We start from the raw sequence: 55,467 nt of genomic DNA, 5'->3' as shown, positions 1-55,467 counted from the left end.
CAGGCTCCCCGTGGAAGAACTCATCTCCTCCCGCATCCGCCTGTCCGAGATCAACGAGGCGATGGACACCCTCGCCGACGGCCTCGCCGTCCGCCAGATCATCATGTTCGACTGACCAAGGAACCGGGCGTGCAGGCAGGAAAGCTAGCACGCCCGGCAAATCACACACCCGCCCGGGGTGCCCCCGCACAGTCCCGGTGGGCCAGAATGGGCGCTGTAACAGAATCTGATTCGGTGGAGCGCTCTATGAGTCAGTACGGCATGACCATCGGTGGCACGAGCGTGAAGGGCGAGGGATCCTTCGACGTCGTCAACCCCGCGACCGGGCAGGTGCACGCGCAGGCGCCCGACGCCTCGCCCGAGCAGCTCGACGCGGCCTTCGACGCGGCACGCGAGGCCTACAAGGGCTGGAAGGACGACCTGGCGGCCCGGCGCGCCGCGCTGCACGCCGCGGGCGACCTGCTCATGGCCAAGGCGCAGGAGCTCGCTCCGGTCCTGACGGCCGAGCAGGGCAAGCCGCTCGGCGAGGCCGCGGGCGAGGTGTTCGCCTCGGGCTACTGGCTGAAGCACCACGCCGACCTGGAGATCCCGCACGACGTCATCCGCGACGACGCGACCGCCTACGTGGAGGTCGTGCGGCGTCCGATGGGCGTCGTCGCGGCCATCACGCCGTGGAACTTCCCGCTGCTCCTCGCCTGCTGGAAGATCGCCCCCGCGCTGCTCGCGGGCAACACGATGGTGCTGAAGCCGTCGCCGTTCACCCCGATCACCACGCTGGCCGTCGGCGAGCTGCTCCAGGGCGTGCTGCCCGCGGGCGTGCTCAACGTGGTGAGCGGGCGCGACCCGCTCGGCGCGCTCATGACCGCGCACCCGGTCCCGCGCAAGGTGAGCTTCACCGGCAGCGTCGCCACGGGCAAGCGGGTCGCCGCCGCGGCGGCGTCCGACCTCAAGCGGGTCACCCTGGAACTGGGCGGCAACGACCCGGCGATCGTGCTGCCCGACGCCGACCCCTCGGTCGTCGCGCCGAAGCTGTTCGACCACGCCTTCATGAACAACGGCCAGATCTGCTCGGCGATCAAGCGCGTCTACGTGCCCGACAACCTGCACGACGACATCGTGGAGGCGCTCGCGGCGCTGGCGCGCGAGGCCAAGGTCGGCGACGGCACCGCCGAGGGCGTCCGGCTCGGCCCGCTGAACAACGCCCCGCAGCGCGAGCGGGTCGCCGAGCTCGTCGCCGACGCCCTGTCCCACGGCGCGACCGCGGTGGCGGGCGGCAAGGCCGTCGACGGGCCGGGCTACTTCCACGAGCCGACCATCATCGCGGGCGCGACCGACGGGTTCGCACTGGTCGACGAGGAGCAGTTCGGCCCGGCGCTGCCCGTCGTGCGCTACTCGTCGGTCGAGGAGGCCGTCGAGCGCGCCAATGGGACCCATTTCGGTCTCGGTGGCTCCGTTTGGAGCGCCGACGAGGACCGCGCCTACGAGGTCGCCTCGGGCCTCGAATGCGGCACCGCGTGGGTGAACACGCACCTCGCGCTGCACCCGGGCCAGCCGTTCGGCGGCTTCGGCTGGAGCGGCGTCGGCACCGAGAACGGCCCGTGGGGGCTGGAAGGCTTCACCGAGGTGCAAGTCCGACACCGCGCCAAGGGGTAAATTCATCCATCATGTGGGACGTACTGCGACAGGACGACAACGGAAATCAGGTGCGTGTCGCCAGACACCAGACCAGGGTGTCGGCACTCGCCCAGGTGCTGACGTTCGAAAGCGGGGTTCCACACAAGCAGATGTACTGGGTCGACGGACCGGACGAGCCGCAGCTCGCCACCAACCGCGACCTGTACCTGCACCTGCTGCGCATCGGCCGGGACGCCCGTGCGGCGTCCTGGTCGCTGTCGGCGCTGCTGCGCTCGCTGTGGAAGGTCGGCTCGTCGCTGCGCCACGAACACGGGCTGGAGGCCGACCAGGTCGGCGCGCTGTTCACCGCGGCGGCCGGCTCGCCGCCTCCCCCGTTCGACCCGGCCTGGTCGGCGAAGGACCTCTCGCTCGCGGGCGACCCGTTCACCCAGAGCGACTGGGAGAAGGTGCTGCTGTCCCAGATCGCCGATCTCGAGGACTTCGTCACCACGCCCGCGCGGCACGTCGACGGGGTGGCGCCCGCCCCCCGTCCGGAGGGCTCGGGGCCGCGCGCGACCCCGGCGCGCTGGCGCAACTTCGACCCGGCCGCCTACCTGGAGTGCGCGGTCGCCGGGACGTTCGGCGGCTGGGACGTCGCCGACGGCTCCCGGGTGCCGCGCGACGGCGGCCCGTCGGCGTCGCCGGAGCGCGAACTCGGTGAGGTCCCGTGGCTGGAGCTCAGCCGCCTGCTCGTCTGCGGGCAGCTCTTCGCCTAACCGTTCCGGGGTGAATCATTCCCCCGACTCCTCCGGCGCGTTGACCCGGTTTGGCTTACCCTGCGGGGAAACCGAGGCGGAGGTGCGCAGCGTTGAGCAAGCCGTCCATCTATCCCGTCGTGCCTTACCGGGACGTCGCCGGGGCGATCGCGTTCCTGTGCGAGGCGCTCGGCTTCGCCCCGCATCTCGTGGTCAAGGACCCCGCGGGACGGGTGCAGCACGCCGAACTCGCCCTCGACGACGGGGCGGGCGGCCTCGTCATGCCGATCGAGTCGGCCGATCCGGCGCCGATGTGGCTGATCGTCAGGGTCGCCGACCTCGACGGCCACCACGCCCGCGCGGTGGCCGCGGGCGCGCGGGTGCTGCACGAGCCGCGGGCGACGGGCTACGGCGGCCGCGACTACACGGTCGTGGACCCCGCGGGGCACCACTGGACCGTCAGCACCTACGACCCCTACGCCCCGGTGTCCTGAGCCCCGCGTTCCGCTACGTAAGCGGCGATCTCCTCGAACACCCCCGGGTCGGACTCCCACGGAGTGCCCGGCCGCGGCCAGTGCAGCGCGACATCGGTGATCCCGGCATCGGCGTAGCCCTCGTACAGCTCGGTGAAGTCGGCGAGCGAACGGGTCCACGGGTCGCCGGTGAAGCCGGTGAGCAGCAGCCGCCGCAGCGACTTGAAGTCGCGGCCCTCGGCCTCGCACGTCTCGGCGAGCCAGGCCATCCGGGCGCGGACCGTCTCCAGCGCGGGCCCGTCGGGGCTCTGCGGGTTGGCGATCCAGCCCTGCCCGTGCCGGACCGCGAGGCGCAGGCCGCGCGGCCCCTCCCCCGCGATGTAGAACGGCGGGCGCGGCCGCTGGACCAGCCCCGGCGCGACGGTGACGTCCCGGGCCGCCCAGTGCTCGCCGCGCACGGTGACGGGCGCCTCGGTCAGCAGCGCGTCGAGCTGCCCGACCCACTCGGCGTACCTGTCGGCGCGCTCACGGGGGCTCCGCTCGGCGTCCAGCACGTCCCCGTCGGAGGTGTGGGCGGTGCCGCCCGCGCCGACGCCGAGGGTGATCCGCCCGTTGCTGATCCGGTCGAGCGTCTTCACGGCGTGCGCGGTGGGCAGCGGGTGCCGGAAGTTCGGCGAGGTCACCAGGGTGCCGAGCCGGATCTTCGAGGTGACCGCCGCGGCGGCCGCCAGCGACGTGTACGCCTCGTCCCACGGGCTGTGCCCGCGCCAGGCCAGATGATCGTAAAGCCACCCGGTGTGGAACCCGAGCTCCTCGGCCCGCCGCCACACCGCACCCATCTCCGGCCACGTCTCGATCGGCCAGAGCACCACCCCGACGTTCATCGGTCCATCATCGCAGACCCAGATTCAGAAAAAGTTTCGGATTCGGTGGGAGATCAAGGGATTGTCCCTTGTCGGAGGATGCGGTGCGTCGGACAATGGATGTCCGGCCTGCGGACCCCGGCCCGCGGGCGGCCCGCCACCCCAGCAGACGAAGGAGTCCGGTGATGTCGCAAGAGGAAGACTTCCTCAACAAGCTGGCCACGGACCTGATCTACCGGTTCCCGCCGAGCTTCCCGACCCTCGAGGAGGAGCGGCGGCACCGCAAGGAGCGGCTCGCGGTGGCGCTGCGGACCTTCGGCAGGTTCGGCTTCGAGGAGGGCGTCGCCGGGCACATCACCGCCCGCGACCCCGAGCACACCGACCACTTCTGGGTGAACCCGTTCGGGATGTCCTTCAAGCACATCCGGGTCAGCGACCTCATCCTGGTCAACCACCAGGGCCAGGTCGTCGAGGGGCGCTACCCCGTCAACGAGGCGGCGTTCGCCATCCACTCCCAGGTCCACCAGGCCAGGCCCGACGTCGTCGCCGCCGCGCACAGCCACTCCACCCACGGCCGGGCGCTGTCGGCCCTCGGCCGCAAGCTGGAGCCGATCACCCAGGACGCGTGCGCCTTCTACCAGGACCACGGCCTGTTCGACGACTACACCGGCGTCGTCACCGACCTGGAGGAGGGCAAGCGGATCGCCGCCGCCCTCGGCGACACCAAGGCCGTCATCCTGCGCAACCACGGGCTGCTCACCGTCGGCGACACCGTCGACGCCGCCGCCTGGTGGTTCGTCACCATGGAGCGCTCGGCCCAGGTCCAGCTCCTCGCCGAAGCCGCGGGCACCCCCGTGCCCATCGAGCACGAGAACGCCGTGCTCACCCAGGGCCAGCTCGGCAACGACCTGGTCGCCTGGGTGAACTACCAGCCGATCGCCGACCACACCATCCGCGAGAACCCCGACGTGTTCGAGTAGCGCTGTGTTTGCTGGCCCGACCTCCGGCCCTAGGGGGCCTGCGGTCGGGCTGGTGATCGGGCGCTTTCGCGCCCTGGGCCGCCCCTTCGGCCCTTGGGGGCCTACGGGGCGGCCCAGGGGCGCCCGATCACGTGCGCAGCCGCGCCTGGCGGCGCTCCCTGGAAGACCGTCGGTGGGCTCACCTCGCGTGGGCGGCCGCGCTGGCGGCGCTCCCTGGAGAACCTCGGCGGGCTCCATCATTCCGCGTGGCGGGCTCGGTCAGTCCGCGTTGCGGACCCGGGCGAGGGTTTCGAGGGGGTCGGTGAGGACGTCGCTGAAGGCGAGTTCCGCGGCGCCCATCAGGGTGGCCTCCTCGCCGAGCGAGGAGGTGCGCAGGCGGACGGACTCGCGGGCGGCCGTCAGGCCGTCGATGGCGAGGCGGCTGCGGACCTGTGCCGCGGAGCCCATGTAGATCTCGCGCATGACCCCGCCGAAGATCACCATCGACGGGTTGAAGATGTTGATGAGGTTGGCGACGCCGTAGCCGAGCCAGTCGCCCACTTGGTGCAGCGCGCTCCGCGCGGTGGCGTCGCCGCGGTCGGCGGCGTCCACGATCTGCTCCACCGCGCGGCGGCCCGAGGCGCCCTCGCCCGAGCGTCCGGCGAGCGCGATGAGCGCCAGCTCGCCCGCCTCGGACTCCAGGCAGCCGCGCGACCCGCAGCCGCAGGGCCGGCCGCCGGGATTGACGACCATGTGGCCGATCTCGCCGCCGTAGCCGCCCTCGCCGCCGAGCAGTCGGCCGCCGACGATGACGCCGCCGCCGATCCCGACGTCGCCGTGCAGGTAGATGATGTCGTCGAGGCCCGCGCCCGCGCCCCTGGCGCGTTCCGCCAGCGCGGCGAGGTTCGCGTCGTTGCCGACGGAGACGCGCAGGCCCAGCGCCATCCGCCGGGTCAGCTCGGTGCCGAGCGGCACGTCGACCCAGCCGATGTTCGGGCCGTGCCGGACCACGCCGTCCTCCTGCCGGACGATGCCGGAGAAGGCGACGCCGACGCCGACGCACAGCGCGCCGGCCTCGGTGCCGCGCACGAGGCGCCGCCCGACCGCCGCGAGCGCGGAGATGAGGTCGTCGGCGTTGTGGGTGCCGCCGGGCCTCGCCACATCGGCACGGTCCAGAACCGTGCCGCCGAGCCCGACCCGGGCGACGACGAGCCGGTCCGCGCCTACGTCCAGGGCGAGGACGTAGACGCGGTCGGACTCCGGCCGGACGACCAGCGACGGCCGTCCGGCCTTGCGCACCGTCTTCGGCAGTTCCTCGGTCACCAGGCCGGCGGCGGTGAGATCCGAGGTCAGCGCCATGATGGTGCTGCGGTTGAGGCCCATCCGCTCGGCCAGCGCCGCACGCGACGCCGGGCCGGACAGATGGACGTGCCTGAGCAGAGTTCCCAGATTGTGCCGGCGGATCTCCTCGGGTGAGGGCGCGGCTCGCATGGGTGGGGGTCCTTACCGGGAGGGGCGGAGGCTGGTCACGTGCTCAGGGAACGCCGTCTGGACAGGGCGTCGACGCCCGCCGCCAGCAGCAGCACCAATCCTGTCACGATGAACTTCGTTCCCGCGCTGTACCCCATGAGGCCCATGCCGTTGTCGATGACCGCGATGACCATGCCACCGAGGATCGCGTCCATCATCCGGCCCCGGCCGCCGAAGAGGCTGGTGCCGCCGATGACCGCCGCGCCGACCGCCTTCAGCAGCACGTCGCTGCCGCCGGTGTTCGGGTCGACGGAGTTGGCGCGCGACGCGGCGATGATGCCGCCGATCGCGGCCATCGCCGAGCACAGCACGAACGCGGTGACCCGGATCCGGTCGACGTTGATGCCCGCGCGGCGGGCCGCCTCCTGGTTGCCGCCGACCGCGTAGATGTGCCGGCCGAAGGACGTCCGGTTCAGCACGAAGGTGAACACGACGAGCAGGATCAGGATGAGCGGCACGACGATCGGCATGCCCTTGAGCGACGCGAACGCCGGGTTCCGGCTGCGCTCCAGGCTGAGCAGGTAGACGCCGATGCCGCAGACGACGGCGAGGCCGCCGACCTTGAACAGCACGGTCGTCAGGCTCTGCCCGACCAGCCCGCGCTTGCGGCGGGAGGAGTACTGCAGGAACTGGACGATGCCGAACCCGATGATGCCGATCGCGAAGATCACCCAGCCCAGGGTGATCGGCACGTTGTCGTTGGACACCGACAGGATCGTCTTGTCCTGGATGGAGATGTTGGTGCCGTTGTCCATGATCTTCAGCGCCACGCCCTGGAGGGCGAGGAACGCCGCGAGCGTCACGACGAACGACGGAATGCCGATCTTCACCACGATCGTGCCGAGCAGGGTGCCGATGAGGGCGCCGACGATGAGCGCGGCGCCGACCGAGGCGTACCAGGGCCAGCCGTGCTGGGTGAGGGTCACCGCGAGCACGGCGGCGCAGACGCCGCTGGTGAAGCCCGCCGACAGGTCGATCTCGCCGAGCAGCAGGACGAAGACCAGGCCCATGGCGATGACGATGCCCGCCGCGCCCTGCGTGAACAGGTTGGCGAGGTTGCCGGTGCTCATGAAGGTCGGCTGGGCCGCCCAGAAGAACACGCAGAGGGCGATGAGGGCGATGAGGGCGGGCAGCGCTCCCATGTCGCCGCCCTTGACCCGGCCGAAGTAGCCGCCGACCATCTCCTTCACCGGCGACCCGGTGCTCTCCTCGGCCGGCCGCTTGGTCGCGACGGCGCTCATGCCTTGGCTCCGTTCCCGTTGGCTTGCTGAATGCCCAGGTCGCCGCTGCGGCCGGCGGTGATGAGCTCGACCACCTGCGCGTGCGTGACGTCGCGGGTCTTCACCTGTGCGGCCATCCGGCCCAGGTACAGCGCGGCGATCCGGTCGGACACCGCGAAGACGTCGTTCATGTTGTGCGAGATGAGCACGACGGCCAGGCCCTTGTCGGCGAGGCGGCGCACGAGCTCCAGCACCTGCTGGGTCTGCGCGACGCCGAGGGCGGCGGTCGGCTCGTCCAGGATGACGACCTTGCTGTTCCACAGCACGGCCTTGGCGATGGCGACGGTCTGCCGCTGGCCGCCGGACAGGCTCGACACCTGCTGGCGGACCGACTTGACCGTCCGGACGGACAGGCCCGCGAGGGTCTCGGCGGCCAGTTCCTCCATCGCGTACTCGTCGAGGATGAGGCCGCGCTTCTTCTCGCGGCCGAGGAACATGTTCTGCACGATGTCGAGGTTGTCGGCCAGGGCGAGGTCCTGGTAGACGATCTCGACGCCCAGCGCCGCCGCGTCACGAGGGCTGCCGACGTGCACGGGACTGCCGTCGAAAAGGTACTCGCCGGAGTCGAACGGGTGGATGCCGCCGATGCACTTGACGAGGGTGGACTTGCCGGCGCCGTTGTCACCGACGAGCGCGGTGACCTCACCTGCGTGGACCTCGAAGTCGACGCCGTGCAGCACCTGGACGGGACCGAAACTCTTGTCGATCCCACGCAGTTCGATCACCGGGCCGTCGGCCGGGTTCTCAGACGCGGTCATGGGGGTCTCCTCAACTGAGCCCCGGCCGCCCTCGCGGGCGGCCGGGGTGAAGCCGGATCGGCTGCTACTGGATGCCCGCCTCGGTGCACGCCTTCGCGAAGTCACCGGTGCAGAGCTCTTCCTTGGTCACGAAGCCGTCCGTGACGACGTCCTTGACGTTGTCCTTGAAGATGGCCTGCGGCTCGAGCAGGACCGAGGGGACCTCGGCGCCGGTCTCGGAGTCCTTGGTGGTGCCGTTGGTGGTGCCCTTCTCGCCCTTGGCGAGCGAGATGGCGAGGGAGGCGGCCGCGTCGGCCTCCTTCTTGATGGCCTTGTAGACCGTCATGCACTGGTCGCCCGCGAGGATGTTCTGGAGACCCTGCACGGTGGCGTCCTGGCCGGTCACCGGGACCTGGCCGTTCAGCTTCTGCTTCTTGAGCACCGCGATGGCGGCGTTGCCCAGGCCGTCGTTGGCGGCGAGGACGCCGCCGATCTTCGGCTCGCTGGTCAGCATCTGCTCGAAGATGGTGCCGGCCTTGGTGTTGTCCCAGTCCGGGACCGACTGGTCCGGGCCCTTGGTGTAGTCACCGGAGTCGTACTTGGCCTGGAGGACGCCGTCGTAGCCGTTCTTGAACAGGGTGGCGTTGTTGTCGGTCGGCGAGCCGTTGAGCTCGGCGATGATCGGCTTCTCGGCCTTCTGGTCGGTGAGGCACTTGACGAGGCCCTCGCCCTGGAGCTTGCCCACGGCGGTGTTGTCGAAGGAGACGTAGTACTCCGCGCCGCCGCCGAGGGTGAGCCGGTCGTAGTCGATGACCGCGACGCCCTGGGTCTTGGCCTTCTCGATGACGGCCTTGCCGGTGCCGGAGTCCAGGTTGACGATCAGCAGCACGGTCGCGCCGTTGGTGATCATCTGGTCGGCGATGGTCTGGAACGCGGACTTGTCACCCTGGGCGTTCTGGATGTCCGACTCGACCCCGGCGGCGTCGAACGCCTCCTTGAGGTACTTGCGGTCCGCGCCCTCCCAGCGGGCGGAGGACTTGCTGTCGGGCAGGATGACGCCGATCTTGCCGACGGCCTTGTCGGCGCTGGGCGCCGCGGTGTCGGCGGCGTCGTCGCCGCACGCCGCGACGGTGCTGCCGAGCAGGGCCAGGGTGGCGGTCAGCGTGAGGATCCCCTTGCGCATGATGCGTGGGTCCTTTCGAGGGGGAAGGCGCCGGAGAGGGCCGGGCCTGGGGGATATGGGGTGGGTTCAGCGCTGAACCAGGCTTAGGTCCGGATCGCGAACTTTCGACCTGGTTTGAATGTTGTTTGCTGCAACTTAATCCACCGCAACGCTCCCGACAACCACCCGAACCCATGATTTTGTTGTCTGAGATAACAATCAGGAAACCCGCCCGTTACCTGCGAGGACATGGTCTAGACCAGAAAAATCCTCCCAAAAACGACGAAACCGCCGCCCCACAGAGGGACGACGGCCTGTCATCACCCGTACACATGACCTGGCACTCGGATCTCCGGCACGCCCGGCCGCGACCCCGGGGGTCGCGGCCGACGGATCCCGGCTCTTCCGGCGCCCGGTCTCAGCGGGAGGGCGATTGCGCGCGGGCGGCGCGGTGGGCGGCGATGAGGGCGGCGTAGCGGTGGCCGCTCGACTTGACGGTGCGGCGCTGGGTGTCGAAGTCGACGTGGATCAGGCCGAAGCGCTTGGCCAGGCCGTTGGCCCACTCGAAGTTGTCCAGGAGGGACCAGGCGAAGTAGCCGTCGACGGGCGCGCCCTGGGCGACGGCGGCGGCGACGGCCGCCAGATGGCCCTCCAGGTAGGCGGTGCGCTCGGGATCGTGCACCGAGCCGTCGGGCGCGACGGTGTCGGCATAGGCCGCGCCGTTCTCGGTGACGTAGATGCTGCGGGCCCCGTAGTCCTCGCTGCAGCGCAGGATGACGTCGGTGAGGCCGGGCGCGTGGACCTCCCAGCCCATCGCGGTCGTCTCCGCGCCCTCGACCGGGACCTGCCGGGCGAACGGGGCGGGGCCCTCGGGGTCGTCCTCGACGAACTGGCGGAAGTAGAAGTTCACGCCGTGGTAGTCGGCGGGCGCGCCGATGAGCTCGAGGTCGCCCTCGCGGACGGGCGGCTCCACCCCGTACACCTCGACCATGTCGGCCGGGTAGCCGCGACCGTTCGTCGGGTCGAGCCACCAGCGGTTCACGTGGCCGTCCATACGGTGCGCGGCGGCGACGTCCTCGGGCCGGTCGGTGGCGGGCGCGATCCCGCTCGGGTTGAGCACGAGGCCCACGCGCGCGGGCTTCGCGGCGTTCGCGCGCACGGCCTGCATGCCGAGGCCGTGCGCGAGCAGCAGGTGGTGCGAGGCGCGCACGGCACGGGTGAGGTCCCGCTCGCCGGGCGCGAACCTGCCCTCCAGGTGGCCGATCCACGCCGAGCACAGCGGCTCGTTGACCGTCGTCCAGTCCTGGACTCGGTCGCCCAGCCTGCGCGCGACCGCCTCGGCGAACTCCGCGAAGGCGTAGGCGGTGTCGCGTTCGGGCCATCCGCCCTTGTCCTGAAGCGCCGAAGGCAGGTCCCAGTGGTACAGGGTGACGAACGGCCTGATGCCCTCCGCCATGACCGCGTCCACCAGCCGGTCGTAGAAGTCCAGTCCCTTGGCGTTGACGGCGCCGCGCCCGGTCGGCACCACCCGCGGCCAGGCGACGGAGAACCGGTAGGCCTCCAGGCCCAGGTCCCGCATCAGCGCGACGTCCTGCGGCCAGCGCCGGTAGTGGTCGCAGACCACGTCGCCGGTGTCGCCGTCGTCGATCGCGCCGGGCACGCGGCAGAAGTCGTCCCAGATGGAGGGGCGCCGGCCGTCCACGTCGACGGCGCCCTCGATCTGGTAGGCGGCGGTGGCCGCGCCCCACAGGAAACCTTCGGGAAGGGGGGTGTTCAAGGCAGACCTCTCCTACGGAAGTGGCGTTGCACGCCTGTCACTTGACGGCGCCGGCGGTCAGGCCGGCCACCAGATAGCGCTGGAGCAGCAGGAATCCGGCGACGACGGGCACCGAGACGACGAGGGAGGCGGCCATCACCTGGTTCCAGTAGACGTCCACCTGCGTGGAGTACTCCTGGAGGCCGACGGCGAGCGTCCGGGTGTCGGAGTCGGTCATGACGGAGGCGAACAGCACCTCGCCCCACGCCGTCATGAAGGCGTAGATGGCGACGGCGACGATGCCGGGCGTCGAGGCCGGGACGACGATCCGCAGCAGCGCGCCGAGCGGGCCGCAGCCGTCCACCTTCGCCGCCTCGTCGAGCTCCTTCGGGATCGAGGCGAAGTACCCGGCCAGCATCCAGATGGCGAAGGGCAGCGAGAAGGTGAGGTAGGTGATGACGAGGCCGAGCCGCGAGCCGTAGAGCACGACGCCCGTGCTGTTGCCGATGTTGACGAAGATGAGGAACAGCGGCAGCAGGAAAAGGATGCCGGGGAACATCTGGGTCGACAGGACCGTGACCGAGAACAGGTTCCGGCCGCGGAACTCGAACCTGCTGACGGCGTAGGCGGCGAAGATCGCGATGGTGACCGACAGCACCGTCGCGGCGCCGGACACGATGAGGCTGTTCACGAAGTAGTCGGCGAGCGGGATCGTCGACCAGATCTCGACGAACGGCTCCACCGTGAGGCGGGTCGGGATCCAGTGCCAGTCGCCCTGCACGTCGCGCAGCGGCTTCAGCGCCGAGGCGAGCATCGCGTACAGCGGCAGCAGGGTGAACAGCGCGAGGAACCCGAGGACGAGACGGCGGGCCCAGGAGACCCAGCGGGGCTCAGACAACCGTCCTCCTCCGGGACGACACCGCGAGGTACCCCGCGGTGACCAGCAGCAGGAACAGCAGCAGCAGCACCGACATCGCCGAGCCGAGGCCGAAGTTCCAGGTCTTGAACGAGCTCTGGTAGATGTGCAGCGAGATCAGCGACGCCTCCTTGGGCGGCGACTCCCCGAACAGCACGTACGGGGTGTTGAAGTCGTTGAAGGTCCACAGGAACAGCACGAGGAACAGCACCTGGTTCACCGGCCGCAGCATCGGCTGGGTGACCGACCGGAACTGGCGCCACCAGCCCGCGCCGTCGATCGCGGCCGCCTCGTACAGGTCGCGCGGGATGTTCTGCAGCCCGGCCATGATGATGAGGAACGCGAAGGGCCAGTTCCGCCAGACCGACACCACGACCAGCGCCCAGAAGCTGTTGTCGCCGATGAGCCAGAAGGGCGCGTCCCCGCCGGTGCCGACGAGGCCGAGGGTGTCGCCGAGGACGCTGTTCACCATGCCGGTGTCGCGCTGGAACATGAACGCCCAGGTGATGACCGCGGCGTACATCGGCAGCGCGTAGGGCACGAGGAACAGGGTCCGCAGCCAGCCCCTGCCGCGGAACTCCCGCTGCATGAGGACGGCGCCCGCGGTGCCGAGCAGCCAGGCCAGCGCGACGGAGGCGGCCGTGTACCGCACCGTCACCCAGAAGGAGGCCAGCAGGGCCCTGCCCGCCGCGGTGTCGAAGTCCAGGACGAACCGGTAGTTGTCCAGTCCGGCGCCGGGCGCGGCCGACCAGTCGCGGATGAAGAACTGGGTGAGTTTGAGGAAGCTCATCCCGACGCCGACGAGCATCGGCACGAGGTGGATGAGCAGTTCCAGCGCGACCGCGGGGAGCAGCAGCAGGTAGGGCAGGGGCACGCCGCGCAGGCGCCGCCGGAGGCGGGTGCGGGAGGGCGGGCCGGGGTCCGGCGCCACCTCGGGCGCGGGCTCGGTGAGTGTCGTCATCAGGGTCCTTTCCGGCGCGCGGTCCCGGCCCGGTCGGTACGGCCCGTGCTCGGGCCGGGACCGCTCCGGCCTGTCAGCTGCCCGCGGCCAGCTGCTCGTCGGCCTGGACGAGCCTGTCCTTGATCGATGCCGCGTCCACGGGGTCGCCCGCGGCGGCGTCGGCGAACATCTCCTTCATCGCGGTGCCGATGAGCGTCTCGAACTGCGACTCCTGCGGCACCTGCGGCATGGGCTCGGCGGTGGTGCTGAGCACGTCCTGGAAGACCTTGACGTCGGGGCCCTGGAAGGCGGGGTCGGCGTAGGCGTCGGTGACGACGGGCAGGGAGCCGTAAGCCTGGTTGAGCGCCACCTGGACCGGGGTGCTCGTCATGAACTTCGCGAACTCCAGCGCGCCCGCGCGGTTGTCGGTGTTGTCGAACACCGCGAGGTTGATCCCGGCGACGAAGCTGGTCACCTTGCGGCTGCCCGCGGGCGGGGCCGCCGGCAGCGGGATCGGCGCGACGCCGAGGTTCGCCATGTCCATCCCGGCGAGCTCGAAGGAGCCGGCCGAGGCCTGGTTCATGAACATCGCGGCCCTGCCGTCGGCGAGGTCCTTGAGCGACTTGGCCGTGTCGGTGTACTCGGCGTTGCCCGGGTCGACGATCTTGTGCTTCTGCATGAGGTCCAGGTACTGCTGGACGGCGTTCACCGCGGGGTCGGAGGCGAGCTGCGGGGTCCCGTCGGGCGCGAAGAAGGTCGCGCCGTGCTGGGCGCCGAGGATCGAGGCGTGATGGGCGTTCTCGGTGACCTGGCCGGCCTGGAGGGTCAGCCCCCACTGCCCGGCCTTGGTCAGCTTCTTGCCGTCCTCGATCAGCTCCTCCCACGTCGCGGGCGGACCGTCGATGCCCGCCTCGGCGAACATCTTCTTGTTGTAGTAGAGGCCGTAGGCCTGCCCGTAGAGCGGGATGGCGGCGGGCGGCTTCCCTTCCGCGCCGGTCGCGGCGAGGGACGGGCCGAGGAACCGCTGCCGGCCGCCCACTTCCTCGAGCACGGAGTCCTCGAAGGGCAGGAACGCGCCGGTGGCCTGGAGCGAGGCCGACCAGGTGTTGCCGATGTTGAGCACGTCGGGGCCCTCACCCGAGGTGGTGGCCGCGAGGATGCGGTTGAGCAGGTCGGGCCAGCCGACGACCTCGAGTTCGACCTCGATGCCGGTCTGCTGCTCGAACGCGTCGAGCTGGGGCTGGAGCACCTGCTTGTCGTGGTCGATGCTGGTGCCCTGGTTGGAGGCCCAGTAGACGAGCTTCTCGGACGCGGCGGCGTCGTCCTCGCCGCCGCCGCAACCGGCGGCGGTGGCGGCGATCAGCGTCAGGGCGACCGCGGACGCGAGCTTTCCGAAGCGCATGGGGATCCTTCGGGGGGTGGGGAAACGGGGGTGGAGCACGCCGCGCCACTTACGACACGACTTATTTCATGGCTTGATTTAACTCGCGATACACTGGGGCGTCAACAGTCCGGCATGCTTCCGCACCGCGAGTGCAGGAGGATCGACCGGTGACGCGAGAAGGGCGGACGATGGCCGAGCGCAAGCGGGGCACGGTGCGCGACCTGCGCCGGGACAACCGTGCGGTGCTGCTGCGGGCGCTGTACTTCGGCGAGCCGCGCAGCAGGCAGGAACTGAGCGCGGCCACCGGGCTCAGTCCGGCCTCGGTCAGCAACGTGATGCGCGACCTCATCGCCGAGGGCATCGTGGTGGAGGTCGGCTCGGTGGAGTCCGACGGCGGGCGGCCCCGGGTGCTGCTGCGCGTCGACCCGGGCCACGGGCACGTCATCGGCGTGGACGTCGGCGAGACACGTGTGCAGGTCGAGCTGTTCGACCTGGCGATGGCCGAGCGGGCCAAGGCCGACTACCCCCTCGATCACGGCCATGACGCCGACCGGGTGGTCGCCCGCGTCCTCGCGGGCATCGACGCCGTCCTCGCCGACGGAGGCGCCGACCCGTCCTCGGTCCTCGGCGTCGGCATCGGCGTGCCCGGCGTGGTGCGCCAGCGGCCCGAGGTCATCGTGGACGCGCAGACCTTCGGCTGGGCGTCGGTCCCGTTGGAGCGGCTGCTGCGGGCGGGCCTGCCCGGCGGCCCCGCGGGCACCGGCCTGCCCCTGCTCATCGACAACGGCGCCAACACCATGGGCCGCGCCGAGCTGTGGTTCGGCTCGGGCCGCGGCGCGCGCAACGCGGTCATCGGCCTCATCGGCTCGGGCGTCGGCGCCGCGGTCATCTCCGACGGCAACCCCGACAACGGCGCGGACGCCAGCGCCGGGGAATGGGGCCACACGCCCCATCATCGTGGACGGGCGGCGCTGCCGCTGCGGCAATGTCGGCTGCCTGGAGGCCTATGTCGGCGCCGAGGCGATGCTGGAACGCTACGCCGAGGCCGGCGGCGACCCGCTGCCCGCGGACCAGGAGACCGCCTTGGCCCACCTCGTCCTCGCCGCCTCCGCACCGGGCACGACCGCCGCCCGCGTCGTGGACGAGACGGTCCGGTACCTGGGCGCGAGCCTCGGCGGCCTCATCAACCTGCTCGCCCCCGAGCGCATCATCCTCGGCGGCTGGGCCGGCCTCCTGCTGGGCGACCGCTACCTCGGCGAGCTGCGCGAGGCCGCGGCCAGGCACAGCCTGCGCCACCTGTTCGCCAGCACCGCGATCGAGCTGTGCCGGCTGGGCCCGGACGCCGTCGCCCTGGGCGCCGCCACCCTCCCCCTGGAGCGCTTCCTGGACGGCTAGCCGTCCAGGAGGCCGCGGGGCGGGTCAGGGGCGGGTCGGGGGGCCCGCGGCGGGGGTGTCCTCCAGGGTGGCGAGGGCTCGGGCGATGGCGGTGTCGAGCTGGGGGTCGCGGCGGTTGACCCAGTCCTCGGGGGTCATGACGACTTCGAGGTCGGGGTCCACGCCGTGGTTCTCGAGATTCCAGCCGTGGTCGTCGAACCAGGTGGCGTACTTGGGGACCGTCACCGAGGTGCCGTCGGCCAGGCGGTGCCAGCCGTCGATGCCGATGACGCCGCCCCAGGTGCGGGTGCCGACGACCTCGCCGAGTCCGAGGGTCTTGATGGCCGCGGAGATGATGTCGCCGTCGGAGCCCGCCCGCTCGTCCACGACCGCGACGATGGGGCCGCGCGGGGCGTTCTCGGGGTAGGGGGACGCCTGCTTGCCGCGCGGGACGTCCCAGCCGATGATGCGCCGGGCCAGCTTCTCCACGACGAGCTGGGAGGTGTGGCCGCCGCGGTTGCCGCGCAGGTCCACCACGATGCCCTCGCGGGCCATCTCGACCCGCAGGTCGCGGTGCAGCTGGGCCCAGCCGAAGCCGACCATGTCCGGGATGTGCAGGTAGCCCAGGCGGCCTCCCGACGCCTCACGGACGTGCCTGCGGCGGTCGGTGACCCAGTCCTGGTAGCGCAGCCGCTCGTCGTCGCCCAGCGGCATCACCGCGACGCGGCGCGGGGCGCCCCCGTCGCGCGGGCCGATGGTCAGTTCGACCGGCGTGTCGGACATGCCCGCGAGCAGCGGGCCCGGACCCGTCACCGGGTCGACCGGACGGCCGTCGATCTCCAGCAGCACGTCGTCGGGGCGCACCACGATGCCGGGCGCGGCCAGCGGGGCGCGGGCGCGCGGGTCGGAGGACTCGCCCGGCAGGATCCGGGTGAACCGCCAGACGTCGCCGTCGCGGCGCAGGTCGGCGCCGAGCATGCCCAGCCAGTCGCCCTCGCTGCGGTACCGCGCGCGGGCCACGTAGGCGTGCGAGGTGCCGAGTTCGCCGAAGACCTCCCACAGCAGGTCGGCGAAGTCGTCGGGGGTGGCGACCCGCTCCAGCAGCGGCCGGTAGCGCTCCTGGACCTCGGCCCAGCCGAGCGCGCCGAGCGCGGCCTCGCTCCAGAACTCGTGCCGGACCAGCCGCCCCGCCTCGGCGAACGCCAGCGCCCAGCGCGCGGCGGGGTCGAACACCGTGCGCGCCTTGGCCAGGTCCACCTTGACCGCGTCGTCGTCGGACCCCGACGCCGACGGGACCACCCGCAGCCGCCCCCGGTCCCGGACGACGAGGCGCTCACCGTCCCCGCTGACGGTGTAGCCGTCGATCGGGTCGATGATCTCCTCGCACTTGCGGGTGCCCAGATCGAACCGCTCCAGGGTCGGCCGCAGCGGGGCCGCGTCCGGCTGCGGGCCGCTCTCGCCGAGGGAGCCCGACAGCGGCAGCTTCAGCCACACCACGCCGCCCTTGACGGCGCTCATCCCGTCGTACCGGGACGCCTCCACCGGGAACGGGACGACCCGGGACGACAGCCCTTCGAGGTCGACGTTCGCGTGGTTCTCGTCCTTGGCGTCGTCCTTGTCGTCGTCGGTCCCGTTCGGCGAGCGGCCCTCGACGGACGGGGCGAACGGCGACGGGGTCCCGGCGGCCAGCGGCACCAGGTAGGGACGGCAGCCGAACGGGAAGGACAGGTCGAACACGTGCTGGTCGTAGACCGGGTCGAAGCCCCGCCACGACAGGAACGCCAGGAACTTCCCGTCCTGGGTGAAGCACGGCGAGGTGTCCTCGAAACGGCCGTCGGTGACGTCCACGATCGTCCGGTCGCCGAGGCGGGCCAGCCGGACCCGGCGCAGCGGGTCGGCGGTCGGCTCCGACCAGGCGAGCCAAGCCGAGTCCGGTGAGAACACCGCGTCCTCGATCGGGCCCGCGGCCGAGACCGCGAGTTCCGTGGCCTCCCCCGACTCGATCTCGACGAGCATGAGGCGGCCGTCCCTGGTCGTCACCGCGACGGTCTTGCCGTCGGGCGCCGACACCAGTTCGGTGGCCCAGCCGAGGCGGCCCGCGGCGAGGCGGCGCGGGGTCGAGCCGGGCTCCAGACCGCCGAGCGGGGCGATCTCCAGGGCGTCGCCGGGCAGGTCGGTGCCCGCGTCGATGATCCAGGCCACGCCCGCGTCGTCGCCGAGGACGGTGGGGAGCCTTGCGCGGGCTCCGGGGTCGGCGGCCAGCGCGCGGGCCGGGCCGTCCCGGTGCGTCACCCAGTGGATGGTCCCGGCGACCTCCACGGCGCTCGCGCGGCCCGTGGCGTCGCAGGAGAAGCCGCCGAGGCTGTCCTCGCCGGTGATCTGGTAGGGCCGCCGGGCGGTGCCGGACCCGCCGAGGACGACCTCCAGCGGCCGGGCCTCGGCCGCCTCCAGGTCCTCCACGAGCCACAGGCGTCCCGCGCTGGAGTAGACGACCCGCTCGCCGTCGGTGGAGGCGTGCCTGGCGTAGAAGCCGTGCTGCTCGGCCGGGCCGTGGCGGCGCAGGTCGGCGCCGTCGAAGCCGCAGGAGTACAGCGCGCCGACGCCCTCGTGGTCGGACAGGAACGCCACCCGCTCGCCGACGATCATGACGCAGTCGAGATGGCCGCCCAGCTCGGCGAGGATCCGGCTGAAGTGCCGCTCGTCGAGGTGCAGCGGACCGTCGGCCTCGGTGCGGTACTCGGCGGGCTCCACCGCCGCGCCCGTCCACAGCCGCCCGGTGCCGCCGCCCCGGTAGCGCTTCCAGCGCGCGGGCTCGCTCGCCCCTCCGGTGATCAGCGCGGCCCGGTCCGACCGGTGCGCGCCGGCCAGGGCCAGGTCCTCGACGGGCCCGTAGGGCAGCCGGGCGGCCGTGCTGCCGTCCACGGGGACCGCGTAGGCCCAGGTGAAGTGCGAGAAGGGCTGGCCGGTGGAACTCGTGGCCAGGACCCTGCCGCCCGGCGTCCAGCCGCGCACGCGGGTGGTGGGCGATCCCCAGTAGGTGATCCGTTCCCCCACCCCGCCGTCGGTCGGCGCGAGATGGACCTCCGGGTCGCCGTCGCGCCAGCTCGTCCAGGCGATCTTGCCGCCGTCGGCGGACAGCCGGGGATGGCTGACCGGCGCCCGGTCGGCGCTCAGCCGCCAGGCACGGCCGCCGTCCAGGCCCGCGAGCCACACGTCGTCCTCGGCCACGAACGTCAGCAGGTCACCCCGCAGATGCGGATACCTCAGATACTCACCCGAAGTCACCCGTCCATCGTAGATCGCACGGGAGCCGGACCGTAACTCACCGGGTCCGGTGACGCGCTCTCGAAGAACCCGGCTCCGCCGGGGAGCCCGCCACCGGGCTGTACCCACCGGGTCCGGTGGAGGGCTCTTGGAGGGCCCGGCTTCGCCGGGGAGCCCGCCACCGGACCGTCACGGAAGGTCGGCGGCCTGCGCCAGGTACTCCCGGAACTCGCGCAGTGGCCGGTATCCCAGCGCCTCGTTGACGGCGAGCATGTGCGCGTTGTCGCCGGCGTTGTCGGTCTCGATCTCCACGACCTCGGGCCGCTCGTCGGCCAGCCACTCCAGCATGGCCGCCTTGACCCACAGGCCGATCCGGCGGCCCCGGTGCCCGGGCACCACCGCGGTGTCGTACTGGAAGGCCCGCACGGGCACGTCGCCCGGCACGACGACCTCGGTGAACCCGACGATCCGGGGGCCGTGCAGGGCCGCGACCGTGTACAGGTCGTCGCCGCGCTTGGCGACGTGGTCGGCGGTGTCCCTGACCACGTCGGCGGTCCAGGCGGAGTCGCCCTCGTCGTGGTCGGCCATGGCGCTCTTGGCCAGGGCGAACTGCACGGCGAGGTGGTCGGGCACGGTGCCCGTCCAGCGGATCAGCCGGTAGCCCTCGGGGTTCAGGGCGGCGTGCGCGGACACGTCGGTCTCGGCGGGGCGCAGGACGAGGCTGCGGGTGATGAGCAGGCAGCGGAAGCCGTGCCGCTCCAGGAAGGGCACCGCGGGGGTCCCGGCCAGCGCCTGGGCCAGCGCCGCCGAGCGGCCGTTCGCGCGGGCCGCCTCGGCGGCCAGGCGCAGCAGCCGGGTGCCCAGGCCGCGGCGGCGCAGCTCGGGCAGCACATGGACGTCGACCTCCGCGGCCCGCACCGCCGGATCACCCGGCAGCCAGACCGACGCCACCGCGCCGAACCCCTCGCGGTAGGGCACCGCCCACAGGCGCCGGGCGCCCCCGCCGAAGATCCGCCCTATGGTCTGGGTGGAGTCGGGGGCGGGGTCGCCCGGGAGGTCGTGCAGGTGCGCGGCCGACACCAGGGTGTGCCAGGCGTCGAGGTCGGCGTCCTCCGGTTCGACCAGCTCGCGGATGTCCATCTCCGGAGTTCTACCGGAATTCGGGGATGGATGCGCCCGCAACCACGATGTGGTTCGGTGTCGCGGGCCCTGCTCCTCCCCGCCGACGGGTCAGCCCGCCGTGGCGGGCGCCGTGGTGACGGGCGCGGTGGGAGACGGGGCGGTGGGTGCGCCCGTCGGGGCGGTGGGGGCCCCTTCGGCGGGCGCGTCCACCGGACCCGTGGTGATCTCCTTGTCGAGGGCGCCGCCCTTGACCCACTGCTTCCACGGCATCTCGTAGTACGACCAGCCGTTGTTCCACTCCACCCGGCGCTTCGTGCCGGTGATCTCCACGACGTCGCCGCGCTGGAAGTTGTTGAAGAACCACTCCGCGAACGCCGGCGGGGAGTTCACGCAGCCGTGGCTGAGGTTGTAGCGGCCCATGGCCCACACCCGGGCGGCCATCGAGTGCACGTACTCGCCGGAGTTGGAGATCCGGACGGCGAAGGGGATGACCTCCTTGTAGCCGCCGTTCTTGGTGTCCTTGGGGTCGACGCCCATCCACTCCGAGGTCATGACCTCCACCCGGTGGGCGGACATCGTCAGGTGGGTGCCGCTGGTCGTCAGGTAGGTGTCGATGCCGTTGACGACCCGGCCGCCCTTGCCCGCGCTGATCGGCTCGTGCTTGACCTTCTTGCCGTTGCGGACGACGGTGATGTACTTCTTCTTGGTGTCGACCGTGCTGATCTGCGAGTCGCCGATCTTCCACTTCTGGGTCTTGTCGGCGGTGCCGTAGACGCCGCTCGCGGCCTTCACCCCGGTGAGGTCGGCCTCGAACCTGATGTCCTGGTTGGCCTTCCAGTACGCGTCGTTCTTCGTCCGGAAGATCGCCTGGTTGTCGGCGGTCCAGTACCAGGCGCCGACCGCGGGCTTCTCGGAGTAGACCTTGAGCGCCTTCTCCACCGACTTCTTGTCGTCGATGTCCCGGTCGAAGGTGACGGTGATCGGCATGCCCACGCCGACGGTCTCGCCGGGCATCGGGGTGATGTCGGCGACCCCGAAGGTGCCCTTGGGCTTGAGCGTCTTGAACGTGCTCGTCGCGTTGACCGGCGTCTCGCCGCCCGCGGCCGTCACCGCGACCGAGTAGGTGGCGCTCGGCTTGAGGTTGGCCGTGGAGGTCCAGGTCTTGCCGTCGGCCGACAGCTCGCCCTCGACCGCCTTCTTGCCGGACTTGGCGGTGACGGTCTGGAGGGTCCCGTCGACGACGGTCACCGTGATCTTGCTGTCCGGCTTGACCTGACCTGTCCCGTCGGTGGGCGTGATCGTGACCTGCGGCACGATCGGCTCGGCCTCGGCCTGCTCCTTGACGGGGTCCCCGGAGCACGCGGCGGTCAGCAGCAGGGCCGCTCCGGTCAGGGCGGCGGTCGTACGGCGGGTCATGGGGTCTTGCTCTCCGCGGGTGTCGTGGGGAAGGGGGTCAGGGGGCGGTGGAGGTGGCGGCGGGCGCGGGGGTCTCGGCGGTGCCGGCGGCGGTGCCGGGCGTCGCCCCGTCGGTCGTGACGGGCGCGTCGAACGCGCTGCCGAGCACCCAGTCCTTCCACGACTTCTGCCAGTAGCCGTAGCCGTTGTCGTACTCGAGCTCGCGATTCGTACCCGTCACAGTGACAATATCGCCCCACTTTGACTGGTTGTAGTACCATTCCGCGAACTCCGGCCCGGCATTGATACAACCGTGACTCACGTTGGCGTTGCCCTGGGAGCCGACCGACCACGGCGCGGAGTGGACGTACTCGCCGCTGTTGGAGATCCGGACCGCGTGGTCGACGATCTCCTCGTAGTAGCCGCTGTCACCGGGGTTGAGACCCGGCGCGGTCATCTTGACCGGGTTCTCCTTCTCCTGCGTGACGTGGACGCCGCTCGTCGTCGTGTACTTGTAGGCGGTCTCGTTGCCCGCGCTGATGCCGACGTCCCTGACCTTCTCGCCGTCGATCTCGACGACCATCCGGTGGGTGTCGGTGTTCACCTTGCTGATGTTGGCCGAGCCGACCTTGAAGTTGATCTCGAAGTCCTTGGTCCCGTAGGTGCCGTCGGCGGACTTCACCCCGGCGAGGCTGCCGGTGACCTTCACCTTCTGGTGGGCCTTCCAGTACTTCTTACCGCGGAAGATCACCTGGTTGTCGGTGTACCAGTACCAGGCGCCCTCGACCGGCTCGTCGCTCTTGACCTTGAGCGCGCTCTCGACGGCCTTCTTGTCCTTGATGTCGTCGGTGAAGGTGATGAGGATCGGCATCCCGACCCCGACCGTCCAGTTGGACAGCGGGATGTTCGCCTGGAGCCCGAAGGTGCTCTCCGGCTTCAGGGTGGTGAAGGCGCTCGTCGCGGTGGTGGTCTTGGACTCCTCACCGGTGGCCGTGGCCTCGACGGTGTAGGAGGCGTTCGGGACCAGGGCGCGCTCGGCCGTCCAGGTGGTGCCGTCGGCGGACAGCGCACCCTTGACGTCCTTGCCCTTCACCTGCACCTTCACGCTGGTGAGGGTGCCGTCGGCGGCCTTGACGGTGACACCGTCCTCGGGCTTCACCTCGCCCGTCCCGTCCGCCGGCGTGATCGTGACGACGGGCGGCTCGGCCTCCTCGCCCGTGATCGGGTTGCCGCTGCATCCCGCGGCCACCAGCGCCGCGACGACAAGACCCACTACTCCCGCAGACCGCGTCGACCCCCGCATGACCCGCACGCCCCCACCTCCGTACTCCGGCCCCGGACGTGCACCCCGACCCCATCGATCAAAGGCACGTACGAGAGACATTAACGTCTAAGACGGGTGAGGTTGCCATAAGGTTCGGCCCCTCCCAGGGTTCGATAACGGATCGTTGCCCCTGGTCAATTCCCGTCCATGCCCCGGAATCCCCACAGGTAAGGGCCGCGGTCCCCGATCGGGGACCGCGGCTGTGACACACGTCATGCCGGGACCGAAAACCCCCGGGAACGCCCTTGAGGTGGAACCCCGGTCGGGGTTCCACCTCAAGGGACGGGCCGGCGCGGCGCTCGCGTCATCGCATCGTGTTCGGACGGCCGGGTCCGGCGCCGGTGGCGCCTCCCTTGGGCCAGAGGGCCGAGACGATGAAGACGGCGAGCGCGGCGATGACGATCTGGAAGAGCAGCTCCCAGAAGTTGAAGCCGTGCGTCGAGAGGTTGAGCAGCCGGGCCAGGCCGGTGCCGGCGAAGGCGGCGACGATGCCGACGAGCACCGTGAGCCAGATCGGCATGTTCTGCTTGCCCGGGACGATGAGCCGTCCCAGGGCGCCGATGATGGCGCCGAAGATGATGGCGCTGATGATGCCCGTGACGGTCATGGGCGCTTCCTTCCCGTGCGACGTTCTCACGGTCCAGTTACCCCCTGACCTGGCAGAACAACACGAATACGGCGAAGTGCTGACCAAAAACGTACGGACGTCAGCGCGTCAGGCGCACGTGGTCCGGCCAGGAGTAGACGGGCGCGTAGTCGGCCGTGCCGGTGAGCCCCGCGCGCCAGTAGCCGGTCCTGCGGGCGTAGACGGTCCTGGTGAAGCGGCCGAGGGAGTCGGTCGTCGCGTTGGCGACATGGACCCACCTGCGGGGCTCCTGGACGCCGTCGCTGAAGTACAGCCGGACCCGGGCCCCCGCGTAGCGGACCATGCCGTCCGGGGTGGTGAGGGGGTCGAGCCGGGTGATCCGCCCTTCGAGGCGGAGCCTTCCGCTCCGGCGGACCGGCTCGGGTCCCGCGTCGAACCGGGTGAAGCGGGTCTCGCGGCGCACGTACACCTGCTCGCTGCGAACCGCGGTGCCCGCGACGCCGTCCCAGGCGTTCACCCGGACGTCCCACAAACCGGTCGGGCGGCCGCGGTCGAGGGTGAGGGACGCCTCCCACTGCTGGACGGCCCCGGAGGTGCTGAGGCGGACCGCGTCGACCTTCTCCTTCGCCCCGTCCTGCGGGCCGAAGTCGACGGTCACCGAGGACGCGCCGGTGGCCCGGATCCGGGCGGTGAGCTTCGTGGTCCTGGTGTCGTACAGGACGGGCTCCTCCGGCGTCACCGCGATGGCCTCGACCGTCGCGGCCCGGCGGGCCGCCTCGGCGGGGAGGGTGCCGACGAGGCCGAGGGGCAGCGCCAGCAGTGCGGCGGCGGCGATGCGGGCGTGGTCCGTCGTGGCGGAGAACAAAGGCGGGCTCCCTGGTCGTTGAGCGGCGGGACCCCCGAAGACCCCCGGAACAGGGGGCCGGTCCCGCCGCCGAACGCTAGCCGCCAGGCCCCGTCCGCCTCCGGCGGACGGGGTAAAGATCCTGCGAGGATCAGGTGTAGAGGCCGTCGATCTCGCCGGTGTACTTGTCGTGGATGACGCGCCGCTTGAGCTTCAGCGTGGGCGTCAGCTCCTCGGTCTCGGCGGTCCACTCGGCGCGGAGCAGCGCCCACTTCTTGACCTGCTGGACGCGGGCGAGCCGGGTGTTGGCGTCGCCGACCGCCTTGCCGACCTCCTCCAGCACCAGGGGGTGCGCGGCGAGCGCCTCGAGGGAGACGTCCTCGATGCCGCGGGCCTGCGCCCACACCGGCGCGACCTCGCCGTCCAGGGTGAGCAGCGCGACGACGAACGGCTTGCGGTCGCCGAACGCCAGCGCCTGGCCGATGAGCGGGTGCTCCTTGAGGTGGTTCTCGATCAGCGACGGGGCGATGTTCTCGCCGCCGGCGGTGATGAGGAGCTCCTTCTTGCGGTCGACGATGGACAGGAAGCCGTCGGCGTCCAGGACGCCGATGTCGCCGGTGGCCAGCCAGCCGTCGGCGTCGTACAGGTCGGCGGTCGCGTCCGGGCGGCCGAGGTAGCCCGGCGTGCAGGTGGTCGCGCGGAACAGCACCTCGCCGTCCTCGGCGAGCCTGAGCTCGACCCCGGGGAAGGCGCGCCCGACGGTGCCGAGCTTGAAGGAGGCGTTGGTGTTGGCGGTGGCCGCGCCCGTCGTCTCGGTCATGCCGTAGACGTCGAGGATCGCCAGGCCGAGGCCGGAGAAGAAGCGGGCGACCTCGATCGGCAGCGGGGCCGCGGCGCTCATCGCGTGCACGACGCGGTCGAGGCCGAGCAGCGCCCGGATCTGCGACAGCACCGCCTCGTCGACGGCCTTGAACTTCGCTTCGAGCTCGGGCGTGAGGGTGCCGCCGAACTCGCGGGCCGCCATGTACTCGCGGCCGACGGCCATGGCGCCCTCGATGCCCGCCTTCTTGGCCTCGTCGGTCTCCATGGACAGGAACGCCTGGATGCCCGCCATGATCTTCTCCCAGATCCGCGGGACGCCGAAGAAGCCGTTCGGGCGGACTTCGCGCAGCTTCGCGGTGAGCTGGGACGGGTCGGGGCAGAAGTGCACGTGCCCGGCCCGGTAGATGGCGAGGTAGTAGGAGATGACGCGGTCTGCGATGTGCGCGAACGGCAGGTAGGAGACGCCGACGTTGTGCGGCGGCAGGTCCGCGGTCTCCTCCGAGCACAGGGCCTCGTACAGCGCCATGCGGTGCGTGATGAGGACGCCCTTGGGGTTGCCCGTCGTGCCGGACGTGTACAGCAGCGTCAGGGTGTCGGTGTCCTTGACCGCCTTGATCCGGTCCTCGACGATCTGGGGCTCGGCCGCGTAGGTGCTCTCGCCGAGGGCGAGGAAGTCCGCCCAGGAGACGTACAGGTCGCCTTCGGGCACGTCGTCGAGGACGATGACCTTCCGCAGCTTGGGCAGCTGGTCGATGACCGGCTGCCAGCGCGCGAGCTGGTCGGCGCCTTCCAGGACCGCGTAGGCGGCCGAGGAGTTGTCGGCGACGTACTGCACCTGGTCGGGCGCGAGGGTCGCGTACACGGTACTGGGCACGCCGCCCGCGTGCACCGTGCCCAGGTCGGCGAGGATGTGCTCGGACCTGTTGGACAGCATGAGGGCGACGACCTCGCCCTGCTGGAGGCCGAGGGCGGCGAAACCGGCCGCGATCCTGAGGGTGCGTTCCCGGACGTCGGCCCAGGAGAGGGTCGCGCCACCGAGGTCGGTGTACGCGGGCAGGTCGCCGTGCTTGGCGGCGGTCTCGCTGAGGACCGTGCAAATGGTCCGTCCCGCGATCTGAGCGTCGAACGCGGCCCGCTCCTCCTGGATGGCCGTGGTGGTGCTCATGGGTGGCGCGCCTCCGTCGTAAATCTTTACTTATGGCGAGGGGAGAGCGTCTATCGGACCACGGACGGCCACGACAGACAAGACCTGTTTCCTGATTTGCGCCCGATCGTGGCCGGATGCCCACCGGGCGTCGTCCGGGACAGGGCGAACGCCCATTGCCGAACACTTGCCGCACACCGGCCGTCACCGGAGATCACCAAGGGTACGCACGGTGCGTGACGTCGACAGACCAGCCGCGCGAGAAGACGTTCTTCGGGCATCCGCGACCGCTCGCCACCCTGTTCATGACCGAACTGTGGGAGCGGTTCAGCTTCTACGGGATGCGGGCCATCCTCGCCCTGTTCCTGTCGACGGCGATCATCGACGGCGGCCTCGGCCTGAGCACGGGCACCGCGGCGGCCGTCGTCGGCGTCTACAACGCGATGGTCTACCTCGCCGCCCTGCCCGGCGGCTGGATCGCCGACCGGATCCTCGGCCCGCAGCGGGCCGTCCTCATCGGCGCGATCATCATCATGGTCGGTCACCTCGCGATGGCGGTGCCCGGCGGAGCCGGCTGGATCTACCTGGGCCTCGCCCTCATCGTCGCCGGGACCGGCCTGCTCAAGCCGAACATCTCCACGATGGTCGGCCACCTGTACGACGACAGGGACGCGGCGCACCGCGACGCGGGCTTCTCGCTCTTCTACATGGGCATCAACATCGGCTCCCTCGCCCCGTTCGTGGTCGGCTGGCTGGGCCAGAACGTCAACTACCACCTGGGGTTCGCGTGCGCGGCCGTCGGCATGTTCCTCGGCATCGTGCAGTACGTCGCCGGCGGCAAGGGACTGCGCGGGATCGGCGCGCGGCCGACGCACCCGCTCACCCCGCACGAGCGGAACCGGGCGATGAAGGTCGTCGGGATCGCGCTGCTCGCGCTGGTGCTGCTCGCGGTCGTCGCCGCGCTCGCCGGGTTCCTCACCCTCGACGCGGCGACCGTCTTCCTGACGATCGTCGCGGTCGCCGTCCCGATCGCGTACTTCTGCTACATCCTGCTCGGCGACCACGGCCTGACCGCGGACGAGAAGAGCCGGATGAAGGTCTACCTCGCGCTGTTCGCCGCCGCCGCGGTGTTCTGGATGATCTTCGACCAGGCCGCCACCACCCTGACGACGTTCGCCGCCACGTCCACGGATCTGAGCGTCTTCGGCTGGGAGATGCCGTCGAGCTGGACCCAGAACATCAACCCGATCTTCATCATCATCCTGGCGCCGGTCTTCGCCGCCCTGTGGGTGAGGCTCGGCGACCGGGTGAGCACCCCGCTGAAGTTCGCCATCGCGCTGGTCCTCGCCGGGCTCAGCTTCGTCGCGATGTCGGCGGCGGCCTCGATCGCCTCGACCGGCGTCAAGGTGTCGATCCTGTGGCTGGTGCTGGTCTACCTCATGCAGACCTGCGGCGAGCTGTGCCTCAGCCCCGTCGGCCTGTCGGTGACGACCCGGCTCGCGCCCGCGATGTTCAGCTCCCAGATGATGGGCGTGTGGTTCCTCGCCGTGTCCGTCGGGGACTCCATCGGCGGCCAGGTCGCCCGGCTGTCGAACGGCGGCACCAGCCCCGTCTACTTCCTGTGGTCCGGGGTGTTCGCGATCGCCGTCGGCGTCGTGCTGTTCCTGTGCGTGCCGGGACTCCGCCGGGTGATGAACGAGCACCCCGGCGCCGGCCTGCGTCCCGGGACGGGCCACCCGGGGAAATTGTCAGAGTGAAGAGGGATTCGGCGGGCCGTTTGTCATGATCCGCAGTGGTCCCGCCCCGGTGCCGTTCGGCATAGTGCGGAGTCTGTCGTGACCCGTGTGATGCTGGAGGACCGCATGCCCGACTTCGAGGTCGACGAGCGGCATCCGCCGATCAAGCCGCGGCGCGTCAGCTTCGACTGGGAGAAGACGCCGCTGCACTGGATCCCCGGCAACCCCGTCGCCACCCACATGATCAACTCCTTCCACCTCGTGCTGCCCGAGGGCGAGCGCTGGTTCATCCAGTGCGTCCAGGACGCCAAACCGCGGATCTCCGACCAGCGGCTGCAGGAGGAGATCAAGGGCTTCATCGGCCAGGAGATGGTGCACGCCCGCGCGCACGGCAGCTTCCTCGCCGAACTGCTGGACACCCACGGCATCGACCACCGCAAGATCACCGAGACGGCCAAGGCGGGCAACGAGTCGCGCCCCGCAGAGCGTGCCAAGCTCTCCCCCCGCGCCTTCCGCCGCATGCTGCGCTTCGAGCTCGCCGCGGTCTCGGCGATCGAGCACTACACCGCCGTGCTCGGCCAGTGGATCCTCGACAACGACGAACTCGACAAGGCCGGCGTCGACCCCACGATGCTCGACCTGCTGCGCTGGCACGGCGCCGAGGAGGTCGAGCACCGCTCGGTCGTCTTCGACGTCTACCAGGCCGTCGGCGGCGGCTACCTCACCCGCGTCGCGGGCTGGCTCGTCTCCCTGACCTTCCTGTACTGGGCCCTCATCGGCGGCGCCAAGTTCCTCCTGGACCGCGACCCCACCCTCACCCGCAAGCCCACCCTGCGCTGGATGTACCGCGAGTACCGCCGCGCCGCCAAGGCGAATCTCGTCCCCGGCCTCTTCCGCCTCCTCGTCGTGGAAGGCCTCATCTACCTCAAGCCGGGCCACCACCCCTCCCGCATAGGCAGCACCCCCCAGGCCCTCGACTACCTCATGCGCTCCCCCGCCGCCCGAGCCGCCGGATACGACCCGTACTGACCGGCTCCCGTCAGCCGTCGTCACGCTCGACGAGGCCGAGGCCGAGCACCCGGGCGGTCGGCACGAGGATCTCGAGGGTCTCGCGGGACCTGGCGATCCGCTTCGCCGGGTCGACGTGCCCGATGGTCCGCATGTTGTGCAGCCGGTCGAAGAGCTTCAGGCGCAGGATCCGCCGATCGGCCGGGGATCTCCCCGTCCCGTCGAGCGCCGGCAGGCCGTCGACCAGCGCCGCCACCTCGGCGCCGGACGCGCGCGCGACGTCCGCGAGGGCCGCGTCGGTGTCCTCGACGACGTCGTGGAGAAGGGCCGCGCAGATGGTCGCGGTGCCGCACTCGGCACCCGCGGCGGGGCCGCGGGTGCGGGGGTGGGTCAGCTCTGGACGTAGGCGACGAGGGCCTCGCGCTCTGTTTCGAGTTGGTCGATGGCGCTTTTGACGACGTCGCCGATGCTGACGATGCCGACGAGACGGCCTTCGTCGACGACGGGGACGTGGCGGATGCGGTGTTCGGTCATGACCGGGCGGAGCCATTCGATGTGGTCGCTCGGGGCACAGGTGCGCACCTCGCGGGTCATGATCGAGTCGACCGGGTCGGCCAGCAGGCCGGTACCGCGCTCGTGCAGACGGCGCACGACGTCGCGCTCTGAGGCGATGCCGGCGATCTCACCGCCCGCGACCACGACCACGGCGCCGATGTTCCGCTCGGCCAGCACGGCGAGCAGGTCCCGCACCGTGGTGTCGGGCGTCACCGTCGCCACCTGATGTCCTTTTCTGCGGAGAATGTCAGAGATACGCATCGCTCGGCAGCCTCCTCTCCCGCACACGGTCGCATTTTCCGGACGCGGCCGATAGGGCCCCCAGGGGCGCCTTTACTCAGTCGCGGGGACTCCGTGCCCCGGCCATCACCGCGAGGAACTCCCGGGGCAGCACCAGGCCGGGACCGTCGCCGCGGGTCTCCAGCAGCGCGAGGTCGCCGTCGCGCCACCAGAACAGCGCGTCGCTGAGCGAGCCCGGCCCCTCCTCGTACCCCACCCGCGCCTGGTCCTGGAGCACGGCCGCCGCGTTCACCGCGGCGTCCGGGCCGACGGCGTCGCCGAGCGGGAACGCGATGATCGTGCTGCGGTTCGGCGCGACCACGAGGGCGCCGCGCGGGCCCAGGTCCAGATACTCCTCCAACCACCCCAGATGGGTCGCGGCGTAGAACGTCCAGCCGTGCAGCAGCCGGACGCGCACCCCGCCGATCTCCTGGCCCTCGCACTGGAGCGCGCCGTCGGAGTGCACGCCCTCGCGGCCCAGGGCGAACAGCTCGGCGGCCGGGACGCCCCACCCCTCGGTCTCCTCGCGGGTGACGGTCCGGACCGTCGTCGGGGTGTCGACGACCACGACCTCGATCAGGCCGGGCGCGAACGGCCGGGCCGCCAGGACGCCGTTGTCGGCCTCGGCCGGGTAGACGCGGGTGCGCAGCAGATGCCGGGCCAGGGAGAAGTCGCTGAGGTCCAGGGGCTCCTCGACCGCGGTGACGATCGTGGTGACATGGTCGGCGACGACCGCGGGCCAGTCGTCGCGCGGCACGAGCCGGGCGAGCTGCCGCAGGTTGCGCATCCCGACGTGCAGGCGCCCGATGCCCTCGAGCAGCATGACGTCGCCGGGGACCCGGGTGCAGGAGTAGCCCAGGCTCTCCGCCACCAGCACCACCAGGGAGTCCAGGGCGGCCTCATCGCCGTCCCGACGGCTCCCGCTCATGGGCCCCTCCTCCCACACACGGTCACCCAGGCAGCTTGACAGCAAGGGCACCCGGGCGGAAGACCCCACCGGGCACCGATCCCGCGCAGGTCGCGCACATCCGGGGCGCGTCGGCGCGGGTTCGAGTGGGACACTGGGGGCAGTCATGAGACAGACCCCGCACATTCTCGTGGTCAACGGCACCAAGGTCCGGCGGCCGGTGTTCATCATGGGCGCCCCCCATTCCGGTACCGGCATGGTGGCCCGGGCCGTCAAGCGGTCCTTCGGCTTCCACCTCACCCGCGGCAGGCCGTCGGTGACCAAGATGATCTACGCGTTCGCGCGGCGGCCGTCGATGGCGGCCGAGAGCGGCAGGGGCGCCGCCCGCGTGCTGCGCGACGCGTTCGCCGAGGCGTGGCGGCTCGCCCCCGGGTCGTGCGGGGAGTGCCCCGCCGAGTGCCGGGTCCTGTCCGGGCCCGCCGGGCCGCGCACCGGGCGGCCGTGCGCCGACGCGGCCGAGGTCCGCAGGTTCGCCGACGCCACCCCCGACCTCATCTACAGCACCGACGTCCTGCTCGACGCGTTCCCCGACGCCCAGCTCGTCCAGGTGATCCGGGACGGCCGCGACGTCGTCGCCGACATGATGGCCGACGAGCGGTGCCTCGCCTGGTTCAAGCCCGGCATCTTCAACATCGACCACGTCTTCCCGCACCCGTTCCTCGGGGTGGACGAGCCGGCCTGGCGGTCGCGCTGGGCGGAGTCGTCGACCGCGATCAAGTGCGCGCTGCGGTGGCGGGGCTCGGTCCGGCTCAGCGCCGCGCTGCGCGCGCAGGTCCCGGAGGAGCAGCTGCTCACCCTGCGGATGGAGGAGATCGTCGCCGATCCGGCGGCCACCGCCGCCCGGCTCGCGGCCTACCTCGGCGAGGACGTCTCCGGCGAGGCGCTCACCGCGGCCGCCGCGCGGCACCGCCACGGCGGCGGGAGCGGGCTGCTGCCCGCGGTGTCCGGCGCGGACCCGGCCGGGGGATGGCGTGAAAGGCTCACCGCCCGGCAGATCGCGCAGGTGCACAAGATCGCCGGGCGGGAGCTCGAACGGCTGGGCTACTGAGACGACCGAGCGCCGCCGGGCCGAAGGTCGTCGGCCAGCCAGCCGATGGCCATGCCGGTCGCGGCCGCGCCGACGACGAGGGCGGTGAGACGGACAAGGAACCGGTGCAAGGAGATCTCCACGTCATGCCTGGACGCCTGGAAGGCGCCGATGGGGCCAGGGTCGGCCTTCCCGGTGGCCGCCGCGCCAACACGGGCACGCGGACCGAAGAACTCCCCGGAAACCGGACAGAACAGCAGTTGAACAGCGCGGTGCGCGAAAAGATCGGGACCGCGGTCAGGCGGGACGCCAGCGGTTCTGGCCGCCGGCCCCCCTCGTGCAGGTGTAGTTGACGCCGCCGTCGTGGCCGGTCGCGCCCGCGGCCGGGCACTGCTCCCCGGGCCGGACGGTGCCGTCGGGGTCGGCGCCGGCGTCGATCACCCACAGGGTCTTCTTCTCGCCGGTCTTCTTCACGCACCGCACCTGGCGGCCCGCGGAGTTCTTGGCGACGAAGCCCTCGATCTCGCAGACCTGGCCCGCGGTGGCGGGCCCGGTCGCCTTGGGCGTGACGGTGACGGTCTTGCCCGCGACGGTCACGGTGACCGTCGGCGACGGGGTCTTGACCGGCCCGGTGAAGCTGTTCGGGGACGACCTGCCGCCCGGCACGTCGCTCCCGCAGCCCGCGAGCGCGAGGCACGCGGCGAGCCCGACCCCCACCGTCTTGATCATGGCTTCTCCCCCGAGACCGATGACCTGACCGCCTTCAATGATGACCACATCGAGTCACGCACCGAACGCGCAGTGTCATCATCCTAGCGGAGTGGAATCCTGGTCCTCCTGGCGGGCGAACTGGGTGCGGTACAGCTCGGCGTAAAGGCCGTTCGCGGCCAGCAGCTCGTCGTGGCCGCCGCGCTCGGCGATCCTGCCGTCGGAGACGACGAGGATCTCGTCGGCCTCGCGGATCGTGGACAGCCGGTGCGCGATCACCAGCGAGGTGCGGCCCGCGAGGGCGGTGGCCAGCGCCTTCTGCACCGCGGCCTCCGACTCGGAGTCCAGGTGCGCGGTGGCCTCGTCCAGCACCACCACGGCCGGGGCCTTGAGCAGCAGCCGCGCGATCGCCATCCGCTGCTTCTCCCCGCCGGACAGGCGGTGGCCGCGGTCGCCGACCACCGTGTCCAGGCCGTCGGGCATGTCCTCGACCAGCTCCCGGATCTGCGCGTCGCCCAGGGCCGCCCAGAGCTCCGCATCGGTCGCGTCGGGCCTGGCGTACCGGAGGTTGTCGCCGATCGTCGCGTGGAACAGATGGGCCTCCTGGGTGACCACGCCGACGGTGTCCGACAGGGACGCCAGGGTCAGGTCCCGCACATCGGTCCCGCCGATCCGGACCTCGCCCTCGGTGACGTCGTAGAGCCGGGAGGCGAGCTGGGTCATCGTGCTCTTGCCCGCGCCCGAGTGCCCGACGAGCGCGATCATCTGGCCGGGCTCGGCGGTGAAGGACACGTCGTGCAGCACCTCGCGCGACGGGGCGGTGTCGGACCGCGCGATCGACTCCAGCGAGGCCAGCGACACCTCCTCCGCCGAGGGGTACCTGAACACCACGTGGTCGAACTCCACCCGCGGAGCGGCGGGCTCCCCCTCCTTCGGCGCGGCCAGCGGACGGGCGCCGGGCCGCTCCCGGACCATCGGCTCCAGGTCCAGCACCTCGAACACCCGGTCGAAGCTGACCAGCGCGGTCATCACGTCGACCTGCACGTTCGACAGCGCCGTCAGCGGGCCGTACATGCGGTTGAGCAGGGCGGCGAGCGCCACGAGGGTGCCGATCTGCATGGCCCCCGAGACGGTCAGCGCTCCGCCGACGCCGTAGATCGCGGCGGTCGCCAGGGCGGACACCAGGGTCAGCGCGGTGAAGATCACCCGGCCGTACATCGCGGCGGCGACGCCGACGTCGCGAACCCTTCCGGCCCGGCCGGAGAAGCCCTCGGACTCGTCGGCGGGGCGCCCGTACAGCTTGGCGAGCATCGCGCCCGCGACGTTGAACCGCTCGGTCATGAGCGAGCCCATCTCGGCGTCCAGCACCATCTGCTCGCGGCTGATCCGCTGGAGCCGCCGCCCGACGAGCTTGGCCGGGATGATGAAGACGGGCAGCAGGAGCAGCGAGATGAGCGTGATCGGCCACGACAGGTAGAGCATCGCGACGAGGACCAGCACCAGGCTGATCACATTGGAGACGACCGAGGAGAGCGTGGTCGTCAGCGCGCGCTGGGCGCCGATCACGTCGTTGTTGAGCCGGGACACCAGGGCTCCGGTCTGGGCGCGGACGAAGAAGGCGACCGGCATCCGCTGGACGTGGTCGAAGACCTGGGTGCGCAGGTCGTAGATCAGCCCCTCCCCCACCCGCGCGGAGAACCAGCGCTGGCCGAGCGACAGGACGGCGTCGACCAGCGCCAGCACCGCGAGCCCGACCGACAGCCAGACGACGACGGTGAGGTTCCCCGGGACGACGCCCTTGTCGATGATCCGCTGGATCATCAGCGGTCCGGCCACCACGATCGTGGCGGACAGCGCGTTCAGACCGAGGAACCACGCCATGTCCCGCTTGTAGGGGCGGGCGTAGGAGACGATGCGGCGGACGGTGCCGGGCTTCAGTCGCGCGTGCTTCACCGATGGGTCCCTGCGGTAGGAGCTCATCGTCGCGAATCCGTTGCCGGGCATGCCCATGCAGTCAACTCCTAGAGGCTTTTCGTCATCCCTAAGGGGAATCCGACGATCATGCCTGTTATTCCTAGTCGCGCACCATACGCAGCACCTGGGCTTCGCGCTCCGCGCGGCACTGGTCGTCGAGGCTGTTGCCCGGCGCCTTCTGGAGCAGGGCCTTGGTGGCCCGCGCGGCCCCCGCGTCGATCTTGAGCAGGGCGGCGACGAGTTCGGCGACCGCCCCGTCCAGATCCTCGTTCTTGACGATCTTCTCCACCAGGCCCAGCTCGCGGGCCTCCTCGGCGTGGATGTCGCGGGCCGTCAGGCACAGCTCCAGCGCGCGCGGCAGGCCGACGATGTCGACCAGCGGCTTGGTGCCGGTGAGGTCGGGCACGAGGCCGAGCGCGGGCTCCTTCATGCAGAACCTGACGTCCTCGGCGGCGACGCGCAGATCGCAGGACAGGGCGAGCTGGAAGCCCGCGCCGATCGCGTGGCCGTGCACCGCGGCGATGGTGGTGAACCGCGGGTCGCGCAGCCAGCGGAAGCCCTCCTGGTAGACGCCGATCAGATCGGCGAGGTCCGGGCGGGAGATGCCGGGCGGCAACGCCGGACCCTCGCCGGGGATGCCTTCGGCGGTGAACGCGCGGATGTCGAGCCCCGCGGAGAACGAGGGCCCCTCGCCGCGCAGGACCACGACGCGGACGGTGTCGGGCAGCTCCTCGCCGAGGGAGGCGAGCCCGGCCCACATGGCCGGAGACTGCGCGTTGCGCCGCTCCGGGCGGTTCAGGGCGATCTCCGCCACCGCACCGTCGTGGTTGTACTCGAGCCGCAACCCGGCCCGTTCGAGATCCGTCATCTCACGCCTTCCTCCGCGGGGCCCGGCCTGACGGCCAGACCGGTGCCCGAAGTGCGGGCGCGGACCCCGGGCCCGCCACCGCGACCGAACCGAATGTTACTCGGGTGTAGCGGTTCGATGTCGTCGTGGCGGGCGGCCGGGTCGTCCGATGCGGGGGCGGCCCGGTGGATCAGGCCTTCTTGCCCCGGGTGGCGCCGCCGCGGCCCCGAAGGTTCACTCCCGACTCCGTGAGTATCCGGTGGATGAATCCGTAGGAACGGCCGGTGGCGGCTGCCAGGGCGCGGATGCTCTCTCCGGCGTCGTACCGCTTCTTGAGCTCGCCGGCGAGCTTGTCGCGCTCGGCACCGGTCACGCGGGTGCCCTTCTTCAGGGTTTCTGCCACGAGTACCTCCCGTAGTGATGTGGTGACCGCTGCGTATCTGCCCCCATGATCAGACATCTTCGCCGTCACGGCTACCCGGTAGGCCAGAAAAGATCTGCCTGCTTCCTCAGAAGGTCAAGCCAGAGCCACCAGATCGGCGAATTCGTCACTCCAGATGTCTTCGACACCATCGGGGAGCAAAATCACGCGTTCCGGTTGGAGTGCGGTCACCGCGCCTTCGTCGTGAGTGACCATGACTATGGCACCGGCGAAGGTGTTGATGGCCCCGAGGATCTCCTCGCGGCTCGCCGGATCGAGGTTGTTCGTGGGCTCGTCGAGCAGCAGCACATTGGCCCGGGAGACCACCAGCGTGGCCAGTGCCAGCCTGGTCTTCTCACCTCCGGACAGGACCCCCGCGGGCTTGTCGACATCGTCTCCGACGAACAGGAACGACCCGAGGACCTTGCGCGCCTCGACCTCCGGAAGATCGGGCGCCGCGGACTTCATGTTGTCCAAGACGGAACGGTCGTGATCGAGAGTTTCATGCTCCTGGGCGTAGTAACCCAGGCGAAGTCCATGACCCGGTACAACACTTCCTGTATCGGGCTTTTCGACGCCACCGAGCAGGCGGAGCAGCGTCGTTTTCCCCGCTCCGTTCAGTCCAAGCACGACCACCCGGCTACCGCGGTCGATGGCGAGTCCGACATCTGTGAAGATCTCCAAAGAACCGTACGATTTAGACAAACCCTCCGCGGTGAGGGGGGTTTTGCCACACGGTGCCGGTTCCGGGAAGCGCAGCTTGGCCACCCGGTCGCTCTGCCGCTCGCCCTCGACGCCCGCCAGCAGCCGGTCGGCGCGCTTCAGCATCTGCTGGGCCGCCTTGGCCTTGGTGGCCTTGGCGCGCATCTTGTCGGCCTGCGACTGGAGCGCGCCGGCCTGCCTCGCGGCGTTGGCGTACTCGCGCTTGCGCCGCTTCTCGTCGGTCTCGCGGGTGTCCAGGTACTTCTTCCAGCCGACGTTGTAGACGTCGATCACCGAGCGGTTGGCGTCCAGGTGGAAGACCCGGTTCACCACGGCCTCCAGCAGGCCCACGTCGTGGCTGATGATCGCCAGGCCGCCCTGGTGGTTCTTCAGGAAGTCCCGCAGCCAGACGATCGAGTCGGCGTCCAGGTGGTTGGTGGGCTCGTCCAGGAGCAGCGTGTCGGCGTTGGAGAACAGGATGCGGGCCAGCTCCACCCGGCGGCGCTGGCCGCCGGACAGGGTGCTCAGCGGCTGCCCCAGGACCCGGTCGGGCAGGCCGAGGCTGGAGGAGATGGCGGCGGCCTCGGACTCGGCCGCGTAGCCGCCCAGCACGTGCAGGCGGTCCTCGGCCCTGCCGTACTTGCGCACCGCCTTGTCGCGGGCCGCGCCCGTCTGGGTGGACATCGCCTCCTCGGCGGCGCGGAGCTGCCGGAAGACCTCGTCCAGGCCGCGGGCGGCCAGGATGCGGTCGCGCGCGAGGACCTCGAGGTCGCCCGAGCGCGGGTCCTGCGGCAGGTAGCCCAGGGTGCCCGAGCGGGTGACCTCGCCCGCCGCGGGCAGGCCCTCGCCCGCCAGCACCTTGGTCAGCGTGGTCTTGCCCGCGCCGTTGCGGCCGACCAGGCCGACCCGGTCGCCCGGGTTGATCCGGAACGTGACGTTGTCGATCAGCAGCCGGGCTCCGGCGCGCAGCTCGATGTCTTTAGCGATGATCAAGTGAAGACTCCCCGGGGACGTTCGACGGCTCCGCTCGACGCCTGCGGCACCATCACACTGGACGCGGCGGAGGCACGGGAGCAGCCCACAGTCTACGTGGCGGGCGTTATGGGCCGCGAACAAGATTCGGCTCCCACGGCCTTTTCGCCGGACTCTCTTGGCCCCGGGGCGCGGGGGCGCGGGCCGCCCGGCGCTTTTTGCGGTGGCTTCTCGGTCCGGGGGGTTCAGGGGGCGCTCCGGGCGGCGAGGATCATGGAGGGACCCGCGGCGCCGGGCCCCGGTGCGGCGGGAGCGCCCGAAGAACTCGAGGAAGAGGGGGATGACATGCCCGAGACCACGGGCAACGCGGCCCAGGGCACGCCCTGCTGGATGACCCTGGTCGGCCCGGACGCGGGCACCGCCGAGGCCTTCTACGGGCCGCTGCTGGGCTGGGAGTTCCAGCGCGGGGACGAGCACGGCGGCTACGTCACCGCGACACTCGGCGGCAAGAAGGTGGCGGGCATCACGGGCGGCGCCCCCGGCCCCGCCTTCTGGGGGATCTACTTCGCGGTCGACGACTGCGACGCGGCGGCCGGGCGCGCGACCGGCGCCGGAGCCGGGGTGCTCACTCCGCCGGAGGACATCCGCGACCTCGGGCGCAGGGCGGTCCTCACCGACCCGGAGGGCGCGGTGTTCGGGCTCTGGCAGGGCCGGGCGCACACGGGGGCCGAGCTCGTCAACGAGCCCGGCGCGTTCACCTGGAACGAGCTGGTGACCCCCGACACCCGGGGGTCCGCCGATTTCTACGGCACGGTCCTGGGCGTGGCGGACAACCCGATCCAGGAGGGCGTGGACTACCTGACCCTGACGGTCGGCGGCAGGCCCGTCTGCGGGGTCTTCGGGGTGCCCAGGGCGCAGGTGGACGCCGCGCTGGGCGGCAAGGCGACCTGGAAGACCTACTTCGCCGTCGCGAGCGCCGAGGCGGCCGCCAAGACCGCGGCGGCGCACGGCGGCCGGGTCGTCCAGCCGCCGGTGGACTCGCCGTTCGGCAGGTTCGCGGTCCTCACCGACCCGCTGGGCGCGGAGTTCGCCGCGATCGCGCTGAACCCCGGCCGGCCGCAGTAGCGCGGCGGGCGGTCAGCGCGACAGGGCCCTGATCAGGTCGGCCACCCGCACGACGCCCTGGCACCTGCCGATCTCGTCGATGACGACGAGGTCGTCGTAGACCCGCTCCTCGTCCCGGCCGGCCGCGCGCAGCGCCGCGACCGCCGGGACGGTGCGCGGCACGAGCCGGGGCTCGTCGGCGAGGCGGACTGCGGGCTTGCTGGCGTGCAGGGCGTGCCCGAACGGGCCGGACAGGGTGAGCAGGAACCGGGACTTGTTGACCGTCGCGCGCGGCCGGTGCCTGGCGTCGACGAGCACGATGCTGCCCGTGCCGTCGGCGCCGGCGAGCGCGTCGAGCACCTCGCCCGCGCTCGCGGTGTCGGGCATCGTCACCGCGGGCAGCGTGAACTCCGAGACGCGCGGCCCGAGGTCGGCGGTGCCGTAGGTCTCCTCGACCGCCGGGACCGGCACCGGGACCGGCTGGCCCGGCCGCCAGTCCCGCGGCGTGAGGAACGGGCCCTGCACCAGGCGGACGCCCAGGGCGCGCAGCTTGGCGAGCTGCTCCTCGGTCTGCACGCCGGGCGCGAGCACCCGGGTGCCGACCCGGTGCGCCACGGTGACGAGGCCGGCGACGAGGGCGGCCCGGCGCGGGTCGGCGACCGCGCGGCGGGCGAGGTCGCGGTCGATCTCCACCAGCGACGGGGTGCCGTCCAGGAGCAGGTCGAGCGGCGCGTGCGCGGCGCCGAGCCCGGCGAACGCCACGGGATAGCCCGCGTGGCGCAGGTCGGAGACCCCGGCGGCGACGGCGGCGCGCACCGCGGGCGGGAAGCCCCCGGCGACGCACACGATCACGTCCCTGGGCTGCCGCCCCGCCTCGTGCAGCCCGTGGTGGAGCCGGGTCAGCGGGCCGCGGCCGAGCGCGAGGGTCTCGGCCCGCAGGGTGACGCGCAGAGGCAGCGGCACGCCGCCGAGCGCGCGCGCCCCTTCGACCGCCCTGCGCACGTCCTCGGCCGCGGGGTCGGCGCTGAGCTCGGCCGGACCGGGCGGCCCGGTGTGCGCGGTGACGGCGATGACCGCCCCCGCGTCGAGGTCGACGACGGGTTCGAAGAGGGCGCCTCCGGCGACACCGGCCGAAAGCGGGGTGTCCAGTACTGCCACAGCGGCATCATCCCGCTGCACCGGCCGCCGATCCACTGGTCCGGCCACACGTTCACCCAGATTTCGCCCAAGTCGCCCAGGACGTCACCTCCGCGAGACTCAGAAGTCTCGTGCGACGACGACCGAGACGAGATAGGTGCCCCCGGCGACCGCCGCGAGATAGGGCAGCGGGCCGAGTTCCGCGCCGCGCAGCGCCTGCACCACCACCGCCGCGACCAGCCCGGCGACCAGCACGTCGCCGGTCATCGCGGCGGCCCGCAGATGGGCGCCGCCGCGGCGGCCCCGGCCGAACGACTCGCTGAGCGCGAGCCCCCGCTCGTCCCTGCGGTAAGCGAGCTGGACGCCATAGGCGAGGAGCACCCCGCCCGCGATCAGCCCGGCGGTCATCTGGTCGCGGTACGCCAGGAAGGCCGCGACGCCCACGCCCGCGAGTATCGCGAAGACCGGTACCAGCCATCCATGCCGACCACGGCGTTCCGGAGCAAGCCACATGCCCCCATCCTTGCGCAGAGCGGGGCTCCGCGCGTAGATCTTTCCTGGCCTGTCGCGGGTCTTCGTCCGACCTGCAGGTGCGACCACCGCTCCCGGCTGGTTAGGGTCATGGCGTGGCGCAGTATCGGATGAGCGGCTCCAACATGCTGGCCGTCGACCTCAGGGGCGAGACGATCCGCGCCCTGAACGGGTCGATGGTCGCCTACGAGGGCCAGATGACGTTCAAACGGCAGGGCATGACCGGCGGCGAGGGCCTGATGGGCGCGGTGCGCCGCAGGGTCGCCGGCGAGTCCATCACCCTCATGGAGATCACCGGCCAGGGCACGGTCTACCTGGCCCACGAGGCGACCGAGATCAATCTCGTGCCGCTCCAGGGCGACACGCTGCTCGTGGAGTCGACCAGCCTGCTCGCCCTCGACGGGCAGCTCCAGACCGGCGTGCAGTTCACCGGGCTGCGCGGGATGAGCACCGGGCAGGGTCTGGCCACCACCAAGGTCGAGGGCCACGGGACCGTCGCGATCCTCTCCGACGGGCCCGCGATCGCGCTCGAGGTGACGGCGCAGCAGCCCCTGCACGTGGACCCGCAGGCGTACGTGGCGCACCGCGGGCAGCTCCAGCAGGAGTTCGTGACCGACGTGAACTGGCGCACCGTGCTCGGGCAGGGCTCGGGCGAGAGCTTCCAACTGCGCTTCACCGGCCACGGGCTGGTCTACATCCAGCCCGCCGAGCGCAGCGGCGGACTGGCGGCGGAGGTCTGATGCCCGGCTACAGCGCGATCAACAAGAAGATGATCCAGGTCCCGATCGGACCCGGCCACGAGGTGTACTCCAAGCGCGGCGCGATGCTCGCCTACGTCGGCGCGGTCACCTTCACCGGCTCGGTGACGGCGGGGGCGGGCGTCGGCGGGATGCTCGGCCGCACCCTCGCGGGCGAGAACACCGGCATGATGCACGTGACGGGCCAGGGCAGCGCCATGTTCGGCCACCACGGCCTGTACGTGGAGGTCGTCGAGCTCCAGGGCGACACCCTGTACGCCGAGGCCGACCGGCTGCTGGTCCACGACGCCTCGCTCCAGCGCGGCACGATGTTCCTCGGCGAGCAGGGCGGGCTGTCGGGCGTCATCCGCGGCCAGATGACCGGGCAGGGCCTGTTCACCACGACCCTCACCGGGCAGGGCTCGCTCGCGCTGCTGTCGCACGGCGGCGTCATCCAGCTCCCGGTGCAGCCGGGCCGCCCCGTCTACGTCGACCCGCAGGCCTACGTCGGGCACCGCGGCCAGATCCAGAACCGGCTCAAGACCTCCGTCGGCGTGCGCGACCTCATCGGGCGCGGCTCGGGCGAGGGTTTCCAGCTCGAGCTGTCCGGCCAGGGCGTGGTGTACGTCCAGGCCAGCGAGAGGAAGATCTGACATGGGCTACCCGCCTCAGCCCCCGTACGACCCGTACGGCCAGCAGCCCGGATACGGCCAGCAGCCTTACGGCCAGCCGGGCCAGCCCGGGTACGGGCAGCCCGCGCCCTACGGGCAGCAGCCCGGATACCCGGCCCAGTACCCGCCGCCCGGCGCGGTCCCGCCGCAGGGGGGCGCGGTCGGCGGCCCGCTCCCCTCGGTCGCGACCTTCAACGCCGCGACCCTCCCGAGCGACGACAACGTCAACCCCTACGCCTTCTCGGTGAACCTCAACGGCAAGTGGTTCATCCAGAAGGGCAAGATGATCGCCTACTACGGGCAGATCAGGTTCGCGGCGCTCTCCGCCGGGCCGCTGGACGCGCTCGTCGCCGGGCACTTCCACTCGCCGCTGTACGCGCACGACTGGGTCGTCGCCGAGGGCCAGGGCAAGCTCCTGCTCGGCGACCGGGGGTTCGACCTCAACTCCTACGACCTGGAGGACGGCAACCTGACGGTCCGGGCCGCCAACCTGCTGGCGTTCGACCCGTCGCTGAGCCTCAAGCAGTCGATCATCCCCGGGTTCCTCACCCTCGTCGGCTCCGGCAAGTTCATCGCGTCCTCCAACGGGCCGGTGCACTTCGTCGAGCCGCCGATCCGGGTCGACCCGCAGGCGGTGCTCGGCTGGGCCGACGTGCCCACCCCGTTCCACCACTACGACCACGGCGCGGTGCGCGGCGTGCTCGGCCAGGCGCGCGCGGTGTTCGGGATGCGGCCGTCCTCCGGCGAGGAGCACCAGTTCGAGTTCAGCGGGGCGGGCACCGTGCTCATGCAGTCCTCGGAGAAGGTCACCGAGTCGCCCGCCCAGCTGCGCGAACTCGAGGGCCAGCTCGGGCTGCTGGGCGTCGGCGGGCTCCAGCGGATGCAGCAGGTCATCGCCCAGCGGCTCGCGGCGGAGCAGCGGCACGATTGACCTATGCGGGGTCCTTCTCCGAGAATCGGGCGAACACCGAAGATCGGGTGAACACCGGATAACGGGAAGGACCCGGCATCATGCCGAGCCGTCTGCACGACCTGGCCGCCCTGCTCGCCCGGACCGCCGTCGGCGTCGTCTTCGTGGCGCACGGCTGGCTGAAGATCGAGGACGGGGTCACCGCGACCGCGGCCGAGTTCGACCGGATGGGCGTGCCGCTGGCCAAGGCCGCCGCCGTCTACTCGACGTTCGCCGAGCTCCTCGGCGGGGCCGCCCTCATCGTCGGCCTCGGGCTGCCCGTCGTCGGGATCGCGCTGTTCCTCGACATGGCGGGCGCGTTCGTGTTCGTCCATGTCGACCAGGGGCTGAGCGCGCCGGCGGGCTTCGAGCTGGTCATCGTCCTCGGGCTGGCGAGCCTGCTGTTCGCGGCGGGCGGGGGCGGGGGGCTCACCCTGGACCGGGCGCTGGGCGTGCGGCGGGCGCGCAAGGAGGAGATCGCGGAGTTCCTGCCGCCGGAGGACGGGCCGGACGGGCCCGCGCCGTACCTGCCGAAGCGGGCCGGGCCCTCCGAGGCCCCCGAGCCGGAGGCCGTGGCGGACGTCCCGGCATCGGCTCGCGACACCGTGCCGGAGATTCCCGCCCCGTCGGCTCCCGCCGCGCCTTCGGGTGCGGCTTCTTCGGGTGCCGCTTCGGGTGATGTGGTGGTCGCGCGGGCGCGGCGCGGCCGGGCGCGCGGCGGTCAGGAGAAGGACGCGAAGTAGGACGCGGCCATGTCGTCGCGGCCGTGTCCCTGATCCGCGGCGCGGCGGAACCGCTCGGCGCCCGCCTCGGCGAGGTCGAGCTTGACCCCTGCCTCCTCGGCGGCGGCGAGGATGAGCCGGTTGTCCTTGGCCGCGGTCTCCACCGCGAAGCTCGGCGGTGACAACTCCCCGCGCATGATCACGTCGGCCTTCATCCGCAGGTAGCCGGCGTCCAGGCCGCCCCCGGCGATCGCGTCGAGGAACTGCCGGGGCTCGACGCCCAGGCCCTTGGCGAGGGCGAGGGTCTCCCCCACCGCGTTGTTCAGCGCCAGCACCCAGGAGTTGATGACGAGTTTGAGCCGGGTCGCGGCCCCCACGTGGTCGTCGATCCAGATCGTGCGCGAGCCGATCGCCTCGAACACCGGCTCCAGCGTCGTCCAGACGGTGTCGGGCGCGGCGCACAGGACCGTCAGCTGGCCCGCCTCTGCCGGGGCCCTGGTGCCCAGCACGGGCGCGTCCACATAGACCAGGCCGTTGTCGTTGGCGAACCCGGAGAGCAGGTCCACGTCGTCCAGGGAGGCCGTCGATGACTGCACCCACAGCGCGCCCGGCCGCAGCCCCGGCGCGGCCTGCCGCATGACGTCCAGGGCCGCGTCGCCGTCGTACAGGACCGTGAACACGATCTCGGCCCCCGCGACCGCCTCGGGCGGTGTCGGCGCCGCATAAGCGCCCTCCTTGGCCAGCGCCTCGGTCTTCTCCTTCGTCCGGTTCCAGACCCGGACCCGGTGCCCGGCCTTGAGCAGGTTGCGGGCCATCGGCTCGCCCATGATCCCCGTCCCCAGCACCGCCACGTCCATCGTGCCCCTCCTCAAGGTCAATTTCCGACCTTCCCCGACCACCCCAGTCCAAATCCCCCGGAACAGGTGAACGTCTGGCGCGGCCGCGTCGACCCGCGCCGCGATGTTGGTACCGTCGGTCGCTTGAACGGGGACACCTGAACCCCGCAGGGGAGCATGATGCGCAAGGGATTTCGTCATCCGACCCAGGTCATCGTCGGCGGCTTCGGGGCTGCCGTGGCGGTGGGCACGGGCCTGCTCTCGCTGCCGATCGCGTCCGCGGAGGGCGAGGGCGCCGGGATCCTCACCGCGCTGTTCACGGCCACCTCGTCGATCTGCCTGACCGGGCTCGCGGTCGTCGCCACCGACACGCACTGGTCGATCTTCGGCGAGGTCGTGATCATGCTGCTCCTCCAGGCGGGCGGCCTCGGCATCATGACGCTGGCGACGCTCTTCGCGCTGCTGCTGTCCGGCCGGCTCGGCCTGCGCGCCCGACTGCTGGCCGCCACGGAGAACAAGACGCTTTCGGGCAGCGACCTGCGGCGGGTCATCCGGAACGTGGTGATCTTCAGCCTCGCGACGGAGGCGGTGCTCGCCGCCGTCCTCGCCACGCGGTTCGTCCTCCACTACGGCGAGAGCGTCGGGTACGGGGCCTACCTAGGCCTGTTCCACTCGGTCTCGGCCTTCAACAACGGCGGGCTCGCCCTGTGGGGCGACAGCGTCGTCCGATTCGCCGCCGACCCCTGGATCTGCCTGCCCCTGTGCTTCGGCGTGATCGTCGGCGGACTCGGCTTCCCCGTCGTGTTCGAACTCGCCCGCTCCTGGCGGCGGCCGGTCCGCTGGTCGGTGCTCACCAAGATCACCGTCGGGATGACGGCGCTGCTCCTCGGCGCGGGGACCGTCGTCCTCACCGTCTTCGAGTGGAACAACCCGCGCACCCTGGGCGCCCTCGACGGCGGCGGCAGGCTCCTCGCCGGGTTCTTCGCCGCGGTCATGCCCCGCTCCGGCGGCTTCAACAGCGTCGACATCGGCGCGATGCGGCCGGAGAGCTGGCTCGCCACCGACATCCTCATGTTCATCGGCGCGGGCAGCGCGGGCACCGGCGGGGGCATCAAGGTCACCACCTTCGGGCTGCTGGCGTTCGTGCTCCTCGCCGAACTGCGCGGCGAGACCAGCGTCAACGTCGGCAACCGCAAGATCCCGCACGACACCCAGCGGCAGGCCCTCACCATCGCGCTCATCGGCGTCGGCGTCGTGGCCACCAGCACCTTCGCGCTGCTCTCGATCGTGCCGCACACCCTGGACCAGGTACTGTTCGAGGTCATCTCGGCCTTCGCGACCGTCGGCCTGTCCACCGGCATCACCTCGACGCTCCCCGCGGCAGGGCAACTGCTGATCATCTTCCTGATGTTCATCGGCCGCGTCGGCCCCGTCACCCTGTTCACCGCGCTCGCCCTGCGGGAACGGACCCGACTGTACGAACTACCGGAGGAGCGACCGATCGTTGGCTGAGAACACCCCCGTCGTCGTCATCGGCATGGGCCGGTTCGGCAGCTCCATCGCGCTGGAACTGACGCGGCTCGGCACCGAGGTGCTCGCGATCGACCAGCGGCCCAAGACCGTCCAGGCCCTCGCCGGCGAGCTCACCCAGATCGTCACCGCCGACGCCACCGACATCCAGGCGCTCCGCCAGCTCGGCGTGCCCGACTTCTACCGGGCCGTCGTCGCCATCGGCAGCGACATCGAGGCGAGCATCCTCACCACCTCGCTCCTGGTCGAGCTCGGCGTGGAGAAGATCTGGGCCAAGGCCATCAGCCGCCAGCACGGCCGCATCCTGGAGCGCATCGGCGCCAACCACGTCGTCCTGCCCGAGCACGACATGGGCGAACGCGTCGCCCACCTCGTCAGCGGCCGCATGCTCGACTACGTCCAGATCGACCGCGACTACGCCCTCGCCAAGACCCGTCCACCCCGCGAACTCGTCGGCGTCCCCCTCGGCGAGACGAACCTGCGCCGCAAACACGGCGTCACCATCGTCAGCGTCAAACCCCAGGGCGAGTCCTACACCTACGCCACCGAGGAGACCGTCCTCCAGTACGACGACCTCATCCTCATCGCGGGCCCCACCACCAAGGTGGAACGCTTCACCGACCTCTAGGCCCTCCGGGCCCGCATCGGCGCGGTCAGGGGCAGGTGATGGTGCCCTTGACGTGAACGATCTCATCCGCCTCGTCGCTCTGGACCAGATCGGCGTCCACGGTGGCGGTGCCCGCGGCGGCGTCGATGAAGACGCCCTTGGCTCCGGTGTAGTAGTGCTCGCTGACCCGGTGGTCGATGAAGACGGCGCCGCGCTCGCCGTACTCGTCGTAGATGGCGAGGGAGTAGTTCCCGTAGAGGATCTCCGCGGTGAACCGGTGCCCTCCCGGATTCTCGGCCGGGCACAGGTGCCGCGCCTCCCCTTCGGAGAGCTCGATGACCCCGCTCACCACGATGTCACTCGGCACCAGCGGAGGCACCTCCTTCTCCCCTGCCCAGGGCGTGCACCCGCCCACCCCGACCAGCACCCCGGCGGCCAACCCCACCGAACCAGCCCACCTCAAGATCCCCATGCCCCCTGAGACGCCCGCCCCGCCCAAAACGTTCGCCCCCTCCAAGCCCCGCCCCTCAACCCCACCGGCACTCCCGGCACCTGCGGCCCCGCGCTCGGGGCGGGGCGGCCGCGCCTGTCCGGAAGAGGCGAAAGCCCGGCCGCGGGGGCCGGGCTTTCGGGGGCGGGCGTTGCTGGTATCTCACGGCGAGATCGGCTCTCATCGTGAGATGGAAACCGAGCGCTACGGCCCTATGCGCCCACCGCCCGAGATGTGGGCACCGGCTCGCGACGCCCTGCGAGCGTGATGCTCGGGCTCGCCCCTGCCCACGCCGCGTCGCGCGGCGGCCTCGCGGGGCAAGCCGAGATCGCGCAGGTGTACGGCAGGCAGGCCGATGCCGCCGGTGAACTGCGGCGGCACGCCGCGACCGCCGACCAGGCGTGCGTGCTCGCGGTGCGCGGGCTGGGCCTGATCGCGCTGAACGACTCACTCCTTCGCGGCACCCTCGCCGACCGGACCCGGCCCGTCCGGGTGAGGGTGCCGCTGCTCGCGCCCCGGGGTCCGGAGGCGGCCGAGCGTGCCGCCGAGGTCGGCGAATCCGCGGATTCTGTCGTTCGATGGCTCGCTGTGCCTCGGCGCCTTCGGTCCCCGCACCGAAGGGCACCGGTCCGGCATCTACCGGCCCGCCGCCGCGGCGGACGGCGTCCTGCACCAGGGCTTCCGCCGCTACCGGTTCAGCGCGCGGGGGCGGGCGTAGGCGGGCTCCTACGAGAACAGCCCGGCCCCCTCTGGGGGACCGGGCTCTTCTCTGGAAACGGGTGTCAGACGTTGAAGCCCAGGGCGCGGAGCTGTTCGCGGCCGTCTTCGGTGATCTTGTCGGGGCCCCACGGCGGCAGCCAGACCCAGTTGATCTTCAACTCGTCGACGAGGTCGGCCGTGGCGGACTGGGCCTGGTCCTCGATGACGTCGGTGAGGGGGCAGGCCGCGCTCGTCAGGGTCATGTCGACGGTGAGGAGCTTCTTGTCCTCGGTGGTGTCGACGTTGATGCCGTAGATGAGGCCGAGGTCGACGACGTTGATGCCCAGTTCGGGGTCGACGACGTCGCGCAGGGCCTCGAGGATCTGCTCTTCCTCGTCCGATCCACCGGTGAGGGCGTCGAGGACTGCCTCCTCCCCCGCGGGCAGAGCCTCAGAGGACGGAGCCTCGGAGTTCACTTCGGTCATGATGCCTTCTCCAGGGTCTGGGCTGTCGCGTCCTTCCAGGCCATCCAGCCGAGCAGGGCGCACTTGACGCGGGCGGGGTACTTGGAGACGCCGGCGAACGCGACCGCGTCCTCCAGCACCTCCTCGTCCGGCTCGATCTCGCCCCGCGACTGCATGAGGGCGAGGAACTCGTCGCCGAGCCGCATCGCGTCCTTCACCGTCCGGCCGATGATCATGTCGCTCATCACCGAGGCACTGGCCTGGCTGATCGAGCACCCCTGGTTCTCGTAGGAGACGTCCTTGATCACGGCGTCGTCGCCGGAGCCCTCCAACGCGACCCGCAGGGTGATCTCGTCACCGCAGGTCGGGTTGATGTGGTGGACCTCGGCGCCGTACGGCTCCCGCAGCCCGCGGTGCTGCGGGTTGCGGTAGTGGTCCAGGATGATCTCCTGGTACATCGATTCAAGCTGCACTGTCAGACCGTCCCGAAGAACTTCTGCGCTCGCCGGACGCCCTCGGCCAGGGCGTCGACCTCGCTCAGGGTGTTGTACACGTAGAACGACGCGCGCGTGGTCGCGGGTATTCCGAACCTGCGGCACAGCGGCCAGGCGCAGTGGTGGCCGACCCGGACGGCGATGCCGTCGTCGTCGAGGACCTGGCCGACGTCGTGCGGGTGGATGTCGTCCACCACGAAGGAGACGGTCGCGCCGCGGGCGGCGGTGTCGGTCGGGCCGATGATCCGGACGCCCGGGATCGAGCCGACGCTCTCCAGCGCGTAGGCGGCGAGCTCGTGCTCGTGCGCGGCGACCCGGTCCATGCCGAGATCGTTCAGGTAGTCGCAGGCCGCGGCGAGCCCGACGGCCTGGGCCGTCACCGGCACGCCCGCCTCGAACCGCTGCGGCGGGGCCGCGTAGGTGGACTGCTCCAGCTGGACGACTTCGATCATCGAACCGCCCGTGATGAACGGCGGCATCGACTCCAGCAGCTCCCGGCGCCCCCACAGCACGCCGATGCCGAGCGGGCCCAGCATCTTGTGGCCGGAGAAGACCAGGAAGTCCGCGCCGAGCTCGGCCACGTCGACCGGCAGGTGCGGCACCGACTGGGCGCCGTCCACCAGGACGAGCGCGCCGACGGCGTGCGCCCGAGCCGCGATCACCGAGACCGGGTTGACCGTGCCGAGCACGTTCGACTGCTGGGTCAGCGCGACCAGCTTGGTGCGCGGATTGACCAGTTCCTCCAGGTTGGAGGTGTCGAGCCTGCCGTCGTCGGTCAGCCCGAACCAGCGCAGGGTGGCCCCGGTGCGGCGGCACAGCTCCTGCCACGGGACGAGGTTGGCGTGGTGCTCCATCTCGGTCACCACGATCTCGTCGCCCGGGCCGACCGCGAACCGGGCGGCCTCGGGGCCGAACGTCGCGGCGTTGCTCAGCGAGTAGGCGACCAGGTTGATCGCCTCGGTCGCGTTCTTGGTGAACACGATCTCGCCCGCGGGGGCCCCGACGAACCGTCCGATGGTGGCACGGGCCGCCTCGAACGCGTCGGTGGCCTCCTCGGCCAGCAGGTGCGCGCCGCGATGGACCGCGGCGTTGTGCTTCTCGTAGAAGTCGCGCTCGGCGTCCAGGACACGGCGCGGCTTCTGCGAGGTCGCGCCGGAGTCCAGGTACACGAGCGGGTTCCCGTTCCGGACCGTACGGCCCAGGATCGGGAAGTCCTTCCGGATCTCCTCAGCCAGCAGCGACATGGGTCAGACGCCCGCCTTCACGTACTTCTCGTAACCCTCGGACTCGAGGATCTCGGCGAGCTCGGGCCCGCCCTCTTCGACGACCTTGCCGTGCGCGAAGACATGGACGAAGTCCGGCTTCACGTACCGCAGGATCCGGGTGTAGTGGGTGATCAGCAGCACGCCGGTCTCGCCCGCGGCGCTGAACCGGTTGACGCCCTCGGAGACGACCTTGAGCGCGTCGACGTCGAGGCCGGAGTCGGTCTCGTCGAGCACCGCGATCTTCGGCTTGAGCAGCTCGAGCTGGAGGATCTCGTGGCGCTTCTTCTCGCCGCCGGAGAAGCCCTCGTTCACGTTGCGCTGCGCGAAGGCCGGGTCCATCTGGAGCTGGGCCATGGCCTCCTTGAGGTCCTTGGAGAAGACCCGGAGCTTGGGCGCCTCGCCCTTGACCGCGGTGACGGCGGTGCGCAGGAAGTTCGCGACCGACACGCCCGGAACCTCGACCGGGTACTGCATCGCCAGGAACAGCCCGGCGCGCGCCCGCTCGTCGACGCTCATGTCCAGGACGGACTCGCCGTCCAGGGTGACGGTGCCAGAGGTGACGGTGTACTTGGGGTGCCCCGCGATGGCGTACGCCAGGGTGGACTTGCCCGATCCGTTCGGGCCCATGATGGCGTGGGTCTCCCCAGCCTTCACCGTCAGGTTGACGCCCTTCAGGATCTCCTTGTCGGCGACCGTCACATGCAGGTCGCGGATCTCCAGCGTGGCCATGTCAGGACTCCCCATATTCGGACGGCTCGGCGACGTTGACGAGCACCTTGCCGTCCTCGATCTTCACTCGGTAGGTGGGCACCGCCCTCGTCGCGGGCGGGTTGGTGGGCTTGCCGGTGCGCAGGTCGAAGCAGGACCCGTGCAGCCAGCACTCCAGTGTTCCGTTGTAGACCTCGCCCTCGGAGAGCGAGACCTCGGCGTGCGAGCAGGTGTCGTTGATCGCGAACACCTCGCCGCCGGTCTTGACGACCACGACGGGCACGTCGTCGATCTCGACGACGACCGGCGTGTCCTCGGCGATCTCGGCGACGGCGCCGATGTCGACGTATCCGCTCACAGGGCGAGCTCCGCGTCGATCTTGGCCTCCACCCGCTCGCGCAGCTCGTCGATCTCGATCCGCTGGACGATCTGGTTGAGGTAGCCGCGCACGACCATCCGCTTGGCCTCGTCGGCGGGGATGCCGCGGGCCTGGAGGTAGAACAGGTGCTCCTCGTCCAGGCGGCCGGACGCCGAGGCGTGGCCCGCGCCGGCGACCTCGCCGGTGAGGATCTCCAGGTTCGGCACCGAGTCGACCCGCGTGCCGTCGGTGAGGACGAGGTTGCGGTTCAGCTCGTAGGTGTCGGTGCCCTCGGCCTCGGCCCGGATGACCACGTCGCCGATCCACACGGCGTGCGCGTCCTCGCCCTGGAGGGCGCCGCGGTAGTCGACCCGCGAACGGCAGTTGCGCACGCTGTGGTCGGCCAGGAGGCGGTGCTCCAGGTGCTGGCCGGCGTCCACGAAGTAGACGCCGTTCAGCTCGGCGTCGCCGCCGGGGCCACGGTAGGAGACCGACGGGCGGACCCGCACGAGGTCGCCGCCGAGGGTGATGTTGAAGCCGGTGAACTTCGCGTCCTTGGCGAGGCTGGCGTGCTGGTGCGAGACGTGCACGGCGTCGTCGGCCCATTCCTGGACCGAGACGACGGTCAGCTGCGCCTGCTCGCCGACGACGAACTCGACGTTGTCGGCGTAGGTGGCCGAACCGGAGTGGTCGAGCACGATGGTCGCCTTGCCGAACGGCTCCACGATCACCGTGGTGTGGCCGTAGGCCGCGTGGCCCGCGTCCTCGCCGCGCAGCCGCACGATCGTCGGCGCGGAGGCGACGGCCTCGCGCGGCACGGTGATCACGGTGGCGGTGGTGAACGCGCTGTAGGCCTGCGCGGAGATCCGGTCGGTCGGGACGTAGCCCGAGCCGACGCGCGGGTCCTCGCGGTCGACGGTCTCGACCGTCACCTCGGGGGCCGCGTCGACCTCCAGCACGATCTTGCCGTCGGCCTTGGCCGAGCCGTCGTGCAGGCCGCGCAGGCGGCGCAGCGGGGTGAACCGCCACTCCTCCTCGCGGCCCGTGGGGACGGCGAAGTCCGCGACGTCGTAGGACGCCCGCTCCGACAGGGTCGAGACAGGCTTGACTTCCACGCCCATCAGCCGACGGCTCCTTCCATCTGAAGTTCGATGAGCCGGTTGAGCTCAAGCGCGTATTCCATGGGCAGCTCCCGCGCGATCGGCTCCACGAATCCGCGGACGATCATCGCCATGGCCTCGTCCTCGGTCATGCCGCGGCTCATGAGGTAGAAGAGCTGGTCCTCCGACACCTTGGAGACGGTGGCCTCGTGGCCCATCTCCACGTCGTCCTCGCGGACGTCGACGTAGGGGTAGGTGTCGGAACGTGAGATCTGGTCGACCAGCAGCGCGTCGCACTTGACGGTGGACTTGCTGTGCTCGGCGCCCTCCTGGACCTGGACCAGGCCGCGGTAGGAGGTGCGGCCGCCGCCACGGGCGACGGACTTGGAGATGATCGACGAGGACGTGTGCGGGGCGCAGTGCACCATCTTGGCGCCCGCGTCCTGGTGCTGGCCGGCGCCGGCGAAGGCGATCGACAGGGTCTCGCCCTTGGCGTGCGGGCCCATCAGGTAGATCGCCGGGTACTTCATGGTGACCTTGGAGCCGATGTTGCCGTCGACCCACTCCATGGTCGCGCCCTCGTAGGCCACGGCCCGCTTGGTGACCAGGTTGTACACGTTGTTCGACCAGTTCTGGATCGTCGTGTAGCGGCAGCGGCCGCCCTTCTTCACGATGATCTCCACGACGGCCGAGTGCAGCGAGTCCGACTTGTAGATCGGCGCGGTACAACCCTCGACGTAGTGGACGTAGGCGTCCTCGTCGACGATGATCAGGGTCCGCTCGAACTGGCCCATGTTCTCGGTGTTGATCCGGAAGTAGGCCTGGAGCGGGATCTCCACGTGCACGCCCTTCGGCACGTAGATGAACGAGCCGCCGGACCACACCGCGGTGTTCAGCGCGGCGAACTTGTTGTCGCCGACCGGGATCACGGAGCCGAAGTACTCCTGGAACAGCTCGGGGTGCTCGCGCAGGCCCGTGTCGGTGTCCAGGAAGATGACGCCCTTCTCCTCAAGGTCCTCACGGATCTTGTGGTAGACGACCTCGGACTCGTACTGCGCCGCCACACCCGCGATCAGCCGCTGCTTCTCCGCTTCGGGGATGCCCAGCCTGTCGTAGGTGTTCTTGATGTCCTCGGGGAGCTCTTCCCAGGACTCGGCCTGCTTCTCCGTGGAGCGCACGAAGTACTTGATGTTGTCGAAGTCGATCTCCGACAGATCCGATCCCCAGTTGGGCATCGGCTTGCGGTCGAACAGCCGCAGCCCCTTCAGGCGAAGGTCGAGCATCCACTCGGGCTCGCTCTTCTTCCCTGAGATGTCGCGGACGACCGCTTCCGACAGTCCGCGCTTGGCCGTGGCACCCGCCGCGTCCGAGTCGGACCAGCCGTACTTGTAGTTGCCGAGACCCTCTAGTTCGGGGTTGGCTGCCGTAGTCATAGGGAGATCCCTCCGGACTCCTCGTTACCTGCTTTTACCGGTGACACGTGGGTGGTGCAGACGCCGTCGCCATGGGCGATCGTCGCCAGCCGCTGCACCGGGGTGTCGAGCATGCGCGCGAACGCCTCGGTCTCGGCCTCGCACAGCTGGGGGAACCGCGCGGCCACGTGTGCGACCGGGCAGTGGTGCTGGCACACCTGGAATCCGCCCAGGACATGGGGCGCCTGGCTCGACGAGGCCGCGTAGCCCTCGGCCGAGAGGGCCTCCACCAGCGCGCGCACCCGTTGATCCGGGGGCAGCGCGCGCAGTCGGGGGCCGATGCGCCCCTCCAGGCCCGCGAGCTGGCGGCGCGCGAACTCCGAGACGGCCTGCGGTCCTGCCGCCTCCGCGAGGAAGCGCAGCGCGTTGGCCGCGAGATCGTCATAGGCGTGGACGAAGGTGTTGCGGCCCCTGTCGGTGATGGCGAACAGCTTCGCCGGACGGCCCCTGCCGCGGGTCGCGGCGGGACGGGCGCGCTTGACCTCGACCTCGATCATGCCTTCGGCCAGCAGCGCGTCCAGATGCCTGCGGACGGCCGCGGGCGTGAGCCCCAGCCGCTCCCCCAGGGCGGACGCCGCCACCGGCCCGTTCTCCAGGATGAGCCGGGCCACCCGCGCACGGGTGTCCCGCTCGGCCCGTGGCACGCCTGACGCGGCCGGCGCACCGGCCCCGACCTGCGACGCGTTCTCGGGCATGTTTTTCACAACGCCAGTGTGCCGTAATTCCTTCCATGCAGCCAAACGAAAGAAGGTAATCCCACTCACACAGGCAAGCCTTACCTAACTTTTGCCCGGTGTTGTCCAGTAGAATCCCCGGCCGCCGCCCGCAGACCCTACTCCACCCCCACCGGACCACCCGCTTGGAGCCCCGGCCCGCAGTCAGCCGGCGGGGATCGGGGCGAAGGAGGAGGCCGGTGCGCGCGTCCAGCAGGCACAGGCGGGCGTAGTCCCTGGTGTTGCCGTCCCGGCGGCGCTCCACGGGCACCCGGGTGCCGCCAGGGGACGCGTCTCCGGCGACGAAGACGGCCTTGGCCGTCGCGGCGGTCACCACCACGAACCCGGGACTCAGAATCGCCGGAACGGGTCCCTCGATCTTCTCCGGCACCGCCGTCAGGAGGATCCGCGACCCGTCCGGAGACCATCGGGCGCGAGGAACGCGGGCGTGCCGACCAGACCGGACGACAGCGACGAGCTCACGTCCAGGATCCGGGCGATGCCGACGTCGATGACGCGCGGCCCGTCGGCCCCGAGCACGATGGTGCCCGGCTTGAAGTCCCGGTGGACGATCCCGGCCCGGTGGATGGCCGTGAGCGCGGTCGCGGTCCCGATGGCGAGCCTGCCGAGGCCGTCCGCGGAGAGCGGGCCGTCCTCTTCCACGAGCTCGCGCAACGTCGGGCCCTCGACGTACTCGCTGACGATGTAGGGCCGGCCGCCTTCGACGTCGGCGGTCAGGACCGGGGCCGTGCAGAACGGGTGGACACGGCCGGCGGCGCGCAGCTCCCGCCGGAGGATCTTCCGCTCTTGGCCTTCGGCGAGGACGTGGGGGTGCAGGCACTTCACCGCGACCGGTCCGGAGGAGGAGTCCGCCAGGTAGACGACGCCCTGGCCTCCGCTTCCGAGCCGGCCCCTCAGGCGGAAACCGCCGATCTCGCCGGGGTCGTCGGGACGCAGCGGTCGGACCCTGGCCATCCGTCCCCCGGGAATCTCACGAAGGCTGGTGCCCGCATCGTACTTGGGTGTACTCCCGTCGCGGTGGATAGCACGACATTGATCGGCTGCGCCGTTTCGTCGCGGTGCGGTAAGCCTCGGCGCGACGCGGTGGCGCGATCGCCCGGTCTCATTTGATGGTTCTGGGGAGGACCATGGCCGGGCAGGGGATGGTGCGGAGGATCTTCATGGACATGTCGCCCATGAAGACCCGGCGGAGGGGGCCTGAGGTGCTGGAGGCACAGACGAGGAGGTCGCCTTCGGTCCAGCCTGCGGCGTGGACGGCGTGGGCGGCGTCGCGGCCTTCGGCGACCTGGGTGATGACGTCGCGTTTAGTGAGGGTGCTGCCTGCGGCGGCCTCCTTGGCGGCGGCGGCCAGGTCGGTCTCCAGCGCGTCGACGAGACGGCGGAGCTGCTGTTCGGCCAGGACGGCCGAGCCCTTGCCGC

The 55,467-nt window shown here is 71.2% G+C and carries 55 protein-coding genes and 1 pseudogene (2 of these 56 cut by a window edge); 18 read left to right on the top strand and 38 right to left on the bottom strand.

Annotated features, from left to right (window positions below; translation table 11 throughout):
• The 4 genes from EDD29_RS08540 to EDD29_RS08525 all read left to right on the top strand — a co-directional run.
• On the top strand, window positions 1–115 hold the final stretch of the coding sequence (locus tag EDD29_RS08540; RefSeq protein WP_123663866.1) for an alcohol dehydrogenase catalytic domain-containing protein. The gene continues 995 nt to the left of window position 1, outside the view; the window shows 115 of its 1,110 coding nt (coding positions 996–1,110); its start codon lies beyond the left edge, outside the window; it ends in the stop codon at window positions 113–115.
• 131 nt (window positions 116–246) lie between these two features.
• Entirely contained in the window at window positions 247–1,653 is a 1,407-nt protein-coding gene (locus EDD29_RS08535) for an aldehyde dehydrogenase family protein (protein WP_123663865.1), read from the top strand.
• A 50-nt stretch (window positions 1,654–1,703) separates the two neighbouring features.
• On the top strand, window positions 1,704–2,390 hold the full coding sequence (locus EDD29_RS08530) for a hypothetical protein (protein ID WP_246052616.1): 687 nt from the start codon (window positions 1,704–1,706) through the stop codon (window positions 2,388–2,390).
• Window positions 2,391–2,482: 92 nt separating this feature from the next.
• Window positions 2,483–2,863, top strand: a complete 381-nt coding sequence (locus EDD29_RS08525; RefSeq protein WP_123663863.1) for a VOC family protein — start codon at window positions 2,483–2,485, stop codon at window positions 2,861–2,863.
• On the opposite strand, the gene EDD29_RS08520 is transcribed toward EDD29_RS08525, so the two are convergent.
• Window positions 2,845–3,726, bottom strand: coding sequence for an LLM class flavin-dependent oxidoreductase (locus EDD29_RS08520; protein ID WP_123663862.1), 882 nt, complete (start codon window positions 3,724–3,726; stop codon window positions 2,845–2,847). The genes EDD29_RS08525 and EDD29_RS08520 overlap by 19 nt on opposite strands.
• Before the next feature lie 164 nt (window positions 3,727–3,890).
• Here EDD29_RS08520 and EDD29_RS08515 point away from each other — a divergent pair, with 164 nt between their 5' ends.
• On the top strand, window positions 3,891–4,685 hold the full coding sequence (locus EDD29_RS08515) for a class II aldolase/adducin family protein (protein WP_123663861.1): 795 nt from the start codon (window positions 3,891–3,893) through the stop codon (window positions 4,683–4,685).
• Window positions 4,686–4,943: 258 nt separating this feature from the next.
• On the opposite strand, the gene EDD29_RS08510 is transcribed toward EDD29_RS08515, so the two are convergent.
• The 8 genes from EDD29_RS08510 to EDD29_RS08475 all read right to left on the bottom strand — a co-directional run bounded on the left by EDD29_RS08510 (window position 4,944) and on the right by EDD29_RS08475 (window position 14,387).
• Window positions 4,944–6,155: an ROK family transcriptional regulator gene (locus EDD29_RS08510; RefSeq protein ID WP_123663860.1), complete on the bottom strand. Its 1,212-nt coding sequence runs from the start codon at window positions 6,153–6,155 to the stop codon at window positions 4,944–4,946.
• 35 nt (window positions 6,156–6,190) lie between these two features.
• Entirely contained in the window at window positions 6,191–7,435 is a 1,245-nt protein-coding gene (locus tag EDD29_RS08505; protein ID WP_123663859.1) for a sugar ABC transporter permease, read from the bottom strand.
• Window positions 7,432–8,232 (bottom strand): ATP-binding cassette domain-containing protein, encoded by an 801-nt coding sequence (locus EDD29_RS08500; protein WP_123663858.1) that lies wholly within the window; start codon window positions 8,230–8,232, stop codon window positions 7,432–7,434. Before EDD29_RS08500 ends, EDD29_RS08505 begins: the two co-directional genes overlap by 4 nt.
• A gap of 64 nt (window positions 8,233–8,296) precedes the next feature.
• Window positions 8,297–9,394, bottom strand: coding sequence for a sugar ABC transporter substrate-binding protein (locus EDD29_RS08495; RefSeq protein WP_123663857.1), 1,098 nt, complete (start codon window positions 9,392–9,394; stop codon window positions 8,297–8,299).
• Between the two features lie 397 nt (window positions 9,395–9,791).
• The gene (locus EDD29_RS08490; protein WP_123663856.1) at window positions 9,792–11,150 is read right to left on the bottom strand and encodes a GH1 family beta-glucosidase; all 1,359 of its coding nucleotides are present in this window, start codon (window positions 11,148–11,150) and stop codon (window positions 9,792–9,794) included.
• A gap of 37 nt (window positions 11,151–11,187) precedes the next feature.
• On the bottom strand, window positions 11,188–12,027 hold the full coding sequence (locus tag EDD29_RS08485) for a carbohydrate ABC transporter permease (protein ID WP_123663855.1): 840 nt from the start codon (window positions 12,025–12,027) through the stop codon (window positions 11,188–11,190).
• Window positions 12,020–13,006, bottom strand: a complete 987-nt coding sequence (locus tag EDD29_RS08480) for a carbohydrate ABC transporter permease (RefSeq protein WP_123663854.1) — start codon at window positions 13,004–13,006, stop codon at window positions 12,020–12,022. The genes EDD29_RS08485 and EDD29_RS08480 overlap by 8 nt, the downstream gene beginning before the upstream one ends.
• 73 nt (window positions 13,007–13,079) lie before the next feature.
• On the bottom strand, window positions 13,080–14,387 hold the full coding sequence (locus EDD29_RS08475; RefSeq protein WP_123663853.1) for an ABC transporter substrate-binding protein: 1,308 nt from the start codon (window positions 14,385–14,387) through the stop codon (window positions 13,080–13,082).
• Window positions 14,388–14,557: 170 nt separating this feature from the next.
• On the opposite strand from EDD29_RS08475, the pseudogene EDD29_RS47980 reads away from it, so the two are divergent.
• Together EDD29_RS47980 and EDD29_RS47605 are read left to right on the top strand one after the other, a co-directional pair.
• A pseudogene (locus EDD29_RS47980) lies at window positions 14,558–15,265 on the top strand (ROK family transcriptional regulator); the annotation flags it as partial.
• A gap of 61 nt (window positions 15,266–15,326) precedes the next feature.
• Window positions 15,327–15,764: an ROK family protein gene (locus EDD29_RS47605; RefSeq protein WP_281280867.1), complete on the top strand. Its 438-nt coding sequence runs from the start codon at window positions 15,327–15,329 to the stop codon at window positions 15,762–15,764.
• 24 nt (window positions 15,765–15,788) lie between these two features.
• Here EDD29_RS47605 and EDD29_RS08465 read toward each other — a convergent pair whose 3' ends face one another.
• The 7 genes from EDD29_RS08465 to EDD29_RS08435 all read right to left on the bottom strand — a co-directional run bounded on the left by EDD29_RS08465 (window position 15,789) and on the right by EDD29_RS08435 (window position 26,265).
• A complete protein-coding gene (locus tag EDD29_RS08465; RefSeq protein ID WP_123663852.1) occupies window positions 15,789–19,028 on the bottom strand; it encodes a S41 family peptidase in 3,240 nt (1,079 codons plus the stop codon).
• Window positions 19,029–19,196: 168 nt separating this feature from the next.
• Entirely contained in the window at window positions 19,197–20,147 is a 951-nt protein-coding gene (locus tag EDD29_RS08460; protein WP_123663851.1) for a GNAT family N-acetyltransferase, read from the bottom strand.
• Window positions 20,148–20,237: 90 nt separating this feature from the next.
• A complete protein-coding gene (locus EDD29_RS08455) occupies window positions 20,238–21,545 on the bottom strand; it encodes a L,D-transpeptidase (RefSeq protein ID WP_123663850.1) in 1,308 nt (435 codons plus the stop codon).
• A gap of 37 nt (window positions 21,546–21,582) precedes the next feature.
• Window positions 21,583–22,797 (bottom strand): L,D-transpeptidase, encoded by a 1,215-nt coding sequence (locus tag EDD29_RS08450; protein WP_246052613.1) that lies wholly within the window; start codon window positions 22,795–22,797, stop codon window positions 21,583–21,585.
• 355 nt (window positions 22,798–23,152) lie between these two features.
• Window positions 23,153–23,455 carry a GlsB/YeaQ/YmgE family stress response membrane protein gene (locus EDD29_RS08445; RefSeq protein ID WP_123663849.1) on the bottom strand — a complete coding sequence of 101 codons (303 nt, stop codon included), beginning with the start codon at window positions 23,453–23,455 and terminating at the stop codon, window positions 23,153–23,155.
• A gap of 100 nt (window positions 23,456–23,555) precedes the next feature.
• Complete coding sequence (locus tag EDD29_RS08440; protein ID WP_123663848.1) at window positions 23,556–24,299, bottom strand: hypothetical protein; 744 nt, start codon at window positions 24,297–24,299, stop codon at window positions 23,556–23,558.
• A gap of 130 nt (window positions 24,300–24,429) precedes the next feature.
• Complete coding sequence (locus tag EDD29_RS08435; RefSeq protein ID WP_123663847.1) at window positions 24,430–26,265, bottom strand: AMP-dependent synthetase/ligase; 1,836 nt, start codon at window positions 26,263–26,265, stop codon at window positions 24,430–24,432.
• A 215-nt stretch (window positions 26,266–26,480) separates the two neighbouring features.
• On the opposite strand from EDD29_RS08435, the gene EDD29_RS08430 reads away from it, so the two are divergent.
• Together EDD29_RS08430 and EDD29_RS08425 are read left to right on the top strand one after the other, a co-directional pair.
• On the top strand, window positions 26,481–28,001 hold the full coding sequence (locus tag EDD29_RS08430) for a peptide MFS transporter (protein WP_246052611.1): 1,521 nt from the start codon (window positions 26,481–26,483) through the stop codon (window positions 27,999–28,001).
• A gap of 78 nt (window positions 28,002–28,079) precedes the next feature.
• Window positions 28,080–29,009 carry a metal-dependent hydrolase gene (locus EDD29_RS08425; protein ID WP_246052608.1) on the top strand — a complete coding sequence of 310 codons (930 nt, stop codon included), beginning with the start codon at window positions 28,080–28,082 and terminating at the stop codon, window positions 29,007–29,009.
• Between the two features lie 10 nt (window positions 29,010–29,019).
• On the opposite strand, the gene EDD29_RS47600 is transcribed toward EDD29_RS08425, so the two are convergent.
• The 3 genes from EDD29_RS47600 to EDD29_RS08410 form a co-directional block, all read right to left on the bottom strand.
• Window positions 29,020–29,382, bottom strand: coding sequence for an HD domain-containing protein (locus EDD29_RS47600; protein ID WP_281281021.1), 363 nt, complete (start codon window positions 29,380–29,382; stop codon window positions 29,020–29,022).
• Complete coding sequence (locus tag EDD29_RS08415) at window positions 29,379–29,804, bottom strand: CBS domain-containing protein (RefSeq protein ID WP_123663844.1); 426 nt, start codon at window positions 29,802–29,804, stop codon at window positions 29,379–29,381. Before EDD29_RS08415 ends, EDD29_RS47600 begins: the two co-directional genes overlap by 4 nt.
• Window positions 29,805–29,880: 76 nt before the next feature.
• On the bottom strand, window positions 29,881–30,750 hold the full coding sequence (locus tag EDD29_RS08410; RefSeq protein ID WP_123663843.1) for a hypothetical protein: 870 nt from the start codon (window positions 30,748–30,750) through the stop codon (window positions 29,881–29,883).
• Window positions 30,751–30,895: 145 nt separating this feature from the next.
• Between EDD29_RS08410 and EDD29_RS08405 the strand changes: the two genes are divergently transcribed.
• Window positions 30,896–31,837 (top strand): sulfotransferase, encoded by a 942-nt coding sequence (locus EDD29_RS08405; protein ID WP_123663842.1) that lies wholly within the window; start codon window positions 30,896–30,898, stop codon window positions 31,835–31,837.
• A gap of 276 nt (window positions 31,838–32,113) precedes the next feature.
• Here the strand turns inward: EDD29_RS08405 and EDD29_RS08400 are convergent, their stop codons facing one another.
• From EDD29_RS08400 to EDD29_RS08380, 5 genes are all read right to left on the bottom strand, one after another.
• Window positions 32,114–32,545 (bottom strand): hypothetical protein, encoded by a 432-nt coding sequence (locus tag EDD29_RS08400; protein ID WP_123663841.1) that lies wholly within the window; start codon window positions 32,543–32,545, stop codon window positions 32,114–32,116.
• Window positions 32,546–32,623: 78 nt separating this feature from the next.
• On the bottom strand, window positions 32,624–34,534 hold the full coding sequence (locus EDD29_RS08395; RefSeq protein ID WP_211359602.1) for an ABC transporter ATP-binding protein: 1,911 nt from the start codon (window positions 34,532–34,534) through the stop codon (window positions 32,624–32,626).
• A 64-nt stretch (window positions 34,535–34,598) separates the two neighbouring features.
• Window positions 34,599–35,366: an enoyl-CoA hydratase/isomerase family protein gene (locus EDD29_RS08390; RefSeq protein ID WP_123663840.1), complete on the bottom strand. Its 768-nt coding sequence runs from the start codon at window positions 35,364–35,366 to the stop codon at window positions 34,599–34,601.
• A gap of 169 nt (window positions 35,367–35,535) precedes the next feature.
• The gene (locus EDD29_RS08385; RefSeq protein ID WP_123663839.1) at window positions 35,536–35,748 is read right to left on the bottom strand and encodes a helix-turn-helix domain-containing protein; all 213 of its coding nucleotides are present in this window, start codon (window positions 35,746–35,748) and stop codon (window positions 35,536–35,538) included.
• Between the two features lie 114 nt (window positions 35,749–35,862).
• Window positions 35,863–37,461 (bottom strand): ABC-F family ATP-binding cassette domain-containing protein, encoded by a 1,599-nt coding sequence (locus EDD29_RS08380; protein WP_123663838.1) that lies wholly within the window; start codon window positions 37,459–37,461, stop codon window positions 35,863–35,865.
• A 324-nt stretch (window positions 37,462–37,785) separates the two neighbouring features.
• On the opposite strand from EDD29_RS08380, the gene EDD29_RS08375 reads away from it, so the two are divergent.
• Window positions 37,786–38,565 carry a VOC family protein gene (locus tag EDD29_RS08375; protein ID WP_148085904.1) on the top strand — a complete coding sequence of 260 codons (780 nt, stop codon included), beginning with the start codon at window positions 37,786–37,788 and terminating at the stop codon, window positions 38,563–38,565.
• A 12-nt stretch (window positions 38,566–38,577) separates the two neighbouring features.
• Here the strand turns inward: EDD29_RS08375 and EDD29_RS08370 are convergent, their stop codons facing one another.
• Window positions 38,578–39,702 (bottom strand): EAL domain-containing protein, encoded by a 1,125-nt coding sequence (locus EDD29_RS08370; protein ID WP_246052606.1) that lies wholly within the window; start codon window positions 39,700–39,702, stop codon window positions 38,578–38,580.
• Window positions 39,703–39,801: 99 nt separating this feature from the next.
• Window positions 39,802–40,194 carry an ABC transporter permease gene (locus EDD29_RS44880; protein ID WP_148085903.1) on the bottom strand — a complete coding sequence of 131 codons (393 nt, stop codon included), beginning with the start codon at window positions 40,192–40,194 and terminating at the stop codon, window positions 39,802–39,804.
• A gap of 113 nt (window positions 40,195–40,307) precedes the next feature.
• Between EDD29_RS44880 and EDD29_RS08360 the strand changes: the two genes are divergently transcribed.
• From EDD29_RS08360 to EDD29_RS08345, 4 genes are all read left to right on the top strand, one after another.
• Window positions 40,308–40,952, top strand: a complete 645-nt coding sequence (locus EDD29_RS08360; RefSeq protein ID WP_246052604.1) for an AIM24 family protein — start codon at window positions 40,308–40,310, stop codon at window positions 40,950–40,952.
• Window positions 40,952–41,602 carry an AIM24 family protein gene (locus tag EDD29_RS08355; RefSeq protein WP_123663835.1) on the top strand — a complete coding sequence of 217 codons (651 nt, stop codon included), beginning with the start codon at window positions 40,952–40,954 and terminating at the stop codon, window positions 41,600–41,602. Before EDD29_RS08360 ends, EDD29_RS08355 begins: the two co-directional genes overlap by 1 nt.
• Before the next feature lies 1 nt (window position 41,603).
• On the top strand, window positions 41,604–42,551 hold the full coding sequence (locus EDD29_RS08350; protein WP_123663834.1) for an AIM24 family protein: 948 nt from the start codon (window positions 41,604–41,606) through the stop codon (window positions 42,549–42,551).
• Window positions 42,552–42,631: 80 nt separating this feature from the next.
• Window positions 42,632–43,312 carry a DoxX family protein gene (locus EDD29_RS08345; RefSeq protein WP_123663833.1) on the top strand — a complete coding sequence of 227 codons (681 nt, stop codon included), beginning with the start codon at window positions 42,632–42,634 and terminating at the stop codon, window positions 43,310–43,312.
• Here EDD29_RS08345 and EDD29_RS08340 read toward each other — a convergent pair.
• Window positions 43,291–44,148: an NAD(P)-dependent oxidoreductase gene (locus EDD29_RS08340; RefSeq protein WP_123663832.1), complete on the bottom strand. Its 858-nt coding sequence runs from the start codon at window positions 44,146–44,148 to the stop codon at window positions 43,291–43,293. The genes EDD29_RS08345 and EDD29_RS08340 overlap by 22 nt on opposite strands.
• Window positions 44,149–44,307: 159 nt before the next feature.
• Here EDD29_RS08340 and EDD29_RS08335 point away from each other — a divergent pair, with 159 nt between their 5' ends.
• The gene (locus EDD29_RS08335) at window positions 44,308–45,639 is read left to right on the top strand and encodes a TrkH family potassium uptake protein (RefSeq protein ID WP_246052602.1); all 1,332 of its coding nucleotides are present in this window, start codon (window positions 44,308–44,310) and stop codon (window positions 45,637–45,639) included.
• On the top strand, window positions 45,632–46,285 hold the full coding sequence (locus EDD29_RS08330; RefSeq protein ID WP_281280866.1) for a potassium channel family protein: 654 nt from the start codon (window positions 45,632–45,634) through the stop codon (window positions 46,283–46,285). The genes EDD29_RS08335 and EDD29_RS08330 overlap by 8 nt, the downstream gene beginning before the upstream one ends.
• Window positions 46,286–46,310: 25 nt before the next feature.
• Here EDD29_RS08330 and EDD29_RS08325 read toward each other — a convergent pair whose 3' ends face one another.
• On the bottom strand, window positions 46,311–46,709 hold the full coding sequence (locus EDD29_RS08325) for a hypothetical protein (protein WP_148085902.1): 399 nt from the start codon (window positions 46,707–46,709) through the stop codon (window positions 46,311–46,313).
• 583 nt (window positions 46,710–47,292) lie between these two features.
• Here EDD29_RS08325 and EDD29_RS08320 point away from each other — a divergent pair.
• Window positions 47,293–47,472: a hypothetical protein gene (locus tag EDD29_RS08320; protein WP_123663829.1), complete on the top strand. Its 180-nt coding sequence runs from the start codon at window positions 47,293–47,295 to the stop codon at window positions 47,470–47,472.
• Window positions 47,473–47,536: 64 nt separating this feature from the next.
• On the opposite strand, the gene EDD29_RS08315 is transcribed toward EDD29_RS08320, so the two are convergent.
• The 10 genes from EDD29_RS08315 to EDD29_RS08270 form a co-directional block, all read right to left on the bottom strand.
• Window positions 47,537–47,938: a metal-sulfur cluster assembly factor gene (locus EDD29_RS08315; RefSeq protein WP_123663828.1), complete on the bottom strand. Its 402-nt coding sequence runs from the start codon at window positions 47,936–47,938 to the stop codon at window positions 47,537–47,539.
• The gene (sufU, locus tag EDD29_RS08310; RefSeq protein ID WP_123663827.1) at window positions 47,935–48,390 is read right to left on the bottom strand and encodes a Fe-S cluster assembly sulfur transfer protein SufU; all 456 of its coding nucleotides are present in this window, start codon (window positions 48,388–48,390) and stop codon (window positions 47,935–47,937) included. Before sufU ends, EDD29_RS08315 begins: the two co-directional genes overlap by 4 nt.
• A gap of 2 nt (window positions 48,391–48,392) precedes the next feature.
• Window positions 48,393–49,655, bottom strand: a complete 1,263-nt coding sequence (locus EDD29_RS08305) for a cysteine desulfurase (RefSeq protein WP_123663826.1) — start codon at window positions 49,653–49,655, stop codon at window positions 48,393–48,395.
• A 3-nt stretch (window positions 49,656–49,658) separates the two neighbouring features.
• Complete coding sequence (gene sufC / locus EDD29_RS08300) at window positions 49,659–50,405, bottom strand: Fe-S cluster assembly ATPase SufC (RefSeq protein WP_123663825.1); 747 nt, start codon at window positions 50,403–50,405, stop codon at window positions 49,659–49,661.
• Between the two features lies 1 nt (window position 50,406).
• Window positions 50,407–50,742, bottom strand: coding sequence for a non-heme iron oxygenase ferredoxin subunit (locus EDD29_RS08295; protein WP_211359601.1), 336 nt, complete (start codon window positions 50,740–50,742; stop codon window positions 50,407–50,409).
• Window positions 50,739–51,863: a Fe-S cluster assembly protein SufD gene (gene sufD / locus EDD29_RS08290; RefSeq protein ID WP_123663824.1), complete on the bottom strand. Its 1,125-nt coding sequence runs from the start codon at window positions 51,861–51,863 to the stop codon at window positions 50,739–50,741. The genes EDD29_RS08295 and sufD overlap by 4 nt, the downstream gene beginning before the upstream one ends.
• Window positions 51,863–53,275, bottom strand: a complete 1,413-nt coding sequence (gene sufB, locus EDD29_RS08285; RefSeq protein ID WP_123663823.1) for a Fe-S cluster assembly protein SufB — start codon at window positions 53,273–53,275, stop codon at window positions 51,863–51,865. Before sufB ends, sufD begins: the two co-directional genes overlap by 1 nt.
• Window positions 53,272–54,009 carry a helix-turn-helix transcriptional regulator gene (locus EDD29_RS08280; RefSeq protein WP_123663822.1) on the bottom strand — a complete coding sequence of 246 codons (738 nt, stop codon included), beginning with the start codon at window positions 54,007–54,009 and terminating at the stop codon, window positions 53,272–53,274. The genes sufB and EDD29_RS08280 overlap by 4 nt, the downstream gene beginning before the upstream one ends.
• A 414-nt stretch (window positions 54,010–54,423) precedes the next feature.
• A complete protein-coding gene (locus EDD29_RS08275) occupies window positions 54,424–55,002 on the bottom strand; it encodes a serine/threonine-protein kinase (protein ID WP_123663821.1) in 579 nt (192 codons plus the stop codon).
• Window positions 55,003–55,150: 148 nt separating this feature from the next.
• On the bottom strand, window positions 55,151–55,467 hold the final stretch of the coding sequence (locus tag EDD29_RS08270; RefSeq protein ID WP_123663820.1) for a universal stress protein. It continues 592 nt past the right edge of the window; the window shows 317 of its 909 coding nt (coding positions 593–909); its start codon lies beyond the right edge, outside the window; the stop codon is at window positions 55,151–55,153.

The organism is Actinocorallia herbida (assembly GCF_003751225.1).
Lineage (GTDB): Bacteria > Actinomycetota > Actinomycetes > Streptosporangiales > Streptosporangiaceae > Actinocorallia > Actinocorallia herbida.
Note: the sequence above shows the minus strand (reverse complement) of the source record. Positions and strands in the feature narration are given on the sequence as shown.

Excerpts from the sequence above, each read along its gene's own strand:
- EDD29_RS08535 (WP_123663865.1), top strand. The coding sequence starts at position 247 with ATGAGTCAGTACGGCATGACCATCGGTGGCACGAGCGTGAAGGGCGAG.
- EDD29_RS08520 (WP_123663862.1), bottom strand. The coding sequence starts at position 3,726 with ATGAACGTCGGGGTGGTGCTCTGGCCGATCGAGACGTGGCCGGAGATG.
- EDD29_RS08515 (WP_123663861.1), top strand. The coding sequence starts at position 3,891 with ATGTCGCAAGAGGAAGACTTCCTCAACAAGCTGGCCACGGACCTGATC.
- EDD29_RS08510 (WP_123663860.1), bottom strand. The coding sequence starts at position 6,155 with ATGCGAGCCGCGCCCTCACCCGAGGAGATCCGCCGGCACAATCTGGGA.
- EDD29_RS08505 (WP_123663859.1), bottom strand. The coding sequence starts at position 7,435 with ATGAGCGCCGTCGCGACCAAGCGGCCGGCCGAGGAGAGCACCGGGTCG.
- EDD29_RS08500 (WP_123663858.1), bottom strand. The coding sequence starts at position 8,232 with ATGACCGCGTCTGAGAACCCGGCCGACGGCCCGGTGATCGAACTGCGT.
- EDD29_RS08495 (WP_123663857.1), bottom strand. The coding sequence starts at position 9,394 with ATGCGCAAGGGGATCCTCACGCTGACCGCCACCCTGGCCCTGCTCGGC.
- EDD29_RS08480 (WP_123663854.1), bottom strand. The coding sequence starts at position 13,006 with ATGACGACACTCACCGAGCCCGCGCCCGAGGTGGCGCCGGACCCCGGC.
- EDD29_RS08475 (WP_123663853.1), bottom strand. The coding sequence starts at position 14,387 with ATGCGCTTCGGAAAGCTCGCGTCCGCGGTCGCCCTGACGCTGATCGCC.
- EDD29_RS08460 (WP_123663851.1), bottom strand. The coding sequence starts at position 20,147 with ATGGACATCCGCGAGCTGGTCGAACCGGAGGACGCCGACCTCGACGCC.
- EDD29_RS08455 (WP_123663850.1), bottom strand. The coding sequence starts at position 21,545 with ATGACCCGCCGTACGACCGCCGCCCTGACCGGAGCGGCCCTGCTGCTG.
- EDD29_RS08445 (WP_123663849.1), bottom strand. The coding sequence starts at position 23,455 with ATGACCGTCACGGGCATCATCAGCGCCATCATCTTCGGCGCCATCATC.
- EDD29_RS08435 (WP_123663847.1), bottom strand. The coding sequence starts at position 26,265 with ATGAGCACCACCACGGCCATCCAGGAGGAGCGGGCCGCGTTCGACGCT.
- EDD29_RS08415 (WP_123663844.1), bottom strand. The coding sequence starts at position 29,804 with ATGCGTATCTCTGACATTCTCCGCAGAAAAGGACATCAGGTGGCGACG.
- EDD29_RS08410 (WP_123663843.1), bottom strand. The coding sequence starts at position 30,750 with ATGAGCGGGAGCCGTCGGGACGGCGATGAGGCCGCCCTGGACTCCCTG.
- EDD29_RS08405 (WP_123663842.1), top strand. The coding sequence starts at position 30,896 with ATGAGACAGACCCCGCACATTCTCGTGGTCAACGGCACCAAGGTCCGG.
- EDD29_RS08400 (WP_123663841.1), bottom strand. The coding sequence starts at position 32,545 with ATGATCAAGACGGTGGGGGTCGGGCTCGCCGCGTGCCTCGCGCTCGCG.
- EDD29_RS08395 (WP_211359602.1), bottom strand. The coding sequence starts at position 34,534 with ATGGGCATGCCCGGCAACGGATTCGCGACGATGAGCTCCTACCGCAGG.
- EDD29_RS08390 (WP_123663840.1), bottom strand. The coding sequence starts at position 35,366 with ATGACGGATCTCGAACGGGCCGGGTTGCGGCTCGAGTACAACCACGAC.
- EDD29_RS08375 (WP_148085904.1), top strand. The coding sequence starts at position 37,786 with ATGCCCGAGACCACGGGCAACGCGGCCCAGGGCACGCCCTGCTGGATG.
- EDD29_RS44880 (WP_148085903.1), bottom strand. The coding sequence starts at position 40,194 with ATGTGGCTTGCTCCGGAACGCCGTGGTCGGCATGGATGGCTGGTACCG.
- EDD29_RS08355 (WP_123663835.1), top strand. The coding sequence starts at position 40,952 with ATGCCCGGCTACAGCGCGATCAACAAGAAGATGATCCAGGTCCCGATC.
- EDD29_RS08350 (WP_123663834.1), top strand. The coding sequence starts at position 41,604 with ATGGGCTACCCGCCTCAGCCCCCGTACGACCCGTACGGCCAGCAGCCC.
- EDD29_RS08345 (WP_123663833.1), top strand. The coding sequence starts at position 42,632 with ATGCCGAGCCGTCTGCACGACCTGGCCGCCCTGCTCGCCCGGACCGCC.
- EDD29_RS08340 (WP_123663832.1), bottom strand. The coding sequence starts at position 44,148 with ATGGACGTGGCGGTGCTGGGGACGGGGATCATGGGCGAGCCGATGGCC.
- EDD29_RS08335 (WP_246052602.1), top strand. The coding sequence starts at position 44,308 with ATGCGCAAGGGATTTCGTCATCCGACCCAGGTCATCGTCGGCGGCTTC.
- EDD29_RS08315 (WP_123663828.1), bottom strand. The coding sequence starts at position 47,938 with ATGACCGAAGTGAACTCCGAGGCTCCGTCCTCTGAGGCTCTGCCCGCG.
- EDD29_RS08305 (WP_123663826.1), bottom strand. The coding sequence starts at position 49,655 with ATGTCGCTGCTGGCTGAGGAGATCCGGAAGGACTTCCCGATCCTGGGC.
- sufC (WP_123663825.1), bottom strand. The coding sequence starts at position 50,405 with ATGGCCACGCTGGAGATCCGCGACCTGCATGTGACGGTCGCCGACAAG.
- sufD (WP_123663824.1), bottom strand. The coding sequence starts at position 51,863 with ATGGGCGTGGAAGTCAAGCCTGTCTCGACCCTGTCGGAGCGGGCGTCC.
- sufB (WP_123663823.1), bottom strand. The coding sequence starts at position 53,275 with ATGACTACGGCAGCCAACCCCGAACTAGAGGGTCTCGGCAACTACAAG.
- EDD29_RS08280 (WP_123663822.1), bottom strand. The coding sequence starts at position 54,009 with ATGCCCGAGAACGCGTCGCAGGTCGGGGCCGGTGCGCCGGCCGCGTCA.
- EDD29_RS08275 (WP_123663821.1), bottom strand. The coding sequence starts at position 55,002 with ATGGCCAGGGTCCGACCGCTGCGTCCCGACGACCCCGGCGAGATCGGC.